Origin of the sequence: Chryseobacterium takakiae (genome assembly GCF_900129385.1) — a bacterium.
Lineage (GTDB): Bacteria > Bacteroidota > Bacteroidia > Flavobacteriales > Weeksellaceae > Chryseobacterium > Chryseobacterium takakiae.
In genome coordinates, this window is the sequence record NZ_FQVO01000013.1 from 1 (window position 1) to 57,671 (window position 57,671).

The 57,671-nt window shown below is 37.0% G+C and carries 50 protein-coding genes (1 of these 50 running past the window's edge); 38 read left to right on the plus strand and 12 right to left on the minus strand.

The genetic code is table 11. The features are described 5' to 3' along the window. Positions 1-100: 100 nt before the first annotated feature. A complete protein-coding gene (locus BUA76_RS15330; RefSeq protein WP_072885671.1) occupies positions 101-478 on the minus strand; it encodes a DoxX family protein in 378 nt (125 codons plus the stop codon). 167 nt (positions 479-645) lie between these two features. Between BUA76_RS15330 and BUA76_RS15335 the strand changes: the two genes are divergently transcribed. Next, a complete protein-coding gene (locus tag BUA76_RS15335; RefSeq protein ID WP_072885672.1) occupies positions 646-1,347 on the plus strand; it encodes a CoA transferase subunit A in 702 nt (233 codons plus the stop codon). Positions 1,348-1,492: 145 nt separating this feature from the next. Here the strand turns inward: BUA76_RS15335 and BUA76_RS15340 are convergent, their stop codons facing one another. Next, positions 1,493-3,286 carry an ABC transporter ATP-binding protein gene (locus BUA76_RS15340; protein WP_072885673.1) on the minus strand — a complete coding sequence of 598 codons (1,794 nt, stop codon included), beginning with the start codon at positions 3,284-3,286 and terminating at the stop codon, positions 1,493-1,495. A gap of 122 nt (positions 3,287-3,408) precedes the next feature. Between BUA76_RS15340 and BUA76_RS15345 the strand changes: the two genes are divergently transcribed. The 10 genes from BUA76_RS15345 (at position 3,409) to BUA76_RS15395 (ending at position 16,014) form a co-directional block, all read left to right on the plus strand. After that, on the plus strand, positions 3,409-4,062 hold the full coding sequence (locus BUA76_RS15345) for a CoA transferase subunit B (protein WP_072885674.1): 654 nt from the start codon (positions 3,409-3,411) through the stop codon (positions 4,060-4,062). 385 nt (positions 4,063-4,447) lie between these two features. Continuing rightward, entirely contained in the window at positions 4,448-6,709 is a 2,262-nt protein-coding gene (locus tag BUA76_RS15350) for a beta-N-acetylhexosaminidase (RefSeq protein WP_072885675.1), read from the plus strand. A 19-nt stretch (positions 6,710-6,728) separates the two neighbouring features. Beyond that, on the plus strand, positions 6,729-7,361 hold the full coding sequence (locus BUA76_RS15355) for a Crp/Fnr family transcriptional regulator (protein ID WP_072885676.1): 633 nt from the start codon (positions 6,729-6,731) through the stop codon (positions 7,359-7,361). A gap of 377 nt (positions 7,362-7,738) precedes the next feature. Then, on the plus strand, positions 7,739-8,533 hold the full coding sequence (locus tag BUA76_RS15360) for a sulfite exporter TauE/SafE family protein (protein WP_072885677.1): 795 nt from the start codon (positions 7,739-7,741) through the stop codon (positions 8,531-8,533). A gap of 328 nt (positions 8,534-8,861) precedes the next feature. Beyond that, entirely contained in the window at positions 8,862-10,274 is a 1,413-nt protein-coding gene (locus BUA76_RS15370; protein WP_072885679.1) for an MBL fold metallo-hydrolase, read from the plus strand. Positions 10,275-10,462: 188 nt separating this feature from the next. Further along, positions 10,463-11,029 (plus strand): YeeE/YedE family protein, encoded by a 567-nt coding sequence (locus BUA76_RS15375; RefSeq protein ID WP_072885751.1) that lies wholly within the window; start codon positions 10,463-10,465, stop codon positions 11,027-11,029. Positions 11,030-11,036: 7 nt separating this feature from the next. After that, positions 11,037-11,519, plus strand: coding sequence for a DUF6691 family protein (locus BUA76_RS15380; protein WP_072885680.1), 483 nt, complete (start codon positions 11,037-11,039; stop codon positions 11,517-11,519). Positions 11,520-11,614: 95 nt separating this feature from the next. After that, positions 11,615-12,610: an isoaspartyl peptidase/L-asparaginase family protein gene (locus BUA76_RS15385; protein ID WP_072885681.1), complete on the plus strand. Its 996-nt coding sequence runs from the start codon at positions 11,615-11,617 to the stop codon at positions 12,608-12,610. Between the two features lie 103 nt (positions 12,611-12,713). Next, a complete protein-coding gene (locus BUA76_RS15390; RefSeq protein ID WP_072885682.1) occupies positions 12,714-13,376 on the plus strand; it encodes a copper homeostasis protein CutC in 663 nt (220 codons plus the stop codon). A gap of 142 nt (positions 13,377-13,518) precedes the next feature. Continuing rightward, on the plus strand, positions 13,519-16,014 hold the full coding sequence (locus BUA76_RS15395; RefSeq protein ID WP_072885683.1) for a beta-mannosidase: 2,496 nt from the start codon (positions 13,519-13,521) through the stop codon (positions 16,012-16,014). 15 nt (positions 16,015-16,029) lie between these two features. Here the strand turns inward: BUA76_RS15395 and BUA76_RS15400 are convergent, their stop codons facing one another. Further along, complete coding sequence (locus tag BUA76_RS15400; RefSeq protein ID WP_072885684.1) at positions 16,030-16,500, minus strand: hypothetical protein; 471 nt, start codon at positions 16,498-16,500, stop codon at positions 16,030-16,032. Between the two features lie 106 nt (positions 16,501-16,606). Here BUA76_RS15400 and priA point away from each other — a divergent pair, with 106 nt between their 5' ends. The 8 genes from priA to gldG all read left to right on the plus strand — a co-directional run bounded on the left by priA (position 16,607) and on the right by gldG (position 27,717). Continuing rightward, positions 16,607-19,054 (plus strand): replication restart helicase PriA, encoded by a 2,448-nt coding sequence (gene priA, locus BUA76_RS15405; protein WP_072885685.1) that lies wholly within the window; start codon positions 16,607-16,609, stop codon positions 19,052-19,054. Between the two features lie 159 nt (positions 19,055-19,213). Continuing rightward, a complete protein-coding gene (gene dacB, locus BUA76_RS15410) occupies positions 19,214-20,686 on the plus strand; it encodes a D-alanyl-D-alanine carboxypeptidase/D-alanyl-D-alanine endopeptidase (RefSeq protein WP_072885686.1) in 1,473 nt (490 codons plus the stop codon). A gap of 86 nt (positions 20,687-20,772) precedes the next feature. Continuing rightward, positions 20,773-22,701 carry a M1 family metallopeptidase gene (locus BUA76_RS15415; protein WP_072885687.1) on the plus strand — a complete coding sequence of 643 codons (1,929 nt, stop codon included), beginning with the start codon at positions 20,773-20,775 and terminating at the stop codon, positions 22,699-22,701. 86 nt (positions 22,702-22,787) lie between these two features. Beyond that, positions 22,788-23,984 (plus strand): glycine C-acetyltransferase, encoded by a 1,197-nt coding sequence (gene kbl, locus BUA76_RS15420; protein WP_072885688.1) that lies wholly within the window; start codon positions 22,788-22,790, stop codon positions 23,982-23,984. Positions 23,985-24,181: 197 nt separating this feature from the next. Then, a complete protein-coding gene (locus BUA76_RS15425; protein WP_072885689.1) occupies positions 24,182-24,643 on the plus strand; it encodes a hypothetical protein in 462 nt (153 codons plus the stop codon). A 9-nt stretch (positions 24,644-24,652) separates the two neighbouring features. Then, the gene (locus BUA76_RS15430; RefSeq protein ID WP_072885690.1) at positions 24,653-25,201 is read left to right on the plus strand and encodes a CopD family protein; all 549 of its coding nucleotides are present in this window, start codon (positions 24,653-24,655) and stop codon (positions 25,199-25,201) included. Between the two features lie 112 nt (positions 25,202-25,313). After that, positions 25,314-26,042, plus strand: coding sequence for an ABC transporter permease subunit (locus BUA76_RS15435; RefSeq protein ID WP_072885691.1), 729 nt, complete (start codon positions 25,314-25,316; stop codon positions 26,040-26,042). A 4-nt stretch (positions 26,043-26,046) separates the two neighbouring features. Continuing rightward, the gene (gene gldG, locus BUA76_RS15440) at positions 26,047-27,717 is read left to right on the plus strand and encodes a gliding motility-associated ABC transporter substrate-binding protein GldG (protein WP_072885692.1); all 1,671 of its coding nucleotides are present in this window, start codon (positions 26,047-26,049) and stop codon (positions 27,715-27,717) included. A 48-nt stretch (positions 27,718-27,765) separates the two neighbouring features. On the opposite strand, the gene BUA76_RS15445 is transcribed toward gldG, so the two are convergent. The 5 genes from BUA76_RS15445 to BUA76_RS15465 all read right to left on the minus strand — a co-directional run bounded on the left by BUA76_RS15445 (position 27,766) and on the right by BUA76_RS15465 (position 30,602). Further along, a complete protein-coding gene (locus BUA76_RS15445) occupies positions 27,766-28,083 on the minus strand; it encodes a type II toxin-antitoxin system RelE/ParE family toxin (protein ID WP_072885693.1) in 318 nt (105 codons plus the stop codon). Then, the gene (locus tag BUA76_RS15450) at positions 28,074-28,310 is read right to left on the minus strand and encodes a hypothetical protein (protein ID WP_072885694.1); all 237 of its coding nucleotides are present in this window, start codon (positions 28,308-28,310) and stop codon (positions 28,074-28,076) included. The genes BUA76_RS15445 and BUA76_RS15450 overlap by 10 nt, the downstream gene beginning before the upstream one ends. Before the next feature lie 229 nt (positions 28,311-28,539). Further along, positions 28,540-28,761 carry a hypothetical protein gene (locus tag BUA76_RS15455; RefSeq protein WP_072885695.1) on the minus strand — a complete coding sequence of 74 codons (222 nt, stop codon included), beginning with the start codon at positions 28,759-28,761 and terminating at the stop codon, positions 28,540-28,542. Between the two features lie 2 nt (positions 28,762-28,763). Then, a complete protein-coding gene (locus BUA76_RS15460) occupies positions 28,764-29,534 on the minus strand; it encodes an HNH endonuclease (RefSeq protein WP_072885696.1) in 771 nt (256 codons plus the stop codon). Positions 29,535-29,687: 153 nt separating this feature from the next. Next, entirely contained in the window at positions 29,688-30,602 is a 915-nt protein-coding gene (locus tag BUA76_RS15465; RefSeq protein ID WP_072885697.1) for a helix-turn-helix domain-containing protein, read from the minus strand. A gap of 527 nt (positions 30,603-31,129) precedes the next feature. On the opposite strand from BUA76_RS15465, the gene BUA76_RS15470 reads away from it, so the two are divergent. From BUA76_RS15470 to BUA76_RS15565, 19 genes are all read left to right on the plus strand, one after another. Beyond that, positions 31,130-31,720, plus strand: a complete 591-nt coding sequence (locus BUA76_RS15470) for a Crp/Fnr family transcriptional regulator (RefSeq protein ID WP_072885698.1) — start codon at positions 31,130-31,132, stop codon at positions 31,718-31,720. A gap of 75 nt (positions 31,721-31,795) precedes the next feature. Next, positions 31,796-32,200 (plus strand): VOC family protein, encoded by a 405-nt coding sequence (locus tag BUA76_RS15475; protein ID WP_072885699.1) that lies wholly within the window; start codon positions 31,796-31,798, stop codon positions 32,198-32,200. A 17-nt stretch (positions 32,201-32,217) separates the two neighbouring features. Further along, positions 32,218-32,742: a DinB family protein gene (locus BUA76_RS15480; protein ID WP_072885700.1), complete on the plus strand. Its 525-nt coding sequence runs from the start codon at positions 32,218-32,220 to the stop codon at positions 32,740-32,742. A 1-nt stretch (position 32,743) separates the two neighbouring features. After that, positions 32,744-33,520, plus strand: a complete 777-nt coding sequence (locus BUA76_RS15485; RefSeq protein ID WP_072885701.1) for an alpha/beta fold hydrolase — start codon at positions 32,744-32,746, stop codon at positions 33,518-33,520. A gap of 114 nt (positions 33,521-33,634) precedes the next feature. Continuing rightward, on the plus strand, positions 33,635-34,066 hold the full coding sequence (locus tag BUA76_RS15490) for a VOC family protein (protein ID WP_072885702.1): 432 nt from the start codon (positions 33,635-33,637) through the stop codon (positions 34,064-34,066). 61 nt (positions 34,067-34,127) lie between these two features. Further along, positions 34,128-34,541: an SRPBCC family protein gene (locus BUA76_RS15495; protein ID WP_072885703.1), complete on the plus strand. Its 414-nt coding sequence runs from the start codon at positions 34,128-34,130 to the stop codon at positions 34,539-34,541. Positions 34,542-34,558: 17 nt separating this feature from the next. Then, on the plus strand, positions 34,559-34,822 hold the full coding sequence (locus BUA76_RS15500; RefSeq protein ID WP_072885704.1) for a helix-hairpin-helix domain-containing protein: 264 nt from the start codon (positions 34,559-34,561) through the stop codon (positions 34,820-34,822). Between the two features lie 194 nt (positions 34,823-35,016). Further along, the gene (locus BUA76_RS15505; protein ID WP_072885705.1) at positions 35,017-35,883 is read left to right on the plus strand and encodes a VOC family protein; all 867 of its coding nucleotides are present in this window, start codon (positions 35,017-35,019) and stop codon (positions 35,881-35,883) included. A 645-nt stretch (positions 35,884-36,528) separates the two neighbouring features. After that, positions 36,529-37,362 (plus strand): SDR family oxidoreductase, encoded by an 834-nt coding sequence (locus BUA76_RS15510; protein WP_072885706.1) that lies wholly within the window; start codon positions 36,529-36,531, stop codon positions 37,360-37,362. Between the two features lie 47 nt (positions 37,363-37,409). Beyond that, a complete protein-coding gene (locus BUA76_RS15515) occupies positions 37,410-37,838 on the plus strand; it encodes an ATPase (protein ID WP_072885707.1) in 429 nt (142 codons plus the stop codon). A 331-nt stretch (positions 37,839-38,169) separates the two neighbouring features. Beyond that, positions 38,170-38,631 (plus strand): SRPBCC family protein, encoded by a 462-nt coding sequence (locus BUA76_RS15520; protein ID WP_072885708.1) that lies wholly within the window; start codon positions 38,170-38,172, stop codon positions 38,629-38,631. A gap of 13 nt (positions 38,632-38,644) precedes the next feature. Beyond that, positions 38,645-39,103 (plus strand): DoxX family protein, encoded by a 459-nt coding sequence (locus BUA76_RS15525; RefSeq protein ID WP_072885709.1) that lies wholly within the window; start codon positions 38,645-38,647, stop codon positions 39,101-39,103. Positions 39,104-39,209: 106 nt separating this feature from the next. Then, positions 39,210-41,213 (plus strand): S9 family peptidase, encoded by a 2,004-nt coding sequence (locus BUA76_RS15530; RefSeq protein WP_072885752.1) that lies wholly within the window; start codon positions 39,210-39,212, stop codon positions 41,211-41,213. A 321-nt stretch (positions 41,214-41,534) separates the two neighbouring features. Then, positions 41,535-42,089, plus strand: a complete 555-nt coding sequence (locus BUA76_RS15540) for an RNA polymerase sigma factor (RefSeq protein ID WP_228408495.1) — start codon at positions 41,535-41,537, stop codon at positions 42,087-42,089. A 13-nt stretch (positions 42,090-42,102) separates the two neighbouring features. After that, positions 42,103-42,444 carry a hypothetical protein gene (locus BUA76_RS15545; RefSeq protein ID WP_072885712.1) on the plus strand — a complete coding sequence of 114 codons (342 nt, stop codon included), beginning with the start codon at positions 42,103-42,105 and terminating at the stop codon, positions 42,442-42,444. Positions 42,445-42,529: 85 nt separating this feature from the next. Next, positions 42,530-42,799: a hypothetical protein gene (locus BUA76_RS15550; RefSeq protein ID WP_072885713.1), complete on the plus strand. Its 270-nt coding sequence runs from the start codon at positions 42,530-42,532 to the stop codon at positions 42,797-42,799. Positions 42,800-44,171: 1,372 nt separating this feature from the next. Beyond that, the gene (locus BUA76_RS15555; RefSeq protein ID WP_072885714.1) at positions 44,172-44,822 is read left to right on the plus strand and encodes a J domain-containing protein; all 651 of its coding nucleotides are present in this window, start codon (positions 44,172-44,174) and stop codon (positions 44,820-44,822) included. A gap of 519 nt (positions 44,823-45,341) precedes the next feature. Further along, complete coding sequence (gene gcvP, locus BUA76_RS15560) at positions 45,342-48,200, plus strand: aminomethyl-transferring glycine dehydrogenase (protein ID WP_072885715.1); 2,859 nt, start codon at positions 45,342-45,344, stop codon at positions 48,198-48,200. Between the two features lie 345 nt (positions 48,201-48,545). Next, a complete protein-coding gene (locus tag BUA76_RS15565; protein ID WP_072885716.1) occupies positions 48,546-51,545 on the plus strand; it encodes a LamG-like jellyroll fold domain-containing protein in 3,000 nt (999 codons plus the stop codon). 520 nt (positions 51,546-52,065) lie between these two features. On the opposite strand, the gene BUA76_RS15570 is transcribed toward BUA76_RS15565, so the two are convergent. The 4 genes from BUA76_RS15570 to BUA76_RS15585 form a co-directional block, all read right to left on the minus strand. After that, positions 52,066-52,788 (minus strand): AAA family ATPase, encoded by a 723-nt coding sequence (locus BUA76_RS15570; RefSeq protein WP_072885717.1) that lies wholly within the window; start codon positions 52,786-52,788, stop codon positions 52,066-52,068. Positions 52,789-53,598: 810 nt separating this feature from the next. Next, positions 53,599-54,375: a DNA-formamidopyrimidine glycosylase family protein gene (locus BUA76_RS15575; protein ID WP_228408496.1), complete on the minus strand. Its 777-nt coding sequence runs from the start codon at positions 54,373-54,375 to the stop codon at positions 53,599-53,601. 355 nt (positions 54,376-54,730) lie between these two features. Next, positions 54,731-55,039, minus strand: coding sequence for a hypothetical protein (locus BUA76_RS15580; RefSeq protein ID WP_072885718.1), 309 nt, complete (start codon positions 55,037-55,039; stop codon positions 54,731-54,733). Continuing rightward, a protein-coding gene (locus BUA76_RS15585) for an Eco57I restriction-modification methylase domain-containing protein (RefSeq protein WP_072885719.1) crosses the window boundary here: on the minus strand, positions 55,039-57,671 show its 3' portion. It continues 1,339 nt past the right edge of the window; 2,633 of the gene's 3,972 nt are visible here — the last part of the coding sequence; its start codon lies beyond the right edge, outside the window — the gene reads right to left on this strand; it ends in the stop codon at positions 55,039-55,041. The genes BUA76_RS15580 and BUA76_RS15585 overlap by 1 nt, the downstream gene beginning before the upstream one ends.

Here is a 57,671-nt window from a genome sequence, read left to right on the forward strand (position 1 = left end):
GCCATTTTCAATGATCGCAAAGAAAATTTCCAAAATAATTTGAATAACAATAATATCAAAAAATGAAGCCGACTCGTGAAATGAGACGGCTTCTTTATATTTATTCATCAGTAGATTTCAGTGCCCATGCTATCAAAGGAGCCTGCATAAAAAGCCTTGCAAATCTTTGATTATCGGTGTTTAATCCGAAAGAATCTCTTCTGTTTTTATATTGGGCAATATTTCCTGGAAGTACCGCAGCAAAAAAGCCCGCTACAATTTTTCCCATTGTTTTCCGGTATTTTTTTGGGGTTACAATGACGGCTGTTCCCAATGCGATTTCCGCAATTCCGGAATAGACAACCGTATCATCTTTATCAAGAGGAACCCATTCGGGAACCTGTGCCTGAAATTCTTTTCTTGCGAATGTAAGATGTCCGATTCCGGCTGTAATAAGAAATGCGCCGAGGGCAACTCTCGAAATGTTTTTCGTTTCCATAATAATAAATTTAAATGATAAAAGGTGTAGCATACCTTAACCAAAATTCAGACCACGATCGGGAGTCTCGATATAATGCATTAGAGCATACTTCTTAAAAAATCACCCCTTCTTCTGAAATATGAGAAAAAGTATTAAATTTAAGCCAACAGAAAATCTAATATTTCATGATAGATAAAAGAGTAAAAAATGCAAAGGAAGCCATCGAGGGAATTAAAGATGGAATGACATTAATGCTGGGCGGATTCGGACTTTGCGGAATACCTGAAAACTCAATTAATGCGCTGGTAGAAAGTGATGTGAAAGATTTAACCTGTATTTCAAACAATGCAGGAGTTGATGATTTCGGATTGGGATTATTGCTTCACAAAAGACAGATTAAAAAAATGATTTCTTCTTATGTGGGTGAAAATGCAGAGTTTGAAAGACAGATGCTTTCGGGAGAACTGGAAGTGGAACTGACTCCCCAGGGAACTTTGGCGGAAAAATGCAGAGCGGCGCAGGCTGGAATTCCGGCTTTTTACACTCCGGCAGGTTTTGGAACTGAAGTAGCGGAAGGAAAAGAAGTAAAAGATTTCAAAGGAAAACCTCACATTCTGGAATATGCTTATGAGGCAGATTTTTCAATTGTAAAAGCCTGGAAAGGCGATCATGCGGGAAACCTTATTTTTAAAGGATCTGCAAGAAATTTTAACCATCCGATGGCCGGAGCAGGAAAAATTACCATCGCTGAGGTGGAAGAATTGGTAGAACCGGGAGCATTGGATCCCAACCAGATTCATATTCCGGGAATCATGATCCAGAGAATTTTCCAGGGAGAAAAGTTTGAAAAAAGAATTGAGCAGAGAACGGTTAGAAAAAGAGATTAATTTTTATCAGCTCTTTAAAAAATAATACCCCGAAATCAACTTTCGGGGTAACTTATTTATAGGGAGTCTAATTGTCATTCTGAACAAAGTGAAGAATCTCTCCACAATTATCTTCTAAACTTCCATCCTCCCGCTTCCATCTTATCTACACTAAAGTTTTCCTCTCTCCAATCTGCTGCCTCCACATCGCATAATACAAGCCTTTTTCTTCAATAAGGTTAAGGTGAGAACCTGTTTCAACAATTTGTCCGCGTTCCAGAACAAAAATTCGGTCGGCGTGCATAATCGTGCTTAAACGGTGTGCAATAAGAACCGTAATTTGTTCCTTTTCTTTAGAAATTTCTTTAATGGTTGTGGTGATTTCCTCCTCTGTGATGCTGTCTAATGCAGAAGTGGCTTCATCAAAGATCAGCAAGTGAGGTTTTCTCAACAAGGCTCTGGCAATCGCTATTCGCTGTTTTTCGCCGCCGCTCAGTTTCAGCCCGCCTTCTCCGATAACCGTTTCTATTCCGTTTTCGGCACGTTCCAGAAGAGCCGTACAGCTGGATTTTTTTAAAGCCAACTGCAAATCTTCTTCCGTTGCGGAAGGATTCACAAACAAGAGATTCTCCTTTATGGTTCCCGCAAAAAGCTGGGTGTCCTGGGTCACAAAACCGATCTGGTTTCTGAGTTCATCAAAATCAAACTCTTTACCGTCAATTTTATTATACAAAATAGAACCTTCCAAAGGTCTGTACAATCCAACAAGAAGTTTTACCAATGTACTTTTCCCGGAACCGCTCGGTCCTACAAAAGCAATTGTTTCACCGTTTTTCACATTGAACGAAATGGAATTCAATGCTTTATAATGAGCGGTCTGATGCTGGAAAGAAACATTTCGAAATTCAAGTTCTTCGATAGCTCCGATTTTCTTCGGCGTTAAAGGCTTAGGCTCAACTTCTTTTTTCATAACCCGGTCAAAGTTGTTTAGCGAAGCCTGTGCTTCACGGTAAGAAATGATGATATTCCCGATTTCCTGCATCGGCCCGAAAATAAAGAATCCATAAAACATTAATGATAAATATTGTCCCGGAGTTACGATATTTTTGAAAATCAATAACAGTAAAGTAAAGGTAATGGTTTGCTGTAAAAAATTAACCAGCGTTCCCTGCACAAAGCTTAGAGAACGGATACTTTTTACTTTTCTCAGTTCCAGATTAAGGATTTTATAAGTATTGTTGTTAAGACGCTCAACTTCCTGGCTGGTAAGTCCCAAACTTTTTACAATCTCAATATTCCTAAGGCTTTCCGTAGTACTTCCGGCAAGATTAGTGGTTTCTGTTACAATAGTTTTTTGGATGGTTTTAATTCTTTTGCTCAGTAAATTGGTCACTACTGCAATAAGGATAATCCCCACCACGTAAACCGGCATGATCGACCAGTGAAGGCGAATGGCGTACACCGAAACGAAGATAATGCTCACCAGGATTCCAAAGAATACATTAATGAAATTATTGATAAATTTCACCGTATCTTCACGCACTTTCGTTAAAATCGAAAGGGTTTCACCACTTCTCTGATCTTCAAATTCCTGAAAAGGCAGGCGCATCGAATGTTTTAAGCCGTCGGTAAAAATTTTCGCACCAAACTTCTGAATAATTACATTCACCACATAATCCTGGAAAGCTTTAGCAATACGGCTTATCATAGCAGTACCGATTAACAGTCCTAGAAAGTAGAAAACGCCATGATAAATATCAGTTCCGTACAGATATTCATTCATATTTCTCGGAAGCGTTTTCTCTTTATCGAAAAAATTGGGATGCGTGACGAGCTTATCTAATATATTTCCGGTAATAGCGGGTGCAAATAGTGAAAAAACCTGATTAACAGAGGCTAAGAATAGTGAAATAATAATCAGCCATTTGTAAGGTTTAAGGTAGTGTAATAAAATTTTCATCGGTAAAATTAAAAGCCTACAAATTTACAACAAATTGACATTCAAAATATATCATAGGATAAGAAAGAAAGGTATTTTGTAATTCCATAAAAATGGCTAATTTGGCGGGATAAGATTAAGCTATGCTAACGAAAGAACAAATTGCACAAAGAATTTCCAGAGAAGTAAAAGACGGGTATTATGTAAACCTCGGAATTGGGATCCCGACATTGGTTGCCAATTACGTTCCGGAAAATCTTAATGTAGAATTTCAGAGTGAAAACGGAGTATTGGGAATGGGCCCGTTTCCTTATGAAGGAGAGGAAGATGCAGACATCATTAATGCCGGAAAACAGACGATTACGATTTTGGAAGGAGGATCATTCTTCGATTCTGCTTTCAGTTTCGGGATGATCAGAAGCAAAAAAGTAGACCTTACCATTCTTGGTGCGATGGAAGTTGCGGAGAACGGAGACATCGCCAACTGGAAAATTCCGGGAAAAATGGTGAAAGGAATGGGTGGTGCAATGGATCTGGTAGCTTCTGCGGAAAACATCATTGTTGCCATGATGCACGTTAACAAAGCCGGAGAAAGTAAAATACTGAAGAAATGTACCCTTCCTTTAACGGGGGTAAACTGTGTGAAAAGAGTGGTAACCGAATTAGCTGTGCTGGATGTAACGCCCGCTGGTTTCAAACTGATCGAAAGAGCTCCCGGAGTTTCCGTAGAACATATCATTAAATCTACAGAAGCCGATCTCATTGTAGAAGGAGAAATTCCTGAAATGCAGTTTTAAATAAATACAAACCTTGTCCGCCGACAAGGTTTTTTTATTGAAATATTTAACATCTCGTAATAAAAAACTGACATGGGAAATCGCAGCGTTAAGAAAATTAAAATTAATCCGTCAATAAATTCCCACTGTTCGAAGCGCGATACAAAATTGAACCGAAGAACAAATTTCGAGTTATGCAAGTTTTGGGAATTTTAGGATTAATTTTAATTTTAGCGAAGAGTTCCAAGTCTTGAACTTTTGTTTCTTTTATTTCAAGACAAAAGAAATTAGTTAATTTATCTGCCATTTTCCACTTTAAAAGTTAAATATTTTAAGATTTAATAAATTAAATAACATATTAAATTTCAGAAAATAAGTATATTCGCCTAAATCTTAAACTCACAAAATGCAGCGTTTCTTACTGGTGTTTTATGTATTATTTTCAAGTCTGTTTTTCACTCAAACTAGATTAAATTTAATTCCTTATCCGCAAAAAATTGAACTTCAGAAAGGAGAATTTATCATTCCTGAAACTTTTATATTAAGTGGAAATCTTCCTCAAAAAGAAACGGATTATTTAAAAAAACGATTGAGTTCAGTTTTAAAATTTGAAAATAGAGTAAAAGGAGGAGGAATTCAGCTTGAGAATTCTTCGATTCCTGCAACTGCTTTAATGAATGATCAGCAAAGGGATAAATATATTTTAGAAATTTCACCTAAGTATATTCATATTAAATCCGTAACGAATTGTGGATATTTTCTCGCCCTTCAGACTCTTATTCAGCTATTGGAACAATACAAAGATTCAGGGAAAATCCCTTCCATGAAAATTGAAGATGAACCCAAATTCGCCTGGCGCGGAATGCACCTCGACGTTTCCAGACATTTTTTTACTGTTAAAGAAGTGAAACAATACATCGATTATCTGGCCATGTACAAACTGAATACGTTTCACTGGCATTTAACGGACGATCAGGGTTGGAGAATTGAAATTAAAAAATACCCGAAATTAACGCAAATCGGTTCAAAACGCAAGGAATCGATGATCGGTGCTTACGTGGACAATACTTTCGATGGAAAACCATACGGACCTTATTTTTATACTCAGGATCAGATTAAAGAAGTGGTAAAATACGCACAGGAAAGACATATTACCATAGTTCCCGAAATTGAAATGCCGGGTCACGCTTTAGCTGCACTTTCTGCCTATCCGGAATTGGCCTGTACAAAAGGGCCTTTTGAGCCGGCAACAAAATGGGGCGTTTTTGATGATGTTTTCTGTCCGAAAGAGGAAACTTTTACATTTTTGGAAAACGTTCTGGATGAGGTAATTCGGCTTTTTCCTTCACAGTATATCCACATCGGTGGAGATGAATGCCCGAAAACAAGATGGAAAGAATGCGCGCACTGCCAGGAATTAATCAAAAAAAATAACCTGAAAGATGAACACGGGCTTCAAAGCTATTTTATCAAAAAAATTGAAAAATATGTAAATTCTAAAGGCCGCAAAATTATCGGATGGGATGAAATTCTTGAGGGCGGATTGGCACCAAATGCTGCCGTAATGAGCTGGACCGGAATTAAAGGCGGTGTGGAAGCTGCCAAAACAGGACATTTTGCGGTTATGACGCCAGGGTCTTACTGTTATTTCGATCATTATCAGGGGGATCCTGCAACAGAACCGAATGCCTTCGGAGGCTTTACGCCTCTCGATAAAGTCTATTCTTACAATCCAATTCCGGCTGAACTGAATGCTGAACAATCAAAGTATATTTTAGGCGTTCAGGCAAATTTATGGACAGAATATATTCTGGATTTCAAACAGGTTCAGTATATGATTTTCCCTAGATTATTCGCTCTTTCTGAAGTTGGTTGGGGAACCGCTGATCCTGAAAATTATAAAGAATTTGAAGGAAGAGTAATTCATGAATTTAAAAATCTTGACAAATTAGGTGTTAATTATGCAAAAAGCATTTACAATGTTTCAGGTAAAGTAATTCCTTCTGAAAATGGCGTCGCTTACGAACTTTCGACTTCACAGGATCAAAACGGAATCCGCTATACTTTAAATGGCAAAGATCCTGAAGCGAATGCTTCAATTTACAAAAATCCTGTTCCGGTTTCAAAATCAATGACCATTAAATCGGCGTATTTTGAAAACGCACAACTAAAAAGTGCAATATCCTCACAAAGTTTTACCATATCGAAGACAACAGGAAAGAAAATTATGCTAGAAGAACAACCGAGCGAAAATTATTCATTCGGAGGTGCTTTTACATTGGTCGACGGAATTACAGGAAATCAGAGGCAGCTGGGCAAAACATGGCTCGGATTTCAGGGAAAAGATGTGGTGGCAACCATAGATTTCGGACAGAAAATTCAGTTCTCGGAAATTTATTTCAATACACTGGATAATAAAGGAAGCTGGATTCATTTTGCAAAATCGGCTCAGATTTTTATATCTGATAACGGAACAGATTTTAAACTGATCAAAGAAATCGCAAAAGACGAAATCCTTTCAGCAAAAGGTAAAATCAGGCTGAATGTAGGAGATCAGAATGTCAAATATTTGAAAGTCAGAATTGAAAATGCAGGAATTATTCCGGCAGGAAATCCCGGGGCAGATTCAAAAGCATGGCTTTTTGTAGATGAAATTGGCGTAAATTAGCACTAGAAATTTTTAAAGTATGCAGGATTCGGTGCTCTCTTCAGAATTTATGTCTTCACCTGAACTGGTGGAAAAACTTTACCAATATGGAGTTACAAAAAACTATCATGAAGGCGATGTTATTTTAGATGAAAACACTTCCATCCGCTCAATTCCTATTGTGATGAGGGGAATGCTGAAAGTCATCCGGACCGAAGAAGACGGCCGGGAAATTCTTCTGTATTACATCAAAGCGGGAGAAAGCTGTATCATGTCTTTTCTGGGCGGAATGCACAATGAAAAGAGCATCGTAAAAGCCGAAGTGGAAGAAGATACAGAAATTCTGTTTTTACCTGTAGACAAAGTTTCTTTATTTATCAAAGAATATCCGGAATGGCTGGATTATATTTTCAGACTGTATCATAAACGCTTTGAAGAACTTCTGGATATTATCAACGCCATCGCTTTCAAAAAAGTGGATGAACGGCTGCTGAATCTTCTTCACAAGAAATCCGAAATTCTTCATTCAAAAACAATTGTTGTTACCCATGAACAACTTGCCAATGAGCTGGGAACGGCAAGAGTGGTGGTCTCCCGATTGCTGAAACAGCTGGAAGATGCCGGGAAACTTCAGCTTGGAAGAAATAAAATTACCATTTTAGAAGATATTTAAAACTTTTTTAGCGGCTTTGCTGAGTGTAATATGAAGGTTTATAAACGTAGTTCAGCATTTAATGTACTTCCATGAATCTCTTTGCGTACTTATCTAAGTGAAACGGCTTTGCGAACTTAAAAAACTGTTAGTAGTCAAAAATCCTCGAGGCTTTTGCGTTAAAAAAATATTTTGGAATCAAGATGCTTCCAGCATGACAATCTGCTGATAAAGTAACGGCTTTTAACCTTTGCTGAGTGAAACGCCTTTGCGAACTTAAAAAACAGTTAGTAGTCAAAAAAAATCTTAGCGGACTTTGCGTTAAAAAAAACCTTCTGTAACAAAAGTAACTGTACATCTTTTCCGATATATTCAATTTTGCAATTAAAGTTGAGAAAATGGAAATTTTTGGATATATCGCATCAGTTTTAATAGGGATTTCACTAGGATTAATCGGCGGTGGCGGCAGCATTCTTACCGTTCCCGTGTTGGTTTATCTTTTTGGATTAGATGCCTTTCTCGCAACAGAATATTCCCTTTTTATTGTCGGAATCAGCAGTGTTGTCGGTTCGGTTTCGTACTTCAAAGAAGGATTGGTACATTTTAAGACAGCTTTTGTTTTCGGGATTCCTTCCATTATTTCTATTTTTCTTACACGTTATTATATTTTACCTTTAATTCCTGATAACGTATTCATAATCAGAAATTTTTTAATGACGAAAGATATTCTGTTGCTTTTGATTTTTGCAGGATTAATGATTCTCGCTTCCTACAAAATGATCAGGAAAAGTACAGCATCTCAGAACGAAAACCGGGATTTTCAAAAGAACAGCATTCTTTTGGCAGCCGGAGAAGGCTCAGTTGTCGGAATACTGACAGGTTTAGTTGGAGCCGGAGGCGGATTTATGATCATTCCCGCACTTGTTAACCTCCTCAAAACCCCGATGAAAGTTGCTGTCGGAACTTCCCTTGTTATCATTTCCCTTAATTCCCTCATCGGATTTTTCTCATCAATGCACAATGCTGTAATCGACTGGAAATTGTTGACAAGCATCTCTTCCATTGCCGTGATAGGAATAATAATAGGCTCACAATTATCCAAAAAAATTGACGGAAAAAAGCTTAAACCAGCTTTCGGATGGTTTATTCTCGTGATGGGAATTTACATTATCATGAAAGAAGTTTTCTTTTAATCTGAGCAGCTTTATCCGTCTGTAGTTTATCCTGAGTTTATCGAAGGTTTCCCAATCTTGTTTTGTAAAAAACAAAAGAGCTCCACTCAGGTCGGGCTGCGAGAGATTCGGTGGTGAAAAAAAGATGTCAAAGCTTTTAAAATACCATAAAATAAAATCTTTTATAAGCATTAGCAGCTTTGTGAAACTCAAAAACATAGTAGTAAAAAACCTTAGTGGTCCTGGTGTTCAAAAATAAAATCCCTTCTGTAACAAAAGTAGCTGTACACCCAATCCCAAACCCGGAAATTTGTATCAATAAATAAGTAAAATTTAAAATCATCAAAAAATGAAAATAGAACAGATTTATACAGGATGTCTAGCGCAGGGAGCATATTATATTGTTTCCAACGGTGAAGCAGCAATGATAGACCCGTTAAGAGAAACACAGCCTTACATCGACAGGCTGGAAAAAGACCAGGTTAAACTCAAATATATTTTTGAAACACACTTTCATGCAGATTTTGTAAGTGGCCATCTGGATTTGAGCAGAAAAACAAAGGCACCCATTGTTTACGGACCTACTGCAAAACCGGAATTTGAGGCCATCATTGCAGAAGATAATCAGGTTTTTAAAGTAGGAAATATTACCATAAAAGTTCTTCATACTCCTGGTCACACCCTTGAAAGTTCATCTTTTCTTCTGATGGATGAGAATGGAAAAGAAACAGCTTTGTTCAGCGGAGATACTTTATTTTTAGGCGACGTTGGCCGTCCTGATTTAGCTCAAAAGGCGGCAAATATGACGCAGGAACAACTGGCCGGGCTGTTATATGAAAGCCTGTACAACAAAATTTTACCTTTAGACGATAACATTACTGTTTATCCAGCTCACGGAGCAGGTTCAGCATGTGGGAAAAATATGCAGAAGGAAACGGTAGATACATTAGGTAATCAAAAGAAAACCAATTATGCGCTGAACCAGAAAGATAAGGAAAGCTTTATCAAAGCGGTAACAGACGGACTTCTTCCGCCTCCGGCTTACTTCGGAATGAATGTGGCCATGAATAAAGGAGGATACAGCAGTTTTGATGAAGTCCTGTCAAAAGGTTTACACGCTCTTTCTCCGGATGAATTTGAAGAAATGGCAGAACATTCCGGAGCATTAATGTTGGATGTAAGAAATAATGAAGATTTTGCAAATGGATTTGTTCCGCAATCGATCAATATTGGTCTGAATGGCGACTTTGCACCTTGGGTGGGAGCTTTGATAGCAGATGTGAAACAGCCGATCCTTCTTATTGCCGGCCAAAATGAAGAAGAGGAAACCGTTACCAGACTGAGCAGGGTAGGATTCGACAACGTTCTCGGATTTCTGAAAGGCGGCTTTGAAGCCTGGAAAAACAGCGGAAAAGAATCAGACTCCGTTAACAGGATTTCAGCACAGCAATTTGAAAAAGAAATCAAAGGAAAAGAAGCAAAAATTATTGATGTGAGAAAAGAAAGCGAATACAATTCAGAACATATCGATCAGGCATTCAATAAACCTTTGGCATACATCAACGAATGGATCAGTTCAGTGGATCCTGCGGAACATTTTTATCTGCATTGTGCGGGAGGATACCGAAGCATGATGGCCGCAAGTATTCTTCAGGCGAGAGGTTACAGAAATTTCTCCGAAATCGAAGGTGGATTTAATGCGATTGCAAAGACAGACGTTCCGAAAAGTGATTTTGTTTGTCAGAGTAAAGTTTTAAAATAATCTGAACCGCAAAAGAAACAAAATATTTATCTTTTATTAATAAACGAAGAGTAGCAAGGTAACGCTTAAAAAAAATCATTTGCTTTGGGTAGTTTTTGGTTTATGTAAAAATCAATACCGGTATTTTGTTTCTTTTGCGGTTTAAATTAATAATTAATCCGAATATAAAAAGTTTAATACAATTATCAATGTTAGAAATAATCAAACAACCCTGGCCATGGTATGTTGCGGGGCCGTTAATAGGACTTACCGTTCCGTCTTTGCTTATTTTAGGAAATAAATCTTTCGGGATCAGTTCATCACTGAGACATGTCTGTGCAGCATGTATTCCTTCAGACATCAAGTTTTTCAAATACGACTGGAAAAAAGAGATTTGGAATTTATTTTTCGTTTTCGGAATTCTATTGGGCGGAATCATTGCTTCTCAGTTTTTGATAAATCCGGGAGAGATTTCCGTTAATCCATCTCTTAAATCCGAATTAGCAACCTACGGAATTACAGACTACAGCAATATGGTTCCTGTACAGTTCATGAATTTTGCCAGTCTTTTTACTTTAAAAGGTTTCATTATTATGGTTGTCGGCGGGTTTCTGGTCGGTTTCGGGACGCGTTATGCGGGCGGATGTACCAGCGGCCACTCTATTATGGGATTGTCTAATTTGCAGTGGCCATCCCTTATTGCAACAATATGTTTTATGGCCGGAGGTTTTTTAATGGCGAATGTAATGCTGCCAGTCATCCTTTCACTTAATTAAATAAAAAATGAAAAAAGAACAAGATATACGGCATCAGGACAGTATCTGTACCAACGAAAGTTACCTTAAACACCAGTGGTATCACCATTTAAAATATCTCTTAGTGGGAATTCTCTTTGGTATTGTCTTTGTGAAGGCGGAAGTTATCAGCTGGTTCAGGATTCAGGAAATGTTTCGTTTGCAATCTTTTCACATGTATGGAATTATAGGAAGTGCTGTTGTAACTGCAATGATTTCAGTGTTTATTATTAAAAAATTAAATATCAAAACTATTTATGGCGAAAGAATTTCCATTGCTCCAAAGAAATTCAATAAAGGCCAAATTTATGGCGGATTAATCTTTGGATTTGGATGGGCAATAACGGGAGCATGTCCCGGACCGCTTTTCGCTCAGATCGGAACCGGAGCTTTGGCGATTGCTGTTACTTTAATCAGTGCCATTTTCGGAACCTGGGTGTATGGATATTTCAGGGAAAAGTTACCTCATTAATTTTTCATAAAATCATTCGAACGGTAGGAAATCTACCGTTTTTTATTCATTCAATTACGAAAAATTCTTTAATTTGGAGCCAAATAAATCTAAGCATGCAAAGTAGAAGAAAGTTTCTGAAAAAGTCGGCAATCGCTTCGCTGGCTTTAGCGGCAAGTCCACTGGATGTGCTGGCTAAAGACCTTCCTGAAAACAACAATACCATCATCAACAAACCCATCGTTCTTTCCACCTGGAATTTTGGTCTGAAAGCCAATGAAGAAGCCTGGAAAATTTTAGGTAATGGCGGTAGAGCTCTGGATGCTGTAGAAAAAGGAGTTCGGCTTGTGGAGGATGATCCGAATGAAAGAAGTGTCGGTTACGGAGGCCGACCAGACAGAGACGGAAGGGTAACTCTGGATGCCTGCATCATGGATGAAAATTATAATATCGGCTCAGTGGCTTGTCTTGAAAATATTAAAAATCCGATCTCTGTCGCAAGAGCAGTCATGGAAAAAACACCTCATGTAATGCTGGTAGGAGACGGAGCATTGCAGTTTGCCGTTTCACAAGGGTTTAAAAAAGAAAATATTCTTACCCCCGAATCAGAAAAAGAATGGAAAGAATGGCTGAAGGACAGTAAATACCAACCGGTTGTTAACATAGAAAATCACGATACCATCGGAATGATTGCGATGGACGTTAACGGAAATCTCTCCGGAGCTTGTACTACCAGCGGAATGGCTTTTAAAATGCACGGAAGAGTAGGCGATTCTCCGATTATCGGAGCCGGTTTATTTGTGGATAATGAAGTTGGAGCAGCAACAGCAACTGGTCATGGTGAAGAGGTAATCCGAACAGTGGGAACACATCTGGTTGTAGAGTTGATGAGACAGGGCAGGACTCCGCAGCAGGCCTGTAAAGAAGCCGTGGAAAGAATTGTACAGATTACCAAAAGAAGAAATAAAAATCTGAAGGATATTCAGGTAGGTTTTATTGCCATTAATAAAAAAGGAGAATACGGCTCATACTGCATTCAGGATGGGTTTAATTTTGCTGTTTACGACCAGAAAGGAAACCGCCTGGAAAAGCCGGGTTTTGCATTAAAATAAATTTTTTGTAATCAAACAATTAGAAAAGATTAATAGTAACGGGATTTAACCCGTTTTTTCGAAATAAAAATCATTGGCTTTAGTCCAACCTTAAATTACAACGATGTCAAAAATAGAAATAGCGTGCTTCAATCCTGAATCAGCAGTAATCGCTTTTGAAAACGGAGCCGACCGAATAGAACTGTGCGACGGATTAAGCGAAGGCGGAACCACACCCGACTTTGAAACTACAAAACAGCTTCGTGAAGAAATTGATATTCCGATATTTGTGATGATTCGTCCTCGCGGCGGGAATTTTACTTATACAGATGAAGAATTTGAGCAGATGAAATCAGATTTAATTCAGTTAAAATCCTTAAACGTAGACGGTTTCGTATTCGGAATTTTAGATAAAAATGATGAGGTGAATATTGAACAGAATAAAAATCTTGTTGAACTTGCAAGTCCTTATCCCTGCACTTTTCATCGTGCCTTTGATCGTGCAAAAGATTTGGAAAAGTCTTTAGAAAAAGTAATTGATTGTGGTTTTAAAACAATTCTTACTTCCGGCCAAAGACCCAATGTGTCAGAGGGTAAAGAAAATCTTAAAAAGCTGGTGGAATTATCCAATGGCAGAATCGAAATTCTTGTCGGCGGCGGATTGCGTTCAACGAATATCGAAGAAATCCGGGACTTTACCAAAGCAGGATATTTTCATTCTTCGGCGATTACAAATGGTGGTGCTTTTGCAGATGCTGAAGAGATTGTTGCTTTAAAGAATAAATAAGTTTTTCAACTAAAAAATATACATCAAGTTTGTCATTCTGACGAAGGAAGAATCTCAACACAACATATTTAGATTCTTCACTACATTTTCATTTCGTTCAGAATGACAAACCGTAAAAGATACATCTTAAATAAGTTTATTGATGAGAAAATCCATACTTTTTTCTTTCCTTTTCATACAAATTTTAATCAACGCTCAGTTTTCAGAGCGCAATTTATCCTCGCAAAAATGGAGCTTTAAAAATGCTAAAGAAAATAACTGGCTCACAGCCTCCGTGCCGGGAACGGTACATTTGGATTTGATGAAAAATAACATCATTCCGGATCCGTATAAAGATGAAAACGAAAAAAAAGTGCAGTGGATAGAAAATGAAAATTGGGATTATCAGACCCAATTTACCGTTTCGGCAAAAGAACTGGAAAATCAGAATATTGATCTGGTTTTTGAAGGACTGGATACTTTTTCTGATATTTACTTAAACGGAAAATTGATTCAGACGACAGATAATATGTTCAGAAAATGGACAATTCCTGTAAAGAATTATTTAAAAAAAGGAGAAAATATTTTACAGGTTAAATTCAGATCTGCAGTGAAAACAGGAAATGAACTGGCTGCAACAGTACCATTTACTATGCCTGAATCTCCCAGAAGCTTCGTGAGAAAAGCGCAATACCAGTTTGGATGGGATTGGGGACCAAGACTTGTGACTGCCGGAATCTGGAAAAATGTAAAGCTGGAATTCTGGAATCATGCAAAAATTAACAATATTAAGTATGAGACGCTTTCTTTAGGAGAAAAGCAGGCTGTTTTAGTATTCAAAGCAGAGATTTTCTCTGAAAATAATGAACAGAATAAAACCATTGTCTTTTTAAATGAAAAATCAGTTGCCGTACTTTTGAAAAAAGGAATAAATTTTATCGAAATTCCCTATAAGATTTTTAATCCGGAACTTTGGCAGCCAAACGGAAGGGGAAAGCAGAAATTGTACGATTTTGAAGTTTCTCTTAAAAGAGGAATTGATATTTTAGATAAAAAAGCTGAACGTATCGGTTTAAGAACCATAGAATTAGTTCAGGAAAAGGATGAAAATGGAAAATCTTTTTATTTCAAAGTGAATGGAGAACCCATATATGCCAAAGGAACCAACTGGATTCCCGGCGACAGCTTTTCACCAAGAATGACCAAGGAAAAATATCAGAAACTTATCAAAGACTGTAAAGATGCTAATATGAACATGATACGGGTCTGGGGCGGCGGAATTTATGAAAATGATGAATTCTACAAAGCCTGCGATGAAAACGGAATTTTGGTCTGGCAGGATTTTATGTTTGCAGGAAGCTTTTATCCCGCCGATGAAAAATTTCAGAAAAATGTGGAACTGGAAGTGAAAGATCAGGTAGAAAGGATTCAAAACCATCCTTCTCTGGCTTTATGGTGCGGAAACAACGAAATTGATGAAGCAATTGTCAACTGGGGATATCAGAAGCAGTTTAAATATTCCAAAGAAGATTCTCTTCAGGTTTGGAGAGATTACAAGAAAATTTTCCACGAAATAATTCCCAACGCTATTCAAAAATATGCGTCACGGGATAAGCAGATGTATTGGCCAAGCTCACCTTCAATTGGTTGGGGACATAAAGAAAGTTTAACCGAAGGAGATTCCCATTACTGGGGTGTCTGGTGGGGCGAACAGCCGTTTGAAATATACAATGAAAAAGTTCCGAGGTTTGCTTCGGAATACGGATTTCAGGGAATGCCGACCCTGGAAACCACAAAATCCATGTTCTCAGGAAAACCGGAGTTAGACTTACAAAATGGAATTATCAAAGCCCACGAAAAACATTCCAGAGGCTGGGAGATTATCGAAAGTTATATGAAGCGTGACTATAACGTTCCGAATGATTTTGTGAAATACAATTACATTTCCCAACTGCTTCAGGCACGCGGAATGCAGATTGCCATTGAAGCCCACCGTCGCGCAAAACCATACAATATGGGAACATTGTACTGGCAGCTGAACGATTGCTGGCCGGTGGTTTCCTGGTCATCAATTGACTATCTGGGAAACTGGAAAGCACTGCATTACCAAGTGAAAAGAAGTTTTGAAAACCAAGTGATTTTACCGCAGGAAAAAGATGAAATTTTAGACTTTTACGTTATTAATGACGGATTGAAGACGTTTGAAAATGTATCCTTAGAATTTGATATTTTAAAATTCAATGGTGAAAAAAAAGGTTCAGGAGGAATGGCAGAGGTCAGAACGTTAGAATCAAACGGAGTGCTAAATTTTGATTCTTTTTCGCTGGAAGAAATCATAGGAGATGCAGAAAGAAATGAAATTTTTTTGCATGTAATAGTAAGAGATGAAAAAGATGAGAAAGTAATTGCAGAAACCAACTATTTCTTTGCAAAACCAAAAGATTTGAAACTACCAAAACCCAATATTCAGATTAAAAAAATCTCTGCAACGGAAATTGAAATTTTCACCGATGTTCTGGCGAAAGATGTCTATTTAATTGGCGATGCCCATTTCAGCGACAATTTTTTTGATCTGCTTCCAAAAACTTCAAAAAGGATTATCCTTTCAAAACCAATTGAAAACATTAAGGTCATGAGCCTCTGGGATACCATGAATTAGTGGACATATTATTATTTAATTTAATTCGAAATCATATAAAATAATAGAATCAATATGATCTTTCCACTGTTCTATGTGAGCAGTGTTGCTTACAGCGGGCATGATAGAAGTGGATTGGTATGAAGAATTATCTTTTAATCTGATTTTAGCCTTAAAAAGTAATTTTTTTCCTGTTTTTTGAACAACCATTAAAACATAGGTGGTTGAGGTCATCATGAAGCCCTCTGCAAAAATAAGATCAATACTGTTATCTTTAATTTCATCTTTTTTGAAATTTTCTAATACATCGAAAAGATCAATTTGTTCGTTAACATTTTCTTCTTTTACAATCTCAAAGCTGGTAATCTTGTTATTTTTTATTTCGGGTTTTAGCAGAATTTTTTTGCCAATGGGAATTGTAATTTCTCCTTTATTTAAAGAAATTTTTTCCTGAGCAGAAATTAAAATGATTAGAAATAAAGCTAGAATTGATAAGAATTTTTTCATGATTATTTATTAAATTGAAATATTAATCTGATATAACAACGATAAAAATATAAAAAATTGCAGTTCCCGAAAGAATCAATTAATTTTACGTTTTAAATATTTTCCTTTGCAATACGCCCAGATTATTTTACCATTAAATTTAAAAGGATCTTTCACTTACAAAGTTCCTGAAGAACTGCAATCTGAAATCCGGGTTGGAATGAGGGTTTTGGTTCCGTTCGGTGGTAAAAAAATATATACCGGAATTGTATTTGAGCTTCATAATGAAGCGCCGGAAGCATTTGTGGCAAAAGAAGTCATCAGTCTTTTGGATGATCAGCCCATTGTTCCGCAAGAACAGATCAATTTTTGGAACTGGCTTTCAGAGTATTATTTGTGTGGTCTCGGAGAAATTTACCGTTTTGCATTTCCCTCTTCATTAAAGCTGGAAAGCGAAACGTATTTAAAATTAAAGCCGAATATCACGGTTGACTTCGAAAATCTTGATGTCAATGAAATGTACCTTATTCAGGCGCTGGAAGTACGACAGCTGATTAATTTGACGGATATTGAAGCATTTATCCCAAAGAAAGATATCATCAGAACCATCAATTCTTTAATTGATCTGCAGTATATCGAAATTGATGAAAAGATTGCAGAAAAGTACAAAGCAAAGGAAATTGCGTATGTGAAAGTGAAAGATGAGGTTTTGAAAAACCAGAACCTTACGGAAATTCTTTTAAAATTAAATAAAGCAAAAAAACAAAAAGATCTTTTCCTTCATATTCTTGAAAAGCAGACAGAAAATCCTGATCTTCACATAAAAAAATCAGAGCTTTTTGAAGACGGTTATTTTGTAAGTTCATACTTTAAAGCTTTGGCAGACAAAAATCTTGTCGAAGAATATTACATGCAGAAAGACCGGCTTGAAAGCTATGAAGGCGAAATAGAAGAAATAGAAGAGCTTTCAGAACCTCAGAAAACCGCGAAAACTGAAATAGATGAAGCTTTTGAGGAAGGAAAAAATGTGCTGCTTCACGGGGTAACATCATCAGGAAAGACCCATATTTACCTCGAAAAAATAGAAGAATGTATCAATGAAGGCAAAAATGTATTGTTCCTGCTTCCTGAAATTTCTTTAACCAAACAGATCACACAACGGTTAGAAAAAAAATACGGAAGACAGCTCGGGTTTTACCATCAGAAACTAACTGATTTTGAACGCGTCGAAGTCTGGAGAAGAATCCGGCAGAATGATATTAAAATCCTGATTGGAACACGGAATTCCTTGTTCCTGCCTTTTCAGAATTTAGGTTTGATTGTGGTGGATGAAGAACACGATTCCGCATACAGACCACGCGAAGTCTCCCCTTATTTCAATGCTAAAGATGCAGCGTTGGTATTGGGGAATTTCTACAATGCTCGTGTCATTTTAGGCTCTGCAACACCTTCTGTGGAAAGCTATTACAATGCCAGGAAAGATAAAACGGCGTATGTTTTTCTTGAAGAACGTTTTGGGAATGTAAGTCTTCCGGAATATGAGCTCGTCAATTTTAAAGAAGCCCAGGATTCCAAAAAAGTTCACGGAAACTTTTCTTTGCAGATTATTGATGAAATTAAAAAAGTGCTGGAAGAAAAGAATCAGGTTATTGTGCTTCACAACCGCCGTGGTTACGCCAACGTGGTGGAATGTGAAACCTGCGGTTATGTGAATTATTGCTCCAATTGTGATGTTGTAATGACCTATCATAAAGCAGCCAACGAAATGAAATGTCATTACTGCGGCCAGAGGGCTTCCAAACCGAAAACCTGTCCTAAATGCTATTCCGAAAACCTGAATGAAAGAGGAGTGGGAGTCGAGCAGATTCATGAAGAAATTTCAAAATTATTTCCGGATCATGAAGTTGACCGCATGGATATTGATTCCATGAGAAAAAAATTCGCCTACGAAAGGTTGTATGAGAAAATCGAGGACCGTGAGACTGATATTGTTGTCGGAACACAAATGATTTCCAAAGGACTGGATTTTAACCATATCGAGCTTGTAACAATTCCAAAGGCTGATTCAATGCTTTATGTTCAGGATTTCAGAGCAGAAGAACGTGCGTATCAGTTGATTACGCAGGTTTCCGGAAGAGCAGGCAGGGTATCCGGAAAAGGGAAAATTATCATACAGACGTATCATCCGGAGCATTCTGTTTTTCAGCTGATTAAAATGAATAATCCGGCGAAAGTTTATAAATATATTTTAACGGAACGCAAAAAATTTCATTATCCTCCTTTTACGAAACTCATCATGATTGAGCTGAAGCACAGAAGAGAAGATAAAGCCAACAGAGCTTCGCAGTTTCTCGGTTCTATTCTTAGGAAATATCTTCCTGAAGATTGTGTGCTGGGACCGGAAAAAGCACAGATCGCAAAACTTAACAACCTGTACCAGTTTCAGATCCTTCTAAAACTTCCTAGAGGAAAAAAATATGAGGAATATAAAAAACTCGTTTTAACAAGTTTGGAAGAATTTGATGAAATTACTGCATACCACAGCATTAAAAAAGATGTTTTTGTAGACTTTTAACAAATTTTAACAAATTTTATGGGGTTTTATAAGCCCTCTGCGTACCTACTTTTAGCAATATTTTCTACATTTGGTCGTTGATTATATGTTTGGGGTTTAACTTTCGATTTAACCGATTGATTTTTAATTCATCCAAACTATAGCAAAATGAAAAAATAGATGGTAAATTTCAGAAAGTATATTTCAGGTGTTGCGGTGCTGGCCGCAGGATTCTTCCTTGCCCAGTCTACCGTTTCTACAGTGCTATACGCTCCGGGGTATGAAAATCAGAACAACAGTTTGAATCTGCCTTCACCGATTACTTCGATGGTGGAAAAAACGGTTCTCTCGGCCAAAGAGCTTGTAGACATTAATGTAAACACAATGATGACCGATCCGGTGCTGAAAAATGCAACCTGGGGATTCGTAGTGTACGATCCGAAAACGAAGAAAATAATCTCTTCGTATAATGAAAATACTCCTTTAGTTCCTGCTTCCACCACAAAATTACTGACCACCGAAACGGCAATGAGTATGCTGGGTGAGAATTACCGTTGGAATACGCAGCTGGAATATTCGGGAAGTGTTGATGAGAATGGGGTTCTGAACGGAAATCTTTACATCGTGGGCAGCGGGGACCCTTCTTTGGGAACCAACAAAGCAGGAGCATGGGCGTACAGAGATATTATTTCAGATTTTAAGGAAGGACTTTCACGTGAGGGAATCAAAAAGGTAAATGGTGATATTATCATCCAGACAGCGCTTTTCAAAGGCAATATTTCAAAGCTTCCGGAAAATGTTGTCTGGCTGGAAAATAATAATTACTACCTGCCTGCAGGAACTACGCGCGAGATCAATCCTGCGAACGAAAAACTGATTGTAAAAAAATCAGCCAATTTCTCAAACGAAAAGAAGTTCTTCTACGTTTCTCCTTACAACAACCAGATGGTGTATGCCGACAAATATGAAGGTGATGGTATTTTAACAACAAAATTGCCTGATGCACCTGCCTATCTTGCCAATTCTTTCAGAACAACTCTGGTAAAAAGCGGGATACCTGTAACAGGAAAAGTGACTCCGAAAATGACGGATGCTAATCCCGAAAGCAGAAAGATGATATCGGTCTATAAATCTCCTACATTAAGCGATATTATTTATTATACTAATCAGCATAGTGATAACGGATTAGCCGAAGCGTTGCTTAAAACGGTAGGCTTCCAAAGTTTGGGAGATCAGACTACGGAATCAGGAAGAAAAGTAGTAACCGAGCATCTAAAGAAGGAAGGCTTTGATATGATGGGGCTCAATTATATCGATGGAAGCGGGCTTTCAAGAAGCAACAACGTTACGCCGATATCACAGGTAAAGTTTCTCACCTCTTTAATGGATGAAAAATATTATAAAACGTATTTGAATTCATTACCGGTAGGAGGCCAGTCCGGGACATTGAAAAGAATGTTCAACGGAGCCGGGAACGGGCAAATTTATGCAAAAACCGGAACTTTAAACAGAGTAAAAACATTAGCCGGATATATGAAAACCAACACAGGGAAGACTTTGGTTTTTTCTTTATTGGTGAACAATTATACAGGATCGGTAGACATGGTAAAGAAAAGAATGGAAAAAATTCTTGAACCGGCTTTAGATTTATAGAATTGTTAAAATTTAATTAAGATAATAACCTTTCGATCAATGATTGAAAGGTTTTTTTATATCTTTGATAAAATTTTTTGCGAAGCATGAAAAAAATCTATTTTTTATTACTGGGTATTTTTATAACCCATCAATTGTACGCCCAGAAAGGCATAAATAATATTGAAAGAAAAGGACTGATTGCAAAAGAAATGAAGTCTTTTGCCAACAAAATGGCAGCCGGAAATACAAATCCGAATACCCTCAATTATGATCTCCAGTACCAGAGAATGGATGTTACGGTAAATCCGGCTGTATACAGCATTGCAGGCTCTGTAACCTCTCATTTTAAACCGAACCAGAACATCAGCAGCATCTATTTTGATCTTGATAATCAGATGACGGTCTCACAGGTTGCCTATCATGGCACTAATCTTAACTTTCAGCAGCTTTCTACGAAGGAAGTAAAGATTGATTTTGCTTCTCCGCTTGCCGCCAATGTATTGGATTCTCTTACCATAACCTATTCCGGAGCGCCACCTACTGCAAACGGGGCGTTTTTTAACGGGACTCAGGGCGGAACAGCAGTTTTGTCTACGCTGAGCGAACCTTACGGAGCCCAGGACTGGTTTCCAACAAAACAAAGCTTAAATGATAAAATCGAAAAGTTTGATCTAAAAGTAACAACGCCTTCCCAATATAGTGTGGCTGGAAATGGTAAATTTATGTCTGAAACCATTCTTGGAAACGGACAAAAACGTACTTTCTGGAGAACACAATATCCAACTGCAGCTTATCTCATCGCATTTTCAATTACTAATTTTGTTAAATTAAACGATACCATAGGAAATCCGCCATTCCCTTTTGTAAATTATATTTTTCCGTCTACTTCCACCAATACAACCAGTATGAGCAATATTGACTGGACAAAAACGGTGATGGATACTTTTGAAACCTATTTCGGACCTTACCCTTTCCGGAACGAAAAATACGGGCACATGGAATTTCAGGCAGGCGGCGGAATGGAGCATCAGACCATGTCATCCATGGGAGGGTGGTCCAGAGGATTAATTGCCCATGAACTCGCCCATCAGTGGTTTGGAGATAAAGTGACCTGCGGAACGTGGAATGATATCTGGCTGAATGAGGGATTCGCGACTTTTGGTGAACATTTAGCTAATGAAAAGCTTCTGATGAATAATGCCGGCTTTTTAAATTATCTTTTGGGACAGAAAAACTATATCACCAGTGCAACCGGAGGAAGCGTTTACGTAGCAGATTCTAATCTTGCAAACGTCGGAACTATTTTCAGCGGGAGATTGTCCTATGCAAAAGGAGGATATGTGGTGAGAATGATTAAATGGATTCTAGGTGACGCAGCTTTTTATCAGGCTATCAAAGAGTATCATTCCAGACCTGCACTTGCCTACAATTATGTAAGAACACAAGACCTTAACGCTTCTTTATTGACTTCAACGGGTAAGGATTTTACAGAGTTTTTCAATGACTGGATTTATGGCCAGGGTTATCCAACTTATGATATCCGCTGGAAACAGGTGGGAAATACATTAACGATCAGAGCTTCGCAAACACAAAGCAGCCCCACGGTAAGCTTTTTTGAAATGCCTCTTCCGATAAAAGTAAACGGAACCGGTGGCCAGGTTGCGTATTTAGCACCGAATAATACCGTAAACAATCAGTACTTTACCCAGTCTGTAACTTTCCCGGTAGCCAGTATTGAATTTAATTATGAATACCAGATTCTAGAAAAAAATTCAACGGTAGCTCAGGATAATACGCTGGGAACAGCAGAATCTGTTAAAGATGAATTTGCACTCTACCCGAATCCTGCCAGAAATGAAATTAATATCAGAGGAATTGATAAGCCTGCGGAATTCACGATTTATTTTACAGACGGAAAACTGGTAAGAAAAGGAGTGTACCAGCCCGGAACACCAATCAGCATCTCAGAATTTGTTCCGGGAACATATATTTTTAAAATCAATGATAAAAATGTGAAGTTTTTAAAGAAGTAAATGCATCTCATCTAAATAACAAAGCTGTTTCATCCTTATGAAACGGCTTTTTTTATTAAATTAGCGAATCTTAAAAAATATTAGAAATGATCTCTAAAAAGTATCTTGAAAACCTACAGAACGAACTGCAAAATATTGAAAACGACGGACTTTATAAAAGAGAAAGGATAATTACTTCTCAGCAGAGTGCGGAAATAGAAGCCAACGGAAAAAAGCTGCTGAACTTCTGTGCCAACAATTATCTGGGATTATCCAACCATCCGGAAGTGATGAAAGCTTCCCAGGATATGATAGAATCCCACGGCTACGGAATGTCATCCGTTCGTTTCATCTGTGGAACTCAGGATATTCATAAGCAGCTGGAGCAGAAGATTGCCGATTTCTTAGGTCTTGAAGATACAATTCTTTATGCAGCGTGTTTTGATGCCAACGGAGGGGTTTTTGAACCATTGTTTACCGAAGAAGATGCCATCATTTCCGATGAGCTGAACCATGCTTCCATTATTGATGGGGTACGTCTTTGCAAGGCCGCAAGATACCGTTATAAAAACAACAATATGGAAGATCTGGAAGCCCAGCTGATTGCCGCTTCTGAAAAGAATCACCGTTTTAAAATCATCGTTACCGACGGAGTTTTTTCAATGGATGGAATTGTTGCCGATTTGAAAGGGGTTTGTGATTTAGCCGATAAATATGATGCTTTGGTGATGGTTGACGATTCCCACGCAACGGGTTTTATCGGGAAAACAGGCCGTGGAACGCATGAAGCCAATGAAGTAATGGGTAGGGTAGACATCATTACTTCCACTTTAGGAAAAGCGTTGGGAGGAGCGTTGGGAGGATTTACTTCCGGTAAAAAAGAGATCATCGATATGTTGAGACAGCGTTCCAGACCGTATTTGTTCTCGAACTCACTGGCTCCGGGAATTGTGGGTGCAGCCTTGAAAGTACTTGACATGATCTCCGAAGACACTTCTCTGCGTGATAAAGTAATGGAAAATGCGGAATACTTCAGAGCAGAAATGAAATCGAAAGGTTTTGACATTCCTGACGGGGATGCGGCGATTGTTCCGGTAATGCTTTATGATGCACCTTTAGCACAGAAAATGGCAGAAAAATTAATGGATGAAGGAATCTATGTAATCGGGTTCTTCTATCCGGTAGTGCCGAAAGGAAAAGCAAGAATCAGAGTTCAGCTTTCCGCAGCGCATACAAGAGAACATCTCGATAAAGCAATTGCTGCTTTTGAAAAAGTTGGAAAAGAACTGGGTGTGATTTCTTAATTAAATAATATTAAACAGAATGCTTCACAAGTTCAGCATGATACCACTACAAAATGACCGCAAATAAAAGCTGTTAGTATTAGGATTGTCATGCTGAGCCTGTCGAAGCATCTTTTCATTAAATTATATTCCAAATCAAAAGAATTTATTTTTAAAAATTATATAAAAACTTATCTTTGCGCATAATTTTCAATGAAATGTTTTTTAAATCCAAGTATATAATTGAATTTTCAAAACCAAAAGAGGAAATTTTAAATGATATAGATAAAAATTTATATAAAAAATTCTTTGATTGGAACAAGCGTTTCGCGGGAGAGGTGTCTGACAATAGTTTTGATGTTAAGTTTTTTCATGATAAAATGTCTCCTTATTTTAAAGGGAGATTTGTTGCAAAAGAAAATAAACCAGAAAGTATCGAATTGATCGTATATTCAAGCGCTTTTTCCATTTTAGGAAGCATACTCGGAACCATAATTTTCTTGGGATTTGCGATTGCATTTTTTCTGCAAGAAAATTATTTATGGACTACCGCTATGGTCATCATTTATATTTTAATTGTTTTATCAAACCAGGCAGGGATTAATAATGCAAAAGATATTTTTTTTGAATATTTAAAAAAACTGGATACATTTAGTAAGATTATTCCTGTTAAAAAATAGAATCAATACATGCTTTACACCATAATAAAAGCACTTCATATTATCTTCATGGTAAGCTATTTTGCAGGGATTTTTTACCTTGTAAGAATCTTTGTTTACTATAAAGATACCGACGAATTTGCCGAGGATAAAAAGAAAATTTTAAGAGAGCAGTACACCTTCATGGCACGCAGGCTCTGGAATATCATTACGGTTCCGGCAGGTGTGATCATGACTGTCTGCGGAATAACCATGATTTTTCTGAATTTAGGATTGATGAAAACACCCTGGTTTCATCTTAAACTGACTTTTCTGATTGGTCTTGCAATATACCATTACTGGTGCTGGAAAAAAGTGTTACAACTGAAAGAACTCAACGGAAATATCTTGGGAACAGCCAATATCAAATTAAGACAGGCCAACGAAATCGCAACATTCATTTTGTTCCTTGTTGTATTTACGGTGATCTTAAAATCTCAGGTTATTGAGTATTGGTGGCAATTAATCACCGGATTTTTCGTTCTTGTATTTTTAATTATGATGACGGTAAAATTGGTTAATAAAAAAAAGAAAAAGTAATGATTTGGTTGATGGTTGCCAGTTGATGGATATGAAAAATTTTCATTGAAATATAATCATTGTAAACGAGCAACAATCAACTAATAACAATCAACATTTTACAATAAAAACTATGATTGCAATTTTAAAAAAAGAACTTTGGAGTTACTTCGGAAACTGGAGCGCATGGGTGATCATTGCCGCTTTCAGTCTGATCACGACACTGTTTCTGTTTTTTTTCGACAACGATTCCAATATTTTTGAGATCGGGATGGCTTCTTTACAAAGCTATTTTGTGTTGGTCCCTTGGCTGTTAATGTTCATCATTCCGGCGCTTTCTATGAAAACCTTTGCGGAAGAGCAGCAAACCGGAACACTCAATTGGCTTTTTTCCCAACCCCTGAAAATTTCAGATTTGGTGTTCGGGAAATTTCTCTCAGTCTGGATTGTCGGAATTTTATGCCTTATTCCTTCATTAATTTATTTGTACACGGTTTATGTGTTGGGCGTTCCGGCCGGAAATATTGATCTTGGGATGACCTTCGGAAGTTATATCGGATTAATTATTTTAATTGCAGCATTTTCAGGAGTAGGAATATTGGCTTCGTCGCTTTCCCAGAACCAGATCATGGCTTATCTGTTAGGCGTTTTTATGTGTTTCATTATGTATTTCGGGATCGAGCAGCTGGCAAGTTATAAGTTGCTTGGCAGTGCAGATTTTATTTTGCAGAACGTAGGTTTTTATCAGCATTTTCTAGGCTTTACAAGAGGGCTTATCGATTTTAAGGATGTTGCCTATTTTGTACTGATCATCGGTATTACTTTAGTGTTGTCCAATCATTTCATTAATAAAAAAAAGTAGAATTATGAAGAAGATATCATTTAAATCTCCGCTGGGAATTTTACTTTTCGTCATTGTACCATTGGTCGTTATCCTTGCCATTTCAGGGATTAGGTTGGATTTAACCAAAGAAAAAAGATATACGCTTTCCGACAATACCATCAAAGTATTGGAATCGGTAAATAAGCCGTTGGTAGTGGATGTTTACCTGGAAGGAGATTTCCCGGCCAGCTTTAAGCAGCTTCAGGGCGAAACGAGATTCATGCTCGAAGAATTCAGGAAGATCAATCCGAAGATCGATTTTAAATTTATTGATCCCATCAAAACCAAAATGTCTCAGGATACGCTGATGGCGATGGGAATGCAGCCTTCCGTGCTTCCGGATATCAAAGACGGGAAAGTTTCGCAGATCATGCTGTTTCCGTATGCGGTGGTGAAATACGACAAAAAAGGAGTTTCCATTCCGTTGGTGGTACAGCAGTCAGGAATTGATGCCGATCAGCAGTTAACAAAGTCTATTGAAAATTTAGAATATAATCTGGTTTCCAATATCAAAAATATTGCAGCCAATAGAAGAAAGAAAATCGGAGTACTGATTAACCAGGATGAGCTGAGTCCTACGGAATTCCAGGGATTCATGCAGTTGGCTACCGAAAGTTATGATGCAGGACCTATCATTCCTAAAAATCAGACTGAGCTTAGTCTGGCTGATGTTCCAATGCTGAAGCAGATGAGTGCCCTTGTTATTGCAAAGCCAAGAAAAGCCTTTACCGACGGAGAAAAAGTAATTCTTGACCAATACATCATGAATGGCGGTAAAACGTTGTGGATGATTGATGCGGTGAATGCAGAAATGGATACGTTGATGAGGTCTAAAAAAGTAATGCCGTTCCCGGTAGATATTAATATGACTGACTTTTTCTTCAACTACGGAATCAGGATCAACCCGGCTTTGGTAAAAGATGTGAAGAAATTTGCTTTGCTGAGGTTAGTGACCGGTGAAGTGAGCGGAAATCCTCAGTACACCAGTCTTCCGTGGCCGTATTATCCGTTGGGAATCGCAGAAAACAATAATCCGATTACCAAAAATATCAATCCGGTAAAATTTGAATTTCCGACTTCCATTGATACGTTGGGCGGAAGAAAAAATATTAAAACGAACGTTCTTTTTGAATCGAGTGAAAGAACGTTGCTGAAACAGGTTCCGAATTATGTGGATCTGAAGGAAATTTCAAGTGTCGACAGTCTCGGACAAATGGAAAAGCCAAGCACCCCGAAAATTTATGCCGTGGCTTTAGAAGGCAAATTTAATTCCGCCTATGCTTCAAGGATTGAAAGAAAATCGTATCCGAATTTCAAGAATTCAAGTCCTGAAAATAAAATGATCGTCATCGCAGACGGCGACGTAGGCCGAAATAAGGTTTTGAAAGGTGAACCGCTTCCTTTAGGGGTAGATCTGCTCACCAATGAACAGTTTGGAAACGAACAGTTCCTGAGAAATGCCCTCGACTATCTTCTGGATGACAGCAACCTGATGGAACTCAGAAACCGGAATATCGAAGAAAGGCTTCTGGACCGACAAAGAATTACCGAAGAGAAAAACAACTGGCAATGGTTTAATTTGCTGCTGCCATTAGCCATTATCGGGATTTTAGGAGGATTGTTCTTCTGGTTAAGGAAAAAGAAGTTTGGATAAAGGATATAGAAAAAGAGAAGTTTTTGGCTTCTCTTTTTTATTTTTTGTCTATTGTCTTTCTTCTATCTTAATAGGATTTTGTCTTGCATCAAAAACATCAGTAATTTCAATTCGGTTTTTTTCTTGATTAAACCAATAAATGATTTTATAATTTTTATAAACCAAATATCTGAAGTTTTCTTTTCTGGATAAGAGCAACTCTTCTTTTTGTCCTATTTCTTTTTGAAAATCAAGAGTATTTGCTTTATTTACAATTCCAACAACAAGCTTGTTTGCAACTTTCAGGTTGGCTTTTAATTTATAATAATCAAAAATATTTCTTAACTGTGTCTTTGCAAAATTTGTCCAGAATATTTTTACTGCCATTGCTTTACTTCTGAAAGTAAATCATTAGATTCGATAATTCTGTCGTTCTTAGAATCTTCTAATGATTGATCAATTCGTTTATTTAGCTCTTCAATTGAAAAAGGTCTTGTATGATCTTCTTCCTCCACTTTAGATAAAATATATTCTTCAATTTTCTCAAAGAAACTTTCATCCTCAAGTTGAGCGAGATAGGTAATTAAGTTTAATTTTCTGGTTTGAATATCCATAACGGTTCTATTTAAATCAAAATTACAAATTAAATTTTAATACCAAACGCATTTAAAATGATAGTATTAACCAAAGTAACGAAGAAAAAAACAGGAAGGGTAGCGTAGAAATTATCAAATGTTGGATTGGGGGTAAATACTTAATAGTGTGATGGTTGTCGGAGTTTTTTGTAGTTTTCTTTAAAAAAGTTTGATAAATTATCTAAAAAAATAGTTTGAATTTATCTATTTAAAATTCAGATAATTTTAAATAGAGTTTTTTTTCTGTATACTCTTCAATAGTTAGCATATAATCAATAGTGTCCCAATCAGTATTTTCATGAAATTCTTCAAATTCTTTAGCCCACCAAATAAAGTCCATCATATCTTGTCTTGAATTTCCAGAGTAGTAACTCTTTTGACCTGCATAATATGCAATGTCTGCGACTGTTTCTAAAAGTTTATAGTTCATATTTATGATTTGAATCTTTCTTCATTATGATATTTTAAAAATTCCCTATCTGGTAAAAACCTTGAAGGAAGAATAATTTTTTGATTCTCAAATTTACCAAAAAAATCAAATGAATGCTGATTTGTTTCTTTAAGAAGTATTGGAGATATTTTTATATGATAATCTGGTGTAATTGTTATATATCCTATTTCAAAAGCTTTATCATGTAATGAGTTTATTGCAATTCCATTTCTTGGATTTAGCCTGTTTCTTTCATCTATTCCCCAAGGTCGAATGTGACCAGCAACTAGAAGTTCTGGATACTTAATTCCTGTTATACAACATGTGTTGTTATAAGCCGCCAATATTGAAGATCTAAAAAAAGATTGATTAACTCGAGTCTTTACTAATTGTTCTTTCACTTTTCCCTCTCGTGGTAATTCATTTTCAGGAATATCATTTAACCGTTCAACGGTTGTATGTTTAAGAGTAGCTAATAATCTTTCACTTTCATATGGAAGAATATCCCAGTGATTATAAAATTCATTCCATATTTCCTTATCAAGTTTACTAGTATTAACGGCTCCTTTTATACCTCTTTCTTTTAAGCTTGGATCAAGGCTGGCAAAATTAACTAATTTATATGCAACTGAGTTTGGAGTCCTATTTAGAAGTATAGAAAGGTCTATAATCTTAGGGTTTAAGCGGTGTAAGCGGCCAAATGGTAATTTACAATATAGATTAATTGCTAGAATAAGCTCATCTCTTGTCCATAAACGTTGTCCCGGTTTCATTAGTTTTATAGTTAAAATTTTACGGATATAATTATATTTAGTTCAGATTTATACCCTATAATTAATAATTGTTTTTCATGTACTTTGTACAAAATAGAGAAAATAAGTATAAAGTTTAATTGACGCTTTAGCCTAATTAAATCAAGAAAACCCTCAATTAAACGCCCTCCTAAACTCCCCCGGCGACTGCTTCACCTTCTGCTTAAACAACTTGCTGAACGACTGCGGATGCTCAAATCCCAGTTCATAAGCAATTTCACTCACGGACAAATTGGTTGTACTTAACCGTTCTTTAGCGTGATCGATCAGCTTGTTCTGGATGTGCTGCTGCGTGTTTTGCTGCGTGTGAATCCGCAATAAACTGCTAAGATAATTCGGGGAAATATTCAATTGCTCGGCGATGGATTTTACGGATGGAATCCCTTTTTCCAGAAGGTTTCCGCTGCGGAAATACTGCGAAAGAACTTCTTCAAACTTCTCCAGCAATTCATGGCTGGATTTTTTTCGCGTAAAGAACTGCCGCTCATAAAAACGCTCGGCGTAGATCAGGAACAATTCGAGCTGGGCGACAATCAGTTCCTGGGTAAATTTGTCCGTATTATTCTGGTATTCCTTTTCAATATTCCTGAAAAGATCAACAATGATCTTCTCCTCCTTATCCGACAAAAACAATGCTTCGTTAATTTGGTAGCTGAAAAATTCGTACGACTTGATTTTCTTGATCAGCGAAGTTCCCCAAAGAAAGTCCGGATGTATGAGCAGTAAATAGCCCGTCGGTTCTACGACTACATCAGGTTTCATTTCCAGGCTCAGGAACTGAAGCGGGGAGACAAAACACAACACCCCGGAATCAAAATCATATTCCTGCTGTCCGTAATTGAATTTCGCATTGATATTCCGTTTCAGTCCTACCGAATAGAAATTCTGGATCCATTTCAGTTCCGTATCGTTCACAGGATACTGTACTTTACTGTAATCAATAAGGCTGATCAGCGGATGTTCAGGATTCGGCAGATTACAAAATGTATGAAAATCTGAAATCGAATTAAATCTGAAAGTTTGTTTCATACCGCTAAATTATTAATTATTTTGAATCATTGAGCATCAGTTATTTACCTTATTTGAAAAACTAATGAAAATTCTTTAACAATAATCATTGGATCGATTATCTTTCAACCATCAATTATCAACAATCAACCATCAATCATCAATCATCAACCATTATCTTTACCCATAGGCTTCGACAAGCTCAGCCTGACAAAGCAGATTGAATATAGGAAAAGTCCCGAAGGGATGACTTATATTAAGATAGGATGAAGTCCTATTAACTCAGCAAGCAGCCTGACAATATAAGCCTATAGCAAGTAGTATTAGCGCTGTGATTCTGAGCCTGTCGAAGAATCTTCAATTACTTAACAAAATAAACTTTGTTTATTCTTCATCAAAAAATAATTAAAACAGTGTCGATCTAAAAAACTTAACTACTTAATGGTAAAAAAATCTTATTCAATACTCATCTTTCAAAATCTAAAATTTTCTCTTCACCAGTTTCCGTAAAAATTTTATTTTTAAAACCACAATAAAACAATTGTCTGATGATCAGTAAGGCCCTCGAAATATGCTATGATTTTCCGTTTTTCTTACCGGAAGAGCTTCAGGAAATATTTAACGCTCATGAGAAAATTACCTTCCACAAAGGAGATTTTATTCTGGAAGAAGGTAAAACAGCGAATGAATATTACATTCTGGAGAAAGGCCTTGCCCGGTCATTTGTAACAGATTTCAACGGTAATGACGTTACCACCAATTTCTTTGTTGAAAACGAAATCATTATTGAAGTTTCATCACTTTTCCAGAGAATTCCTACACAGGAAAACATCGTCTGTATCACGGACTGTGAATGCTGGAAGTTTGATTTTGAAACCTTTCAGGAGCTTTTTCACAAAATCCCGAATCTCAGGGAATGGGGAAGAGCATGGATGTCGCAACAGCTTTTCATCTGCAAGCAGCGTTCCGTGGAAATGTTTACCCTGTCTGCCACCAGACGCTACCTTAATCTTCTGGAGCAGAAGCCTTATGTTATTCAATTTGCGCCACTGAAGCAGATCGCGTCTTATCTTGGCATTACAGATACCTCGTTAAGCAGAATCCGTAAAGAATTGGTGTCACATCCAAGGAAAATATAAATCTTGCCTTATGACAAGTTGATTTTCACGGCAAGTTGATAATTTTGGTTACAGGTTAAGCAAATAAATCACATTATGAAAATCAATCAGATCTATGTCAATCTTCCCGTAAAAAATATTCAGAAAACAAAAGAATTCTGGACAAATCTCGGCTTCTCTGTCAACGAACAGATTTCCGATGACAGAGCTGTTTGTATCATCATGAATGATACAATTTCCATTATGTTCTTAACAGAAGAATTTTTTGAAACCTTTTCTGAAAGACCTGTTCCGAAAGGTGATACCACGCAGGTACTGGTCGCCATAGGATTAGAAAGCCGTGAAGAAGTAGACCAGGTTGTGAATGCGGCTGTCGCAAACGGAGCAACACAGCATGAAGAAGCACAGGACCATGGCTGGATGTATCAGAATTCTTTCTGGGACATCAACGGCCACGGCTGGAATGTCATCTTTGCAGATCCATCACAGATTCCATCATAATATTAAATACCAAATATATGGACACGCCAACATCAAAAAAATTAGACATCATCATTCCGGCATTCCGAGGTCACAGTCAGAATTTCCTGATGGTACTGGACGGAATTTCCGAAGAAGATGCGCTGAAAAGAATAGAAGGGAAAACCAACCATATCATCTGGATGGCCGGAAACTTTTTAGACATGAGATATGCTTTAGGAGCTCTTCTTGGAATTGAGGAAGAATTTGAATTTAAAGATCTTTTCTTTCAGGGAAAAAGCCTGGACGAAAGCCTGGAGTATCCTTCTTTACAGCAGTTAAAAGACGCTTTTCATAAAATTTCACCGCTTGTCTACAAGAAATTGCTGGAAGTGTCAGACGAAGAATTGGATAAGGCTTTTCCGATGGGAATGAACATCGATTTTTTCCCGGAAACGGTTCTGAATTTCATCGGAATGTGCATCGGAAGGGAAGACTATCTGTGCGGACAAATAGGACTCATGCGGAGAATTCTAGGCTATGAAGGATTAAAATATGAATTCGATAAAGATTTAAAATATTAAAATGAACCCGGTTGAAAAAGGCTATCAGCAAATCAACGGAATTGAGATGTATTATGAGATCTATGGTTCCGGAATACCTTTGGTGCTGATTCATGGCGGAGGAAGTTCCATTCTGTTTGATTACAAGGAAGTGATTACAAGACTCGAAAATAAATTTCAGCTTATCGGAATTGATCTCCAAAATCACGGAAGATCCGGTCATCGTGATATTCCGGAAACCTTTGAACAGGATGCGCATGACATTACCACACTCTTAAAAAAGATCAGTATTGAAAAAGCTTCATTTTGGGGATTCAGCAACGGAGGAAACACGGTGATGCAGGTTGCTCATCTGTATCCTGAAATGGTGGAAAAGCTGGTCGTTGCCTCCGCATTCTACAAAAGAAGCGGAATGATGGACGGTTTCTTCGAAAGCATGAATAACGCAACCCTCGATTCCATGCCCGAACCTTTGAAAGTTAATTTTTTAAAACTCAATCCTGACTTTTCAGCCCTTGAAAATATGTTTGATAAAGACAGCAAAAGAATGCAGACTTTTGAAGATTGGGACGAAAATATTTTAAAAAACATATCATCTCCAGCCTTATTTATTTCAGGCGATCAAGACATCATGAAACCCGAACATACGGTGCAAATGTGGCGACTGGTGAAAAATTCGCAACTCATGATTCTTCCCGCAACCCATGGCTCCTACATGATGGCTGATTTCAATGGGAATAGCGATGAAAAACTTATCGACTTTACCCTAAACGAAATAGAAAAGTTTTTAAACAATTAAAATTTTCCGCAAAACCTTTGCTGAGTGAAACGCCCTTGCGAACTTAAAAAAAGAATAGTAGTAAAAAAATCTTTGCGGTCCTTGCGTTAAAAATAAATAATAAAATAAACAATCATGGCTAAATTAAATTCTTATCTAAACTTTGATGGTAAAGCCGAAGAAGCTTTCAACTTTTACAAATCTGTTTTCGGGGGAGAGTTCCTCGGAGAAATCTACAGAATGGGAAATGCTCCCGGAACCGAAAGCCTTTCCGAAGAAGAAAAAAACAGGGTAATGCATATTGCGCTCCCTATCGGCAACGACCTGCTGATGGCTTCCGATATCGTTCCAAGTTTCGGACAAACCCTCACGGCAGGAAACAGCAATTATGTATCAATATTTCCTGAGTCCAGGGAAGAAGCAGACAGGCTTTTCAAAGGACTTTCAGAAGGAGGTAATATAGAAATGCCTATTGAAGACCAGTTCTGGGGAGATTATTTCGGAAGTTTTCAGGACAAATATGGTATTTATTGGATGATCAATTATAACGAGGAATATATAAAATAATGTACCTTAGTATTGAAAAAGTGAAGAACAATTATTTCAAAAACACCAAATATATATTAATATGGAACCAGTAAAAATTGAGATTACAATTCTGGCGCCCGTTCGGAAAGTATGGGAGTACTTCAACAGCCCGGAACACATCACGCAATGGAACTTTGCCAGCGATACCTGGGAATGCCCTTTTGCTGAAGTCGATCTGAAAGAGGGTGGGGAATTTACCACAAGAATGCAGGCGAAAGACGGAAGCTTCGGGTTTGATCTTGTCGGAATTTATGATGAGATAATTTCTGAAAAAAGCATCCGTTATCATATGGAAGACGGGAGAAAAGTGCAGGTAATTTTCGATAAAATCGATGAAAATACCACAAAAGTGACTGAGATTTTCGATCCCGAAAAGCAAAATCCCGTTCAAATGCAGCGGGATGGATGGTACGCGATTCTCAATAACTTCCACAAATACGTTGAAAATCATTAAATAAAACCTTTCCGGTCATGATCAATTTGGTAATAATGGCAAAATGCCTGAATTCGATTTGTGCCGTGAGCCATACTGTAACAGGCGATTTCCTGCAGGGAATTATTCCCATGCCGGCCAGAAGAGCGTTGGGAAAAGAAAAAATAAATTCCCTCGAAAAACTTTCGCAATATTCCGAAAAGGAAATTCTGCAGATGCATGGATTCGGTAAAAATACGATGGAAAAACTGAAAATTCACATGATGGAAAATGAGATATATTTTAAAAATAATCAAAGCTAATTGTTGCGTTTAAGATTAATTTAGTAATCAATCAAATAGCCTTTTTGTTTTACTTACTAAATAAAATGCCTTTGTTTATCTTTAAAAATTATTGTATTGCAAAAACTTTGTCTAACCTTGCGATAATTAAGCGTAGCAATAAATGATGGATTAAAACTTACATTTTAAAGCTTAATTTCCATTAAATTAAAACAATGAACAACAATATCTTTCCGTGCCTCTGGTACGATGAAAATGCTAAAGAATCCGCCGAATTTTACTGTGACATATTCGACGGGAAAATTACCGCCGACACACCGGTTGTTATGAATATCGAACTTTTCGGACAGAAAATGATGCTGCTGAACGGAGGACCGCAATTCAAAAAAAATGCCTCGGTTTCCTTTATGGTAATTTGTGAAACGGAAGAAGAGGTACAACGCTACTGGGACCAGCTGATGGAAGGCGGAATGGCCTTAATGCCGCTGGATTCCTATTCCTGGAGCAAAAAATACGGATGGCTGAAAGATAAATATGACGTCACCTGGCAGATATTCCTGGGAGAAAAACGGGAAGAACAGAAAATAATTCCTACCCTGATGTTTATGCACGAAAACAATGGCAAAGCAATGCAGGCTATGGAATTGTATACATCAACGTTCCCTAATTCTAAGATAGGTAATATTTTGAGATACGGAGACGGCAGCGAAGGACATCCGACTCCGGAAGCACCTGAGAATATTCAGCATGCCCATTTTGTGATTGATGGTTACAGTTTTTTCTGTATGGACAGCTCTTATGATCATCAGTTTGATTTTAACGAAGCCATTTCAATGGTTGTGATGACAGAAAATCAGGAGCAGACCGATCACTATTGGAAAAGCCTGACCTCAGACGGAGGAAAGGAAAGCATGTGCGGATGGCTAAAAGATAAGTTCGGATTCAGCTGGCAAATAGTTCCTAAAAAATTAATAGAACTCATGGGTGATCCGGATCCTGCAAAAGCCCAGAAAGTAGTGCAGGCGATGATGAGAATGCAGAAAATTATTATTGAAGATCTGGAGAAAGCTTATCATTCTTAGAATTAATTTAAATATTATGATTGTACGTAATCTGTCATAATTGAAAAGCTTTGAGTTCTTTGCTGAGTAGGACGCCTTTGCCTCAATTTATAATTTATTCATTGGGATCGGCGAAACTTTGTTTTGCGAACTTAAAGGCAGTTAGTAGTAAAGAAAATCTTTGCGAACTTTGCTTTAAATTAGGGTATTATGATTAATAAAAGATGTCCAAAAAAACGAATATAAATTAAGATTTAAAAACTGTGCCTATTGTTCTTAAATAAATAGACCTGATTGATTCTTAATTGAATAAGATTTAAGAAACTTAAATTCTTCATGTTAAAGATAATTTTATTTAGAGCTTTTTAAAGTAAAAAAAGTTAAAACTCTATAGAGTTTTATCTGTGTAGAAATTATAATCACAAGATGCTTGGCGTTCCGTAGGAACGCTATCTTTAGAACATTAATAGCATTATTAATCTCAATCCTATGGATGCATTGATTGACGATTTATTCTTATTTCTACACAGATTCTGCTCCTTACTTTAAAAGATAATTCAATTAAATAACCTGAAAAATTAAAAGTTGAAATGTAATCTATATTATTAGATACCCCATTTTCAGCTTCGGCTTGCTGTTTGATGCTGTAAAAGGAAAATATCTTTTATGAAAACACACAACAAGTCACAATCTAAATCAAAAGTACCGGAAGAAGGCATCCTGCCGGAGATTATCCGGGAGAACTACAGAGGAAGCGAGAAACTGTTGGATAAAAAAGCAATTATTTCAGGAGGAGACAGCGGAATAGGGCAGGCTGTTGCCGTGCACTTCGCCCGCGAAGGAGCCGATGTGGCTATCATCTACAAAGAAAGCGATGATGATGCCGAAGAAACAAAAAAACTTGTAGAAAAAGAAGGCCGGAAATGCATTTTGCTGAAAGGTGATCTTTCAAAAAAAGATTTTCAGAAAAAATGCATTCAGAAGGTAAAAAAAGACTGGGGATCTTTAGATATACTGGTCAATAATGCCGGAATACAGTTTCCGAAGGATGACATTGAAAACATCACCGATGTACAAATTTACCAAACGTTCAATACCAATATCATTTCCATGATCTCATTCACCAGAGACTGCCTTCAGCTGATGAAAAGCGGCTCCAGAATTATCTGCACAACGTCTGTAACAGCCTATCGGGGAAGTGATCATCTTATTGATTATTCATCCACGAAGGGTGCCATAGCAACCTTTGTCCGTTCTCTGGCAACTAATATTGCAGGAAAAAATATTCTGGTAAACGGCGTGGCGCCTGGTCCCATCTGGACTCCTCTTGTTAAAGAAACCTTTGATGACGTTTCGGATTTCGGAAAGGATAATCCCATGAAAAGAGCGGGGCAGCCATCCGAAGTGGCACCGGCTTATGTATTTTTAGCATCGCAGGATTCCAGTTTTATTACTGGTGAAATCATTCATATCAATGGCGGAGATTATGTCGGAGGATAAAATAATATAATACACAAATAACATAATAACAGCTACTTATACAATTTATGGAAATATTACATTTTGATATTCAGATTAATGCGGAAGCAACAAAAGTCTGGACTGTACTCTGGGACGATTTCTCGTTCAGACAATGGACATCGGCTTTTACAGAAGGTTCTTTTTATCAGGGAAATTTGGAAAAAGGAAATACCATAAAATTCCTGGATCCTAAAAATAACGGAATGTACAGTAAGATTGTTCAGTTGATTCCCAGTGAGGAAATCACTTTTCTTCATCTTGGAGAAATTTATGAAGGCGTAGAAACACCCCGCGACTGGGGAGAAGCAACGGAGAGGTACATCCTTAAAGAAAACGAAAACACCACGCATCTTTACGTTGAAGTAGCAACCACGGAAGAATTCAGATCATTTTTTGAAGAAAAGTTTCCGATTGCGTTATCGAATGTTAAGAATCTTTCTGAAAATCAACTTTAAATAATAGGCGCGTTTTAAATTTTATACGAAAATAAACTGAAGGTTCGAAGGTGTCAAAAGTCACAAAGATGAGCTAAACTACTTAAGTGCTTATTATAAAAAAGAAAGATTATAATAGCTTTTTATAGTCTGTTTAATTTATATTTATTTTCAATATTAAGGAATTAAACCTCCTTTAGCTTAAAACACTTAATAAAATCAATGTATTGATTTCTTAATCAGAATGAGCTTGACTTACTAAAATTCTTAATGTTAATTTAAGAATAAACAACGTTTATTTAATTTAGAAAATTAAGAAAAAACTATAAAATTATTCACTAAAATTTAAGTTATGGAAACATTATCTTACGAAATTGTCATCAACGCTCCCAAGCAGAAAGTCTGGGATGTTCTTTGGAATGAAAATACATACAGCGAATGGACGAAATTTTTCAATCCCGCTTCTGATTCTGTAATGAAATCCGACTGGAAAGTAGGTGGAAAAACATATTTCCTCAATAGTGAAGGTGAGGGAATGGTTTCAACCATTGATAGCCTGGAAGAGCCGGATCAGATTATTTTCAAACATCTGGGAATGGTAGACAAAGACGGAAATGAAGATACCGAAAGCATGGAAGTAAAACAATGGAGCGGATGTTTTGAGAAATATTTTTTAATTGATTTTGATGGAAGAACCAAACTTCATGCTGAGGTTCAGGTGGATAAAAACTGGGAAGATCACATGAATAAAGGTTTTACACAAGGACTTGAAATTGTTAAAAATCTTGCCGAAAATAGTACCTTACCTGTCTGAACAAATATAGAACATGAAATTATTAACAATTCTTTTTGTAACATTCGTTCTTGCATTAGCAGGAACGAAAATTTTTCAGGGTGAATGGAACTTTGTGTTTGCCGGAAACCTGGGAATGGCGGTGTTTATCATATTTACAGGTTTGTCGCACTTTAAATTCCAAAAAGGAATGGCGATGATGATCCCGGAATTTATACCGGCTAAACTATTCTGGGTATATTTTACCGGAGTTCTGGAAATTGCTGCCGGAATTGGTCTCATGATACCCTCCATCCGTGAGCTGACTGCTGTTTTGCTTATTGTTTTTTATGTGCTGGTATTTATTGCCAATATTAATTCTTCAAAAAAAAACATCAATATTTTCAAAGCAGATTTTACCGGTCCGGGAATGGCTTACCTTTATAAAGAAAGAATTCCCATGCAGATTATTTTGATTGTCTGGACCTGGTATTTCGGGATTTATCTAAACTAATTTAATTATATAAGACTTCTTTAAACATATTTTAGCGTTTGGATGTAACAATTCTTTGGGTTAAGTCGTCTTATTATTACAGAATCTTAACACAAAAACCATGAATATGAATATCACTGCTAAAATTTTCGGGATATCACAAGTGGTAATAACCGCCCTCATGATGAATGCACAGACCAATACCGCAAAATTACCGGGAGATCCTTCCCTGGTTTCTACAAAAGCAACATTCGACCAGCTTATTTCTTATGATAAAGGAAACTTCAAATACAAAGTGGAGGATTACTTTGCAAGGCCAAAAGCTTCACAGTTTAAAATTTCACCGGACGGACAGTACCTTTCCTACAAGGAAAAAGACAAAGACAGTAAAAATCATGTCTATGTAAAAGACCTGAAGACCGGAAAAATTACCAAAGCACTGGAAGAAAAGGAAGATCTGATCAGAAGCTACGGATGGCTCGATAAAAAACGATTATTCTACACACAGGACCGTGGAGGAAATGAAAACCTGCATTTATATGCCGCTGATATCGATGGTAAAAACTTAAAGGATCTTACTCCTTTTGAAGGAATTACCTTAGGAACTGTAAGGCTTATTAAAGACACGCCGTTTGTGGTGGTGACGATGAACAAAAACAACAAACAGATTTTTGAACCGTATAAAATCAATTTCAACACCGGAGAAATTACGCAGTTGTACGAAAACAAAGATGTTAAAAGCCCGATTGACGATTACATTTTCGATAAAGACGGAAACCTTCGCGGATACGTTGTTCTTGAAAACGGCCTGACTTCAAAGCTGTATTACAAAGACCTGCAGACCGGAAAATTCAATCTCCTGAAATCTACAGACTGGAAAAACACATTTTACATTGCCAGTTTTAATGAAAACTCCAAAAACAAGAATGAAGCGTATGTAGTAACCAATCTTGATGGTGATAAATCAAGGATTGTCCTGTATGATTTGAAAAAAGATGCCATTATTAAAGAAGTTTATTCCAATCCAGATTTTGACGTAAGCTCCATTAGTCTGGCCGGGAAAAACAGAAATTATGAATTAGATTACATCAGCTATAACGGAATTAAAAATGAAACGATTCCCGTAAGCAAATTCTATAAGAAAGTTCATGATAAACTTGCTTCAGAATTCGGTGATAAACAATTTTATATTGTTTCTTCCGATGATAAGGACGATAAACTGCTTGTCATTACAGACAGCGATAAGGTGTACGGAAAATATTACGAATACGATACCAAATCCAAAACCATCAAGCTTCTTTTTGATCTCATGCCTCAGCTGAAGGAAGAAGATATGGCGGAAATGCGGCCTATAGAATTCAAAAGCAGGGATGGATTAACCATCCGCGGTTATATCACCTTGCCTAAAGAAGCGTTGCAGGGCAAAAAAGTTCCTTTAATTGTAAATCCTCACGGCGGTCCGCAGGGAATTCGTGACGATTGGGGCTTCAACCCGGAATCGCAGTTGTTTGCCAGCAGAGGATATGCAACACTACAGGTGAACTTCCGGATTTCCGGTGGATACGGTAAAGAATTCCAGCAATCCGGCTACAAACAGATCGGGAGAAAAGCAATGGATGATGTGGAAGACGGTGTAAAATACGTCATTGAACAAGGCTGGATCGACAAAGATAAAATCGCCATCTACGGCGGAAGTCATGGTGGATACGCAACCTTAATGGGACTGATCAAAACACCGGATCTCTACTCCTGTGGAGTTGATTATGTAGGTGTGTCCAATATTTTTACCTTTTTCGACTCGTTCCCGGAATACTGGAAGCCTTATAAAGAAATGGTAAAGCAGATCTGGTACGATCTTGATAATCCGGAGGAAGCCAAAATTGCCAAAGAAGTTTCACCGGTTTTTCAGATTGATAAAATTAAAAAACCTCTGTTCGTGGTTCAGGGAGCGAATGACCCAAGAGTGAATATCAATGAATCCGACCAGATCGTAAAAGCGCTGAGAGCAAAAGGCTTTGAAGTTCCGTATATGGTAAAGTATGATGAAGGCCACGGATTCGGAAAAGAGCCCAACCGCATCGAATTTTACAAAACGATGATGGGATTCTTTGCCAAAAATTTTAATCAGTAAATCCAACTAATTTTTATAATTATCCAATGGAAGGCCAGTGTGGCTTTCCATTTTTTTTATGTCTAAATTTTTTGATCTGACTTTATCCTAGCCCCGATAGAAACGGCATCCTTTTTTGTTTGCGGAAGCTTTGGTATGGAAAAACAAAAAAGATACAGTGGATAGCGGGAAATAGCTTCAAAAAAATGATACACAAGTTCTATATCTAAAACATGATTAATAAAAGAAAATCCTGAGTTCCAGAAAAATATTTTAAATTTATTAAAGTAAAACAAAAATTTCAATCGTCATAGCAATATGGAGGTTGTCGAAAAAATAACAATGCCACAGAAGGAGAAGGAAAATATCATCTCTCAAACCGTTTCAAAGTACGGAGGAAAGCTGATGTCTTATATCCGTCCTAAAGTGAAAAATGCGGAAGATGCGGAAGATATTCTGCAGGAGGTGTGGTATCAATTCAGCAGTCTTACGAATCTCTCTGAGATTGTAAACGTGGGCGGCTGGCTGTACCGGGTTACGGCCAATAAAATTACCGACAAATACCGTAAGAAAAAGACAGAGAATCTTGAAGATTTCGTGTATGAAGATGAAGACGGCGATTTCTCCATTAAAGATATTCTACTGATGGATGAAAGTGCCGGTCCGGAAGTCAAAATGTTTCAGGATGAAATCTGGAAAAAACTGTTTGAAGCACTGGAAGAACTGCCGGAAAAGCAAAGACTGGTGTATGTTGAAAACGAGCTTAATGATAAGACCCTTCAGGAGATAGCCGATGAGCACGGTGAAAATATCAAAACCATCATCAGCCGTAAAAACTATGCGGTAAAACACTTACGAAACAGACTGAGAACATTGTACGAAGATTTAAAAAGTTAGTAAAAAGAAAAATATGAATCATGAACATAAAAAAGGCTGGATTTTTTTAATACTGTGTCCGCCGTTGATTTTTTTAGGAGTGACGTGGATCGTGATGGCGCTTTGGAACCATCTTCTCCCCGAAATCCTGGGCGTGAAATCGATTACCTACTGGCAGGCGATGGGAATCCTGATCTTATGTAAAATTCTTTTCGGAGGCTTCCATTTCGGCAAAGGAATGAAAGATTTCAAAGAAAGAAAAATGAGAGAGAAAATGATGCACCTTTCGCCTGAAGAAAGGGAAAAATTCAAGGAAGTCTGGAAAAGCAGATGTGAAAGCGGCTTTTTCGGAAGAAATAAAAAAACAAACGAATAATTGAAATTTAAGAAGTAGTAAAGTAAAGTTCAATACGATTCGTCTTTATAAAAAAAGAAGTAGTAAAATTTAAAATTTAAAAAAAATGAAAAATTCAGTATTAAAAGGTGCTCTCGGAGCATTAGCTGTTGCAGGCGTTGCTATGATCGTAAAAAAAGCAGCCCAAAGAAAAAGATTTGTAAAAGGTATTTTTGAGGAGTACGGAATCAAAGAAAAATCACCTTTCGGACTGGCCGATAAAATCAGGGAAATGGATGAGGAACAATATCAGGAGCTGAAAGGAAAATTCAGAAAAGAGTTTGCCTCAAGATGTCACCACCGATTTGAAAAGAAAGAAAATATTGCGGAAGCATAATACAAGTAACTAATTGAAATTGTTTATTCCGGCTCGGGAAGCGAAGCTTCCCGAGCCGGAATTTTTTACAGTCATTGCGATGAGCAAAGCGAAGAAGTAATCTCAAAAAAGCATCAAATCATAACAAGCTCTCCACTTATGACAATTTTTAATGAGCTTTTGAACTCATCAACTTGTTATAGTAATTTTTAAAGAACAATTTGAATATCTCGAAAGCACATTTTATTTTTATTTGAAGCTTTTTGACTTAACCGAATTGTATTTATGAATTTTTTTTTTTTAAGGAGCATTTTCCAGCTTTCCGCACTCGCTATTTTTTAGTTTCCGGCGGCGGAGCCGCCGCCGGAAACTAAAAAATGAGCTCAGACAATTGCTTCAATCTGGGCTAGGGCAGCAGTCGGAATAACTTCATTGTATGGTATTACAGATTTTTGTCATGCTGGAAGCATCTTAACAATAATTTTAACAATACTCAGTTAAAAGACACAATGTCAATGTATACAATCAAGTCTCTTTTCGCTCAATGTTAAAAATAGCTCCGTCGGGATACTTCCAGCATGACAAATTGCGTTAAAAAATAAAGCGCTTAGCCATTAAACACCTTAAATATTTTAAAAATAAAATCTGCGCCATCCGTGAGATCCGCGGGATACATAAAAGTCTGCATTCAATGGCGTGAGTCTATTTGCATATTTTGCGTTAAGAATGCTTCTAAACTTATAATACTGTAGTATTATATGCATTCAAAAATTACCGTGGTGTTCTTATCTAAGTGAAACGGCTTTGTGAGCCTTGAAACATATAATATTTAAAAACTCTTTGTGGCCTTTGCGTTAAAATATATCGTCAAGATGCTTCGAGCATGACAGCTGTTTAAGCTGGCTTGTTGTGTATATTTTAAATAAAGCGCTTAGCCTTTAACGGCTTTAAAAAGTTTACAAAATAAATCTGCGTAATCCGTGAGATCCGCAGGATACATAAAAGTCTGCATTCAATGGCGTGAGTCTATTCGCATATTTTGCGTTAAGAATGCTTCTAAACTTAAAATACTGTAGTATTATATGCATTCAAAAATTACCGTGGTGTTCTTATCTAAGTGAAACGGCTTTGTGAGCCTTGAAACATATAGTATTTAAAAACTCTTTGTGGCCTTTGCGTTAAAATATATCGTCAAGATGCTTCGAGCATGACAACTGTTTAAGCTGGCTGGTTGTGTATATTTTAAATAAAGCGCTTAGCCTTTGCTGAGTAGAACGCCTTTGCGAGCGAAAAATAATCGCAAACATATCAAAAAAAACTTCGTGTCCTTTGCGTTAAAATAAATTATCTTGCTTTGCTTACAATTCCAAATTCATTACTTTTGTATAGCTCAATGAAAGATTACTACTATTTTCTAGGGATTCCGCACGATGCTTCAGACGAAGACATCAAAAAAGCCTATCGGAAACTGTCTTTAAAATACCATCCCGACAAAAATGAAAATGATGATTTCTTTGCAGACCGATTCAGGGAAATACAGGAAGCCTATGAAACGTTGAGCGATAAAGCAAGAAGGTATTCCTACGACCAGAATTTAGAAAGTCAGCAGAAAAGCTTTCGATATACGGTTCCGCCTTCTATTAAAACATTTTCAGCCAATAAAATCCACGCCAAAAAAGGAGAGGAAATCATTGTTACCTGGCAGACACAAAATGCGGATGTAGTGAAAGTTTTGCCCTTCGGACTGGAAAAAGCGTATGGAGAAAGAATATTTAAAATAACCGAATTTAAAGACGGTAAATTTCAGATTTTGCTGCATGCTACCAATTCATTGCTGCATAAAACCGCGGTTCAGGGGATTACCATTACCGAAGTTTTTGAAAGTGATACGGAAAAATTCAAAGAAAAAGCAGAAGAGTTATTCAGATCACAGCCGAGAACAGCTGCAAACCCTCACGGTCAGCCAAAAATCATGAAAATAATGGTGGCTGTTGGTTTACTTATCCTGGCTCTGTATTTTTTAATAAAGAGCTTCGGGCATTAAGCCATTTTCTTTCTTCCCGGACACTTCTTGCATCGTTTACCTTTCTTGAATTTCTTGCAGCAGGATTTCTTCTCACCACAATACATTTCTTCAGGGTTCACAGAATACACGGGCGCTAAAGGCGCTACTTTAAATGGAACGATCATATTCATGATGCAAATATATTAATTTAGAATAAATACAGATAATAATTTCATGAAATTTATTAGGTTGAAAAATAAAAGGTTAATGAAGAAATGAAAGATTCATTCCGTAAAAAAAACAAGCACGGAAATTTATTCATCATTACATGTTTTTAGGTTGATTTTTACAGGATCATAAAAGTATTAAGCTTAAAATAATTTATGTAAAATTAAGTATTTGTTTTATTTTTATTTCAAAATGATAATAAAAATGCATTAATATTGAATAAGATAGTATACTTTTTCTGATTTCCGTACGTTCTTAATTTACTTGTGCAATTTTCTAAAAAATCGTAATTTTACGAATCTTTTTTACAACAAAATCTAATAAATAAAAATGAATACAGAACAGTTTGTGAGCCGCCACATTTCCGTAAATGAAGCCGATAAACAGGCAATGCTGGAAAAAATTGGCGTTTCAAGTGTTGAAGAGCTCATCTCTCAAACCATTCCTTCTTCTATCCGCTTAGAGAAAGATCTTGACATTTCAGAACCGCTTTCAGAATATGAAATGCTGAATCATTCCAAAGAGCTGGCATCGAAAAATACGGATTACACCAGCTATATCGGTTTTGGATATCATAATACGCTGCTGCCTTCGGCTATTCAGAGAAATATCTTTGAAAACCCGAGCTGGTATACAGCGTACACTCCTTATCAGGCGGAAATAGCACAGGGAAGGCTGGAGGCTCTTCTTAATTTCCAGACTGTTGTATGTGATCTTACAGGATTTGCCCTTGCGAATGCCTCATTATTGGATGAATCTACCGCAGCAGCGGAAGCTATGCACATGTTCTTCAACAACAGAACAAAAGATCAGAAAAAAAGCGGAGCCAATAAATTCTTCGTTTCAGATCTTGTATTGCCGCAGACGGTATCCGTTTTAAAAACAAAAGCGGAAGGGCTTGAAATTGAAATCGTGGAAGGAGATCATGCTTCTCATGATTTCGACGGCTCTTATTTCGGGGTGTTATTGCAATACCCTGGAAAAAACGGAATCGTTTTAGATTACACACAAAATATCGCTGAATATAAAAAATCTGATCTTCAGGTAGTCGTTGCCTGTGATCCGATGGCTTTGGTTAAATTAAAATCTCCTGCATCCATGGGAGCTGACTGCGCTGTTGGAACCACACAGAGATTCGGTATCCCGTTGGGTTACGGAGGACCTCACGCAGCATTTTTCTCTTGTAAGGAAGATTATAAAAGAGACATTCCGGGAAGAATCATTGGTGTTTCTCAGGATGCGTACGGAAAACGTGCCCTAAGAATGGCACTGCAGACCAGAGAGCAGCACATCAAAAGAGAAAGAGCTACTTCAAACATCTGTACTGCTCAGGTTCTTTTGGCAGTAATGGCTGGAATGTACGCTGTTTACCACGGTCCGAAAGGATTAAATTATATCGCTGATCAGATTCATTTTAAAGCAAATGCGCTGAAAAACGGACTTAAAGCGTTAGGATATGATATCGTTGAAGAACCGATTTTCGATACGGTAAAAATCAACCTTAATGAAGATGAGAAAGGAAGATTGATGAGAATGATGCTTGATCATAAACTCAACCTGAATTATTTTACGGAAGGGGTGGTAAGCATTGCCATCAACGAAAGTACAACATTGGATAAGCTGAATTATCTGATGGCCTCTTTTGCTCAGTTTAAAGACAAACAAAGCTTTAAATTAGAAATAAAAGAAGGATACAGCATTCCGGAAGAGAATTTAAGAAAAGACGAAATTCTTACGGAAGAAGTATTCAACAAATACCATACGGAAACAGAACTGATGCGTTATATCAAGCGTCTGGAAAGAAAAGATTTATCATTGACACACTCCATGATTTCTTTAGGTTCTTGTACGATGAAACTCAACGCAGCAACGCAGATGCTGCCGCTTTCATGGGAAAACTGGGGGGCTATTCACCCATTTGTACCGGTGAATCAGGCTGCAGGGTATCAGGAAATGATCCGTGAACTGGAAAAAGATTTAGCTGAAATCACAGGGTTTGCAGGAACTTCTTTACAGCCAAACTCCGGAGCTCAGGGAGAGTATGCAGGATTAATGGTAATCAGAGAGTATCATATTTCAAGAGGAGAAGGCCACAGAAATGTAGTATTGATTCCGCAATCAGCACACGGTACAAACCCGGCTTCTGCAGCAATGGCAGGAATGAAGATTGTTGTCGTAAAAAACCTTGAAAACGGGGAAATTGATTTTGAAGATCTTAAAGCTAAAGCAGAACAGCATTCTGAAAATCTTTCTTGCGTGATGATCACGTATCCGTCAACCTATGGATTCTTCGATGCCAACATTAAAGAAATTACTTCTTTGATTCATGAGCATGGCGGACAGGTTTATATGGATGGAGCCAATATGAACGCCCAGGTAGGATATACAAGTCCGGGGAACATCGGGGCAGACGTTTGTCACCTGAATTTACATAAAACTTTTGCGATTCCTCACGGTGGTGGTGGTCCTGGTGTTGGTCCGATCTGTGTGGCTAAACATTTAGTGCCTTTCTTACCTTCCAATGCAAACATTAAAATCGGTTCTAAAGAATCGATCGAAGGTATTTCCGCAGCACCTTACGGTTCCGGATTGATTCTGAATATTTCTTACGCTTACATCAAAATGTTAGGAACTTCAGGATTGAAAAAAGCAACGGAACATGCTATTTTAAATGCTAATTATTTAAAAGAAATCTTAGCCGAGCATTTCCCGATCTTATATTCCAACGAAAACGGAAGAGTAGCCCACGAATGTATCGTAGATTTCAGACAGTTTAAATCGTTAGGAATTGAAGTGGCAGATGTTGCGAAAAGATTAATGGACTATGGGTTCCACGCGCCGACCGTTTCTTTCCCGGTGGCAGGAACATTAATGATTGAACCTACGGAATCTGAAAGCAAAGCTGAAATCGACCGTTTTGCTGAAGCTCTGATTGCGATCAAGCATGAAATTGATGAGATTGCAAACGGTGATGCAGATCCGGCAAACAATGTATTGAAAAATGCACCTCACACGGAGCAACTGGTGATCTCTGATTCTTGGGATAAACCATACAGCAGAGAAAAAGCAGCGTATCCGCTGGAGTGGGTGAGAGATCACAAATTCTTCGCTTCCGTATCAAGAGTAGACGAAGCATATGGAGACAGAAATTTAGTATGTACATGTGAGCCGATTGAAGCTTATATGTAATGAATACTTTTTAAATATAAAATCCCTTTCAGCGATGAGAGGGATTTTTTTGTGTCATTGCGAGGAGTGAAACAACGAAGCAATCTTTTTCAATCAAAAAGGAAAATATCTAAATTTTTAACATTCAATTTAAAGTTCATAAAAAGTAAAAATTTAATTTTTATTAAAGTAATCATTTTTCTACTAATTTATTTTTATAGTTTTCAGGATATTGATCCGATTTTAACTTAGTGTAAAACCAATGATTTAATCCGCAATCATTTGATATTTAGATAGTAGGCAGGATGCAACAGGATGCCCGTGTTTACGTTTGTGTTTAGATTAGTTAACATAAAATTAATCAATATGATAAAATCATTACTATCTAAACGCACTGTTGCGGCTTTGCTGTTTTGTGGGTTAAGTTATTCTACATTTGATGTAAAAGCTCAGACATTAGCCTTTCCGGAAGCTGCCGGTTTTGGAAGATATACAACCGGAGCGAGAGGTGCTGCCAATCCTCAGATTTATTTGGTTACCAACTTAAATGACAGCGGTCCGGGTTCATTCCGTGATGCGGTGAGCCAGCCGGGAAGATTTGTCATCTTTAAAGTGGGTGGGATTGTGAATTTACAGTCCGTGGTTGCTGTAGCAGCAAATACAACGATTGCAGGACAGACTGCTCCCGGTGAAGGAATTGTCTTTTTAGGACCGAGAGTTTCCTTTACAGGAGCCAATAATACGATTGCAAGATATTTGAGAATCCGTTACGGAGGTACCTCACAAAATCAGGATGCTTCAGGAATTGCCAACGGAGCCAATATCATTCTGGATCACATGACGTTTACCTGGGGGACAGACGAAGTTTTCTCAGTGAACTGGGATAATAACGGTACAGCACCTGATAATATAACGATTCAAAATTCTATTATAGGACAGGGAATGCACCGCCACAATCACTCTGCGGGCGGACTCATGCAGCCTCCACCGGGAGGTAAAATAAGTCTGATCGGAAATTTATATATCTGCAACAAAACACGAAATAATAAAATAAAAGGCATCAATGAATTTGTAAATAATGTCGTTTACAACTGGGGAAACTATGGAAATATATATGGACATACACAATCTGGAGAAGCTTACATTATGGGCGGAGATTCTGCGGGAAGCTCTTTTGCGAATATCATCAACAATTATTTTATTGGAGGGCCTAATACAAGCAGTACGGTTTCTACGCCATTCAGTGTAGGAAATGCCAACTTCAACCTGTACGGCTCCGGAAATTTTTTCGATAATAATAAGAACGGAATACTGGATGGTGCTTTGGTTCCTCAGGATCTAACAGGCTATCCGGTCGGAGATCCTAACGCGATATTAACTGCTCCTTACGACTATCCTATGAAAAACCCGGTATTGACTGCTCAGGAAGCATATGACAATATTGTCTCAAGAGTAGGGGCATCATATCCAAGGCGTGACCAGGTGGATAATTTAATGATCTCAGACTTGCAGTCGAAAGGAACAACTGCAACCTATGTTTACGTACAAACAGATTTAGCCAATCAATTCGGCTTTACCAATGGAGGGGCAGGACATGTGTATGGTGCGCCGGCTCCTTTGGATACGGATAACGACGGTATGCCGGATGCATGGGAAGATGCCCATGGAACTGATAAAAATGTTTTCGATGCCTTACAGGTAAGTGCGACCAATGCTCCATACTTGAATATTGAAGTATATATTAATGGGTTACCCAATACACCGGCTCAGGATTTTATTATTCCGCCAACCCATCTGAATTTCACCAATTCAGTTACAACCGGAAATCCTGCTGTAAGTTCTTTAACGGTTAACTGGAATGATAATGCCACGAACGAAACAGGTTATGTTCTGGAACGTTCAGACAACGGAACGAATTTCACTGTTATTGCAACATTAGGGGCAAATACAACAGCCTATAACGAAGCGGGTTTAACACCCAATACTCAGTATTATTACAGGGTAAAGGCAATCAATGCTTCAGAGTCTTCTGTGTATGCTTCAACTGCTTCAGTAACGACACCACCAATTCCTTCACCGCCCACAAAAGCAATCAATCCTGTTCCTGCAAATGGAAACAACAGCGCAGAATTAACCAGCGGAAACCTGCTTTTAAAATGGAATGGAAGCGCAAATACAACAACATATTCCGTTTACTTCGGAACGGATCCGGGAAATCTGAATAATATCGGAACGGTCTCTTACAGCGCTTCACCTTCTTATCAGTTAAGCAACCTTAATCCTGCAACGGATTATTATTGGAGAATAGATGCTACGAATACTTTGGGTACTGCGACAGGTGATGTTTGGTCATTTCGTGCATTAGCACAGACATTGGTTGGAAGCTGGCCTTTTTCGGAGACTCCTTCTTCAGGTTCACAAATGACAGATGTAACTTCTTTTGCCAATCATGGAGTTTTAAATGCGTCTTATGATAATGCTGCTGTAAGGGTTCCCGGAAAAGAAAATTATGCTCTTGATCTGGCTACTTCGCCGAACAATATCTACATCGCAAGCATTCCTCATCAGGATCAGATTTTATTTAATGCTAATTCTTTTACCGTTTCTTATTGGATGAAAGCACCCGTGAGCATGATACCTTCATCTTCCTCAACAAGTTTGTATGTACTTTGTAAAGGCTCAATAACGGCTAATACTTCAACAGGAGCCACCGGTAAGCGTTTTAATGTGGAAATTAAAGGTGGACAGCTCCGTTTTGCGATCGATGATAATGTGACAAAAAAAGAAATTACTTCACCTATTGCCAATTATTTTACCAATAACTGGGTGCATGTTGTGATCCAGCGTGACATTATCACTCATAAAATAAGAATTTACACCAACGGCGTTTTAAGTTCCGAAGGAGATGAGACGGCTGTTACAGGAATTGGTGAATCCAGTGATTTTGTAATCGGGAATATCGGCGAGCTGGAGTTTCAGGCAACTGCCAATGCTTCTGCTCCTTATAAGGGTGCCTTTGATGAGCTTAAAATGTACAACTATGCATTATCCGCTACGGAAGTGTATTCACTATATAACCAGGCTGTATTGAGTAATGATGAATTCAGCATTAGTAAGAATGTAGGAACAGTATACCCGAATCCTGTGAAAGACCAACTGTCCATCAAACTTCCTGAGTATAAGAAATCAAGCCTTACTGCTACCGTTATTGATACGACGGGCAAAATCATCTTTAAAGAAAAGATTAATGCCAATGGAAACGGCGTATTTAATTTGAATATGGCAGGCAGAAAGGTTGCAGGAAATTATATTCTGAATGTTTCCGGCGAGAACTTAAATAGCAATTTTAAAATTGTTGTTCAGTAAAAAAGATCATACTTAGTTCATTCATATTATATTAGAAGAAGTCCCTTTCAGTGATGAAAGGGCTTTTTTTGTGAATTGATTTGTAGTTTGTCACTTCCAGAGCTTTAAAAAAGCATATCGAGAAATTATAGTTTAGGATTGTATATTCAACAGTTCTCGATACATTTTTCTCCGCTTTGCTCCGAAAAACACTCGAACTGACGTGGCGTAACTTAAAGCTCTTTTATGATAAGCGGGACGTCACTTTGAGTAGATTTTGAAAAATCATATCGAAAAGTTACTGCTACAAATCTTTTCATTCGGTGGTTCTCGATAGATTTTTCTCCGCTTTGTTCCGAAGAACACTCGAACTGACGTGGCGTAACTTAAAGCACTTTTATGATAAGCGGGACGTCACTTTGAGTAGATTTTGAAAAAATCATATCGAAAAGTTACTGCCACAAATCCTTTCATTCGGTGGTTCTCGATACATTTTTCTCCGCTTTGCTCCGAAAAACACTCGAACTGACATGGCGTTAATTTATTGAAGTTGATTTATATTCTTAGCTTCAAGTTTTTTAATAAGGTTTCCTTTCACTACCGTAAAAGCATAATCTTTCGCTTCAGCAAAAGAGATATTGTACTTTCGATCGATATTTTTTAAATCATCCGGAAATTTAGATAACAGCTGATTATAAAATGAATCAAGGAATTCTTCTGAAGGCATTTGATAATTAATTTTGAGCTGAAAGCGACGAAGTAAAGCCGTATCAATAATTTCGGGATGGTTTGTCGCGCAAATCAGCAATGCGTTTTCCGGATAATAGTCGATCAGTTGGATCAATGTGTTCACCAGTCTTCTCATTTCGCCCACGTCTTTGTCGTCACTGCCTCTTGCTTTTCCGATCTGGTCCAGCTCATCAAGAAAAAGTACCGATCTTTCCCGGGTTGCCTTGTCAAAAATCATTTTAATATTTTGTGAAGTTTCTCCAATTCTTGAAGAAACAATATTGCTTAAATTAAGAATGATAATACTTTTACCCAATTCATGGGCTACTGCTTTAGCAGTCATGGTTTTTCCGCAGCCTGAGCTTCCCTGAAGGAGTATTTTATTGTTTACCGGCAATCCGTATTCCTGAAGTTCCAGTGCATAGGCATTCTCTTTAATAAGTTGTGTGATCAGCTCTTTATGATGTGCATCAAGGAAAACATCGTTAAGGGCTATTTCTTCTTTATCCTGAATAATAAGATTATAGAGATTCATGGGGGGAATTTAAGGCCAAAGATAATGTTATTCAACAAAAAAGCCGAACAAATACATGTTCGACTTTATCGGCTATTATAAAAATTAAAAATTGTCCTTAGTGTAAATTGTCTTATGTTTTGGTTGCCCTTTTACTCCTCTGAGTAAAAGAGCAGTCAACCTTTACAGATTGAAAACATAAACAATATAATTCATTTGTGAATTCTTAGGCTCTTGGCCACAGAATTTAAATTAGTTTCTTTCTTCTCTCTTAACTGTTGCGAAATAAGAAGAAAAAACGACTAAACATGTTGCGATTCCGATGTAAGCGATCATTTTATTGTATTTTTAATTATTTGATTAATTATTGCTGATTTGATATTGCAATATTACGACAATAAAATGAACCCTCCAAGTAAAAATTATGATGTATATCAGGGTTTTATGTGTGTTAAATTAACTTTTGGGCTAAAATATGTTTACAAATATTTAATATAAATCTAAAAAATGATTTGCGAATTTGTTAATTTTAATGTAAAATTTTATTAATATTTTAATAGATGGTATTTTAGCTTCAATACTTAATAATCAAAATGCTGCGCATAGGATTAAAGAAAACCTGACTTATATCACCTAAATTTGATTAAATTGCTTCACATATTAATAAAAATTAATATTTATTCTACCGCAAGTGAATTGTATAAGCGAATGATTTGATGTAAATGACTTTGAAAGTCTGTAAGTTATAATGAATGCAGAAGTATTTAGATAAAGAATTTAGAAAAAAAGATGAAAATAAAAAAGATTGAAGTTATATTTAATAGTTTTAAATTATTGATACAATTCCTGGTCTGTTTCACAGTAAAAACTTCTTCTTTTCCCTAATCCTGTCTGCTTTTTTATCAGCTTTTGTCCGCATTTTGGGCAGATCTTTTTGGTGTGGGCGAGCCAGTGTTTCTTGAGCGTAAAATCTCTTTTCCATTCAAGGAAATCAAAGCTGTAATTTCGTGCTTCTTTAATCAGTTCTTTTATTTTTTTTGGCGGAATTTTTCCTAACAGGCTTTCCGGCTGTACCCCGATTCTGAAGAGCACTTCATTTTTAATGATATTTCCGACTCCCGAAAATATATCCTGATCCATCAGAGCATCGCAAACCATCATATCAGGATGTGATTTTAATTTCTTCTCAGCGTTCTTCGGACTCCAGATATCACTCATAACATCAGCTTTCCAGTCGATACCCGCTAAGAATTCAGAATCTACCATTTTTACATGACAGGTATAAAAATACATGCCGCCGTCTGAAAAGAGTAATGCTAATCTGAGCTGGCGGTCAGGTTTCGTCTGTTCATCCACACTGTGAGAGCCGAACATCAACAGGTGAATTCTCACCGCTACGTTATCAAATACAAGATACGTTTGCTTTCCGAAGGTTTTTATTTCCTTTAGTGTTTTTCCAACCAGGATTTCTTTATCGATCTTGGCACTTCCGGAAGCTTCAAGAACTTTTTTGCCTTCAAATTTCTGAATGCTTTCTTTCATTAAAAGTATGGAAGGACCTTCGGGCATGATCTTATTTTGTATTCGAGATAACAATAATTCTGCCATAACGGTTTGCCGCTTTGCGAAGGCGGGAATTTAGCGCAAAACCTCATTAGATGCCAAAACTTGAATTTAGCACTTCAATGTCATAGAAACACAAAACCCCTGCTTTGCAAAACGGCATTTATCGCTTCGGTGTTCTTTTCGTCCGTTCGTTTTTCAGTTGTTTTGGTTGTGTGGCTGTGAAGTGTTGGCTTGTTTGTCAGATTAATTGTCATTTTCCTCATTATTCAATTTATACTTTGCATACAATTGTTCGTCAATTTCTTGTGTCGATTTATTCCAGTCTATGTCAGATTCTGAAGTAAAGTTTTTAACGGAAACAAATCGAAATTTTTTTGAAGTTGCATCTTGGCTTGTTTTATTTTATTGGAATTGAACCCTTCATTGTGTGGTACTTTTCTGTTTGATGCCATTTGCCGTTTTCGTCTTGGTAGATGATGCCTGCGTTTTCTAAAACTTCTCTTGCAATTGTTGTTGCATCTTCAAAATGTTCAAGATTATCCTGCCAGTTTTTCAATGCAACATCATTTGGATCAGTCATAATAAAATCATTTTTATTCCAGTCACAAATAGTATCACCATTTTCAACCCATATATCAACCCAAGCATTGATTTTTCCATCTTGAATTAAAACCGCATCTTTTTCGTATTTAATTGCTTTCATCATTAATCCATTGGTTTTATCATTTTTTCAATAAAAGCAATTTCTTCATTCGTCAATTTATAAATCTCATATAATTGCTGTTCAATTTCCGAAATTGACTTTGACCAATCTATTTTTGAATTGTGTGAAAAATCCTGAATAGGAACAAATTTCCAAACGTCCTTATTATTATCTTGAGTTACTTTTAGTACCCCAAGCATTGACCTTACAAATTTTGTTTTAATATATTTCAAACAAGACTCAGCCTCTTGAATTGTGTCAAATGCCCCAATACTTATAAACGATTGAGTATATCCAGTACCAACTTTACCAATTACAGGTTCGCCAATTAAAGGAGTAGGTATAACTTCACCTAATGCACCAGACCCATTACTTTTAGGAAGTAAAACTTTGAATTTATTGGTATTCTTATGGTTTTCAATGTATTTTGAAGGAATAAAACGGTAAGTCCTGTTGTTTTTTATTAAACCAAAAATACAAACATCATTCTTATTAGTAGGTTTTTCAGTAAAAATAGATAGTTGGTCAAAAATTGAAGTTGTTAATCGTTTCTCTCTTCCATTACTACCAATTATGTTTTTAAAGCTAGGATAATCTTTGTAAAGAGTTTCTAACTCAAATTTATTCTGAGTATATATTTCACTTTCGATTGATTTAAAGTTAGGCTCATTAGTTACTTTTTGCAAAAGTGTGTTAAGCTCCTCAAACTTTGAAAAAACACCAATTTTGGCAAACTTTTGTTTTTTATCTCTTAAAGTTATTGCAATACCTCCGGGTAATTGTACTTCTGGAAAAGCATCACTACTTTTATTAAAGTATGACTTGACTTTTAAATGTTGATCATCCAACATTTTTTTGTTCCACTGATTAGGTGTTTTTCCAGCATTAAATAGAAATCTACCAGGGGTTACAAGGACGACCTTTTCACTCAATTGATAAGCCAAATCCATAAATAAATGATAGATAGGATTATCACTTGTTCCTTCTCTTCTATCTTGATAAGGTGGATTGCCAACAATTACATTGAACTTCATAAGCTTGTTGTTTATTTTTATTTTTTCTCCTTGAACAAAAGTATTTTCTTTGATTAGTTCTAAGGATGTATAATTTTCTTCAATGAGATTAACATCTAATTCCAATAGGCTGTAAACTTTCCGAGTAAATTCATAAGTAAGTTTAGAAGTTGGTATTGAATAAAATTTGCTTGCAATATTTTTTCCGAATTTCCTATAAACAGCATAAACAAATTCTCCTTGTTTAGAAGCAATATCTAATAGTTTAGTGGAATCAGAGATAGAATTTTCAGGCAAATAATTTATCATTATTTCTGTTATGCTTTCAGGAGTAACTACTTCCCATTCTGAAAGACGACCGAATTTTTTCATTGCATTACTTGCTCTTTCTATGGGAGAAATTGAGTTATCGTTAGCTAATGAATTAATGTTGTGAATTTTATAATCTAGTTCGCTTAATATAAATGGATTGATGTGTTTTTGAAACAAGTCAAGTATGGTGATTTCAAGGCTCAAATTTGAAGCAATACGCAAATTATCAGCATTCCCTTTGATGTGGTTAATGGTTTCTTGTAAAGATTTAACTCTTGAATCTGTCAAAAATACAAAGAATAAAATCCTTGCATAATACATAACAAATTGACCTTTGTAATCATTTACTACTTCATCATCTTTTGATTTGGATTTTGCATTTTCTTCATTTTCGTCCGCAACATTATCGGAAGTATCATCTATATCAATTTCGTCTCCCTCGCCTTTTGCTGGCGGAATTTCTAATCCTTGACGAGAACCAATTTTATTTTGTCTTTCAATTTCAGCTTTGATTGCTTCAATATCCAACAAAGAATAATCAATTGAAATAGTAGTCGCCTCATCAAATACGCTTCTAATACTTGAATATTTGCGAACTGCATCCAAAATATCAGCAGGTTGTATTTGTACAATTTTATTGTTGTTTAAAGCTACAATGGGAGATATTTCAAGTTCTTTTCGGATTCGCTCTTCTAGTTTGCTATTTCCATTTGATTCCGTATTTACATTGTAAATCTGTGATTTATGTTCCTGCATTTGGAACATTCTGTTTGGGTTAAAATCAACTAATAAAGTTTGCGGTTTCATATTGAACTTAACCACATCACCGTTAGGCTCTTTGAAATCCTTGATGTATTGATTTTGTAAACGAAAAATTGCCTGGTCATATTCTTGTGGTGAAGCAGTATCTTTTAGGTAAAGCATAGTATCCCATTCAGGAACAGTACTACCTGTAAGCATTCTGTTTACAGTCAAAGTGATTGTTTTTATATTCTCACTTTCACATTTTTTAATTTTGGATTGAACTGATTGTGTGTCTTTGAAGCTTTTTTCATTCTCAACGCCAGAAATATTTATGATTTCGTAATTACTAAGATGTTTAAACTTGTTGTTTTTGATTAGTTCTTCCAATGCGTCACAAGATGCTCTGTAAGGCAAAACACAAACAAGGTGACGGCACATTTTGCCATCTTTCAGTTTGTCGTAGTCTAAGAAACTCAATAAATTTTCATCTGTTTCTGAACCGTCAATGACTTTTAGCAAGTCAAGTATTTCCTTTTCGTGAATAAACTTTTGATGAAGATTTGTTT

Bases quoted from the DNA above. Each gene is read 5' to 3' on its own strand.
- BUA76_RS15330 (WP_072885671.1), bottom strand. From the start codon at position 478: ATGGAAACGAAAAACATTTCGAGAGTTGCCCTCGGCGCATTTCTTATT.
- BUA76_RS15335 (WP_072885672.1), top strand. From the start codon at position 646: ATGATAGATAAAAGAGTAAAAAATGCAAAGGAAGCCATCGAGGGAATT.
- BUA76_RS15340 (WP_072885673.1), bottom strand. From the start codon at position 3,286: ATGAAAATTTTATTACACTACCTTAAACCTTACAAATGGCTGATTATT.
- BUA76_RS15345 (WP_072885674.1), top strand. From the start codon at position 3,409: ATGCTAACGAAAGAACAAATTGCACAAAGAATTTCCAGAGAAGTAAAA.
- BUA76_RS15350 (WP_072885675.1), top strand. From the start codon at position 4,448: ATGCAGCGTTTCTTACTGGTGTTTTATGTATTATTTTCAAGTCTGTTT.
- BUA76_RS15355 (WP_072885676.1), top strand. From the start codon at position 6,729: ATGCAGGATTCGGTGCTCTCTTCAGAATTTATGTCTTCACCTGAACTG.
- BUA76_RS15360 (WP_072885677.1), top strand. From the start codon at position 7,739: ATGGAAATTTTTGGATATATCGCATCAGTTTTAATAGGGATTTCACTA.
- BUA76_RS15370 (WP_072885679.1), top strand. From the start codon at position 8,862: ATGAAAATAGAACAGATTTATACAGGATGTCTAGCGCAGGGAGCATAT.
- BUA76_RS15375 (WP_072885751.1), top strand. From the start codon at position 10,463: ATGTTAGAAATAATCAAACAACCCTGGCCATGGTATGTTGCGGGGCCG.
- BUA76_RS15380 (WP_072885680.1), top strand. From the start codon at position 11,037: ATGAAAAAAGAACAAGATATACGGCATCAGGACAGTATCTGTACCAAC.
- BUA76_RS15385 (WP_072885681.1), top strand. From the start codon at position 11,615: ATGCAAAGTAGAAGAAAGTTTCTGAAAAAGTCGGCAATCGCTTCGCTG.
- BUA76_RS15390 (WP_072885682.1), top strand. From the start codon at position 12,714: ATGTCAAAAATAGAAATAGCGTGCTTCAATCCTGAATCAGCAGTAATC.
- BUA76_RS15395 (WP_072885683.1), top strand. From the start codon at position 13,519: ATGAGAAAATCCATACTTTTTTCTTTCCTTTTCATACAAATTTTAATC.
- BUA76_RS15400 (WP_072885684.1), bottom strand. From the start codon at position 16,500: ATGAAAAAATTCTTATCAATTCTAGCTTTATTTCTAATCATTTTAATT.
- dacB (WP_072885686.1), top strand. From the start codon at position 19,214: ATGGTAAATTTCAGAAAGTATATTTCAGGTGTTGCGGTGCTGGCCGCA.
- BUA76_RS15415 (WP_072885687.1), top strand. From the start codon at position 20,773: ATGAAAAAAATCTATTTTTTATTACTGGGTATTTTTATAACCCATCAA.
- kbl (WP_072885688.1), top strand. From the start codon at position 22,788: ATGATCTCTAAAAAGTATCTTGAAAACCTACAGAACGAACTGCAAAAT.
- BUA76_RS15425 (WP_072885689.1), top strand. From the start codon at position 24,182: ATGTTTTTTAAATCCAAGTATATAATTGAATTTTCAAAACCAAAAGAG.
- BUA76_RS15430 (WP_072885690.1), top strand. From the start codon at position 24,653: ATGCTTTACACCATAATAAAAGCACTTCATATTATCTTCATGGTAAGC.
- BUA76_RS15435 (WP_072885691.1), top strand. From the start codon at position 25,314: ATGATTGCAATTTTAAAAAAAGAACTTTGGAGTTACTTCGGAAACTGG.
- gldG (WP_072885692.1), top strand. From the start codon at position 26,047: ATGAAGAAGATATCATTTAAATCTCCGCTGGGAATTTTACTTTTCGTC.
- BUA76_RS15445 (WP_072885693.1), bottom strand. From the start codon at position 28,083: ATGGCAGTAAAAATATTCTGGACAAATTTTGCAAAGACACAGTTAAGA.
- BUA76_RS15450 (WP_072885694.1), bottom strand. From the start codon at position 28,310: ATGGATATTCAAACCAGAAAATTAAACTTAATTACCTATCTCGCTCAA.
- BUA76_RS15455 (WP_072885695.1), bottom strand. From the start codon at position 28,761: ATGAACTATAAACTTTTAGAAACAGTCGCAGACATTGCATATTATGCA.
- BUA76_RS15460 (WP_072885696.1), bottom strand. From the start codon at position 29,534: ATGAAACCGGGACAACGTTTATGGACAAGAGATGAGCTTATTCTAGCA.
- BUA76_RS15465 (WP_072885697.1), bottom strand. From the start codon at position 30,602: ATGAAACAAACTTTCAGATTTAATTCGATTTCAGATTTTCATACATTT.
- BUA76_RS15470 (WP_072885698.1), top strand. From the start codon at position 31,130: ATGATCAGTAAGGCCCTCGAAATATGCTATGATTTTCCGTTTTTCTTA.
- BUA76_RS15475 (WP_072885699.1), top strand. From the start codon at position 31,796: ATGAAAATCAATCAGATCTATGTCAATCTTCCCGTAAAAAATATTCAG.
- BUA76_RS15480 (WP_072885700.1), top strand. From the start codon at position 32,218: ATGGACACGCCAACATCAAAAAAATTAGACATCATCATTCCGGCATTC.
- BUA76_RS15485 (WP_072885701.1), top strand. From the start codon at position 32,744: ATGAACCCGGTTGAAAAAGGCTATCAGCAAATCAACGGAATTGAGATG.
- BUA76_RS15490 (WP_072885702.1), top strand. From the start codon at position 33,635: ATGGCTAAATTAAATTCTTATCTAAACTTTGATGGTAAAGCCGAAGAA.
- BUA76_RS15495 (WP_072885703.1), top strand. From the start codon at position 34,128: ATGGAACCAGTAAAAATTGAGATTACAATTCTGGCGCCCGTTCGGAAA.
- BUA76_RS15500 (WP_072885704.1), top strand. From the start codon at position 34,559: ATGATCAATTTGGTAATAATGGCAAAATGCCTGAATTCGATTTGTGCC.
- BUA76_RS15505 (WP_072885705.1), top strand. From the start codon at position 35,017: ATGAACAACAATATCTTTCCGTGCCTCTGGTACGATGAAAATGCTAAA.
- BUA76_RS15510 (WP_072885706.1), top strand. From the start codon at position 36,529: ATGAAAACACACAACAAGTCACAATCTAAATCAAAAGTACCGGAAGAA.
- BUA76_RS15515 (WP_072885707.1), top strand. From the start codon at position 37,410: ATGGAAATATTACATTTTGATATTCAGATTAATGCGGAAGCAACAAAA.
- BUA76_RS15520 (WP_072885708.1), top strand. From the start codon at position 38,170: ATGGAAACATTATCTTACGAAATTGTCATCAACGCTCCCAAGCAGAAA.
- BUA76_RS15525 (WP_072885709.1), top strand. From the start codon at position 38,645: ATGAAATTATTAACAATTCTTTTTGTAACATTCGTTCTTGCATTAGCA.
- BUA76_RS15530 (WP_072885752.1), top strand. From the start codon at position 39,210: ATGAATATCACTGCTAAAATTTTCGGGATATCACAAGTGGTAATAACC.
- BUA76_RS15540 (WP_228408495.1), top strand. From the start codon at position 41,535: ATGCCACAGAAGGAGAAGGAAAATATCATCTCTCAAACCGTTTCAAAG.
- BUA76_RS15545 (WP_072885712.1), top strand. From the start codon at position 42,103: ATGAATCATGAACATAAAAAAGGCTGGATTTTTTTAATACTGTGTCCG.
- BUA76_RS15550 (WP_072885713.1), top strand. From the start codon at position 42,530: ATGAAAAATTCAGTATTAAAAGGTGCTCTCGGAGCATTAGCTGTTGCA.
- BUA76_RS15555 (WP_072885714.1), top strand. From the start codon at position 44,172: ATGAAAGATTACTACTATTTTCTAGGGATTCCGCACGATGCTTCAGAC.
- gcvP (WP_072885715.1), top strand. From the start codon at position 45,342: ATGAATACAGAACAGTTTGTGAGCCGCCACATTTCCGTAAATGAAGCC.
- BUA76_RS15565 (WP_072885716.1), top strand. From the start codon at position 48,546: ATGATAAAATCATTACTATCTAAACGCACTGTTGCGGCTTTGCTGTTT.
- BUA76_RS15570 (WP_072885717.1), bottom strand. From the start codon at position 52,788: ATGAATCTCTATAATCTTATTATTCAGGATAAAGAAGAAATAGCCCTT.
- BUA76_RS15575 (WP_228408496.1), bottom strand. From the start codon at position 54,375: ATGGCAGAATTATTGTTATCTCGAATACAAAATAAGATCATGCCCGAA.
- BUA76_RS15580 (WP_072885718.1), bottom strand. From the start codon at position 55,039: ATGATGAAAGCAATTAAATACGAAAAAGATGCGGTTTTAATTCAAGAT.